This is a genomic window from Streptomyces sp. NK15101, assembly GCF_020400725.1.
In the GTDB taxonomy this organism is placed as follows: Bacteria; Actinomycetota; Actinomycetes; order Streptomycetales; family Streptomycetaceae; genus Streptomyces.
In genome coordinates this window covers 1-57,040 of the sequence record NZ_JAINVG010000027.1, presented here as the reverse complement: position 1 = coordinate 57,040, position 57,040 = coordinate 1, and the positions used below count along the sequence as shown (strand labels likewise).

The 57,040-nt window shown below is 72.6% G+C and carries 49 protein-coding genes, 3 pseudogenes and 1 riboswitch (1 of these 53 cut by a window edge); of the genes and pseudogenes, 31 read left to right on the top strand and 21 right to left on the bottom strand.

What is annotated here, in order from left to right:
- Nucleotides 1-1,157: the 3' portion of a PHB depolymerase family esterase gene (locus tag K7G60_RS16885; protein ID WP_225801732.1), read on the top strand. It extends 331 nt beyond the left edge of the window; 1,157 of the gene's 1,488 nt are visible here — the last part of the coding sequence; its start codon lies beyond the left edge, outside the window; the stop codon is at nt 1,155-1,157.
- Nucleotides 1,158-1,399: 242 nt separating this feature from the next.
- Here the strand turns inward: K7G60_RS16885 and K7G60_RS16880 are convergent, their stop codons facing one another.
- A complete protein-coding gene (locus K7G60_RS16880) occupies nt 1,400-2,173 on the bottom strand; it encodes a glycosyltransferase family 2 protein (protein WP_225801731.1) in 774 nt (257 codons plus the stop codon).
- A 164-nt stretch (nt 2,174-2,337) separates the two neighbouring features.
- A complete protein-coding gene (locus K7G60_RS16875; RefSeq protein WP_308081336.1) occupies nt 2,338-2,610 on the bottom strand; it encodes an ATP-binding protein in 273 nt (90 codons plus the stop codon).
- A gap of 134 nt (nt 2,611-2,744) precedes the next feature.
- Here K7G60_RS16875 and K7G60_RS16870 point away from each other — a divergent pair.
- The 6 genes and pseudogenes from K7G60_RS16870 to K7G60_RS16845 form a co-directional block, all read left to right on the top strand.
- Nucleotides 2,745-3,077, top strand: a pseudogene (locus K7G60_RS16870) (ABC transporter permease); the annotation flags it as partial.
- Nucleotides 3,078-3,548: 471 nt separating this feature from the next.
- On the top strand, nt 3,549-4,415 hold the full coding sequence (locus K7G60_RS16865; RefSeq protein ID WP_225801763.1) for a serine hydrolase: 867 nt from the start codon (nt 3,549-3,551) through the stop codon (nt 4,413-4,415).
- 447 nt (nt 4,416-4,862) lie between these two features.
- Complete coding sequence (locus tag K7G60_RS16860; protein WP_225801730.1) at nt 4,863-5,639, top strand: CoA transferase subunit A; 777 nt, start codon at nt 4,863-4,865, stop codon at nt 5,637-5,639.
- Nucleotide 5,640: 1 nt separating this feature from the next.
- Nucleotides 5,641-6,300, top strand: a complete 660-nt coding sequence (locus K7G60_RS16855) for a CoA transferase subunit B (RefSeq protein ID WP_225801729.1) — start codon at nt 5,641-5,643, stop codon at nt 6,298-6,300.
- Between the two features lie 291 nt (nt 6,301-6,591).
- On the top strand, nt 6,592-7,032 hold the full coding sequence (locus K7G60_RS16850) for an Lrp/AsnC family transcriptional regulator (RefSeq protein WP_225801728.1): 441 nt from the start codon (nt 6,592-6,594) through the stop codon (nt 7,030-7,032).
- A gap of 52 nt (nt 7,033-7,084) precedes the next feature.
- Nucleotides 7,085-10,048: an aminotransferase gene (locus K7G60_RS16845; protein WP_225801727.1), complete on the top strand. Its 2,964-nt coding sequence runs from the start codon at nt 7,085-7,087 to the stop codon at nt 10,046-10,048.
- A 376-nt stretch (nt 10,049-10,424) separates the two neighbouring features.
- Here the strand turns inward: K7G60_RS16845 and K7G60_RS16840 are convergent, their stop codons facing one another.
- The gene (locus K7G60_RS16840) at nt 10,425-11,606 is read right to left on the bottom strand and encodes a PP2C family protein-serine/threonine phosphatase (protein WP_225801726.1); all 1,182 of its coding nucleotides are present in this window, start codon (nt 11,604-11,606) and stop codon (nt 10,425-10,427) included.
- A gap of 246 nt (nt 11,607-11,852) precedes the next feature.
- On the opposite strand from K7G60_RS16840, the gene K7G60_RS16835 reads away from it, so the two are divergent.
- Nucleotides 11,853-12,146 carry a WhiB family transcriptional regulator gene (locus tag K7G60_RS16835; RefSeq protein ID WP_225801762.1) on the top strand — a complete coding sequence of 98 codons (294 nt, stop codon included), beginning with the start codon at nt 11,853-11,855 and terminating at the stop codon, nt 12,144-12,146.
- Nucleotides 12,147-12,378: 232 nt separating this feature from the next.
- Nucleotides 12,379-12,534 carry a hypothetical protein gene (locus K7G60_RS16830; RefSeq protein ID WP_225801725.1) on the top strand — a complete coding sequence of 52 codons (156 nt, stop codon included), beginning with the start codon at nt 12,379-12,381 and terminating at the stop codon, nt 12,532-12,534.
- Between the two features lie 277 nt (nt 12,535-12,811).
- Here the strand turns inward: K7G60_RS16830 and K7G60_RS16825 are convergent, their stop codons facing one another.
- From K7G60_RS16825 to K7G60_RS16805, 5 genes are all read right to left on the bottom strand, one after another.
- A complete protein-coding gene (locus K7G60_RS16825; protein WP_225801724.1) occupies nt 12,812-13,225 on the bottom strand; it encodes a transposase in 414 nt (137 codons plus the stop codon).
- A gap of 85 nt (nt 13,226-13,310) precedes the next feature.
- Nucleotides 13,311-13,724, bottom strand: coding sequence for an anti-sigma factor antagonist (locus tag K7G60_RS16820; protein ID WP_225801723.1), 414 nt, complete (start codon nt 13,722-13,724; stop codon nt 13,311-13,313).
- 73 nt (nt 13,725-13,797) lie between these two features.
- Nucleotides 13,798-14,211, bottom strand: coding sequence for an ATP-binding protein (locus K7G60_RS16815; RefSeq protein WP_225801722.1), 414 nt, complete (start codon nt 14,209-14,211; stop codon nt 13,798-13,800).
- Nucleotides 14,208-15,953, bottom strand: coding sequence for a SulP family inorganic anion transporter (locus K7G60_RS16810; RefSeq protein WP_225801721.1), 1,746 nt, complete (start codon nt 15,951-15,953; stop codon nt 14,208-14,210). The genes K7G60_RS16815 and K7G60_RS16810 overlap by 4 nt, the downstream gene beginning before the upstream one ends.
- Complete coding sequence (locus K7G60_RS16805; RefSeq protein ID WP_225801720.1) at nt 15,950-16,291, bottom strand: helix-turn-helix transcriptional regulator; 342 nt, start codon at nt 16,289-16,291, stop codon at nt 15,950-15,952. The genes K7G60_RS16810 and K7G60_RS16805 overlap by 4 nt, the downstream gene beginning before the upstream one ends.
- Before the next feature lie 178 nt (nt 16,292-16,469).
- Here K7G60_RS16805 and K7G60_RS16800 point away from each other — a divergent pair, with 178 nt between their 5' ends.
- Both K7G60_RS16800 and K7G60_RS16795 read left to right on the top strand, forming a co-directional pair.
- The gene (locus K7G60_RS16800) at nt 16,470-16,838 is read left to right on the top strand and encodes a zinc ribbon domain-containing protein YjdM (protein WP_225801719.1); all 369 of its coding nucleotides are present in this window, start codon (nt 16,470-16,472) and stop codon (nt 16,836-16,838) included.
- A 49-nt stretch (nt 16,839-16,887) separates the two neighbouring features.
- Complete coding sequence (locus K7G60_RS16795; protein ID WP_225801718.1) at nt 16,888-17,289, top strand: pyridoxamine 5'-phosphate oxidase family protein; 402 nt, start codon at nt 16,888-16,890, stop codon at nt 17,287-17,289.
- A gap of 210 nt (nt 17,290-17,499) precedes the next feature.
- On the opposite strand, the gene K7G60_RS16790 is transcribed toward K7G60_RS16795, so the two are convergent.
- The 4 genes and pseudogenes from K7G60_RS16790 to K7G60_RS16775 all read right to left on the bottom strand — a co-directional run bounded on the left by K7G60_RS16790 (nt 17,500) and on the right by K7G60_RS16775 (nt 19,262).
- The gene (locus K7G60_RS16790) at nt 17,500-17,703 is read right to left on the bottom strand and encodes a nucleoside 2-deoxyribosyltransferase (RefSeq protein ID WP_225801717.1); all 204 of its coding nucleotides are present in this window, start codon (nt 17,701-17,703) and stop codon (nt 17,500-17,502) included.
- Between the two features lie 288 nt (nt 17,704-17,991).
- Nucleotides 17,992-18,129: a DUF6126 family protein gene (locus K7G60_RS16785; RefSeq protein WP_225801716.1), complete on the bottom strand. Its 138-nt coding sequence runs from the start codon at nt 18,127-18,129 to the stop codon at nt 17,992-17,994.
- 176 nt (nt 18,130-18,305) lie between these two features.
- A pseudogene (locus K7G60_RS16780) lies at nt 18,306-18,593 on the bottom strand (transposase family protein); the annotation flags it as partial.
- 216 nt (nt 18,594-18,809) lie between these two features.
- Nucleotides 18,810-19,262 carry a hypothetical protein gene (locus K7G60_RS16775; RefSeq protein WP_225801715.1) on the bottom strand — a complete coding sequence of 151 codons (453 nt, stop codon included), beginning with the start codon at nt 19,260-19,262 and terminating at the stop codon, nt 18,810-18,812.
- A 463-nt stretch (nt 19,263-19,725) separates the two neighbouring features.
- Here K7G60_RS16775 and K7G60_RS16770 point away from each other — a divergent pair, with 463 nt between their 5' ends.
- Entirely contained in the window at nt 19,726-20,946 is a 1,221-nt protein-coding gene (locus K7G60_RS16770; RefSeq protein ID WP_225801714.1) for a phosphatidylserine/phosphatidylglycerophosphate/cardiolipin synthase family protein, read from the top strand.
- Nucleotides 20,947-20,976: 30 nt separating this feature from the next.
- On the opposite strand, the gene K7G60_RS16765 is transcribed toward K7G60_RS16770, so the two are convergent.
- Both K7G60_RS16765 and K7G60_RS16760 read right to left on the bottom strand, forming a co-directional pair.
- A complete protein-coding gene (locus tag K7G60_RS16765; RefSeq protein WP_225801713.1) occupies nt 20,977-23,457 on the bottom strand; it encodes a SpoIIE family protein phosphatase in 2,481 nt (826 codons plus the stop codon).
- The gene (locus tag K7G60_RS16760) at nt 23,454-27,770 is read right to left on the bottom strand and encodes a HAMP domain-containing protein (RefSeq protein ID WP_225801712.1); all 4,317 of its coding nucleotides are present in this window, start codon (nt 27,768-27,770) and stop codon (nt 23,454-23,456) included. Before K7G60_RS16760 ends, K7G60_RS16765 begins: the two co-directional genes overlap by 4 nt.
- A 907-nt stretch (nt 27,771-28,677) precedes the next feature.
- Between K7G60_RS16760 and K7G60_RS16755 the strand changes: the two genes are divergently transcribed.
- Nucleotides 28,678-29,106 (top strand): ATP-binding protein, encoded by a 429-nt coding sequence (locus tag K7G60_RS16755; RefSeq protein WP_225801711.1) that lies wholly within the window; start codon nt 28,678-28,680, stop codon nt 29,104-29,106.
- Nucleotides 29,107-29,464: 358 nt separating this feature from the next.
- Nucleotides 29,465-29,815 carry a DUF4190 domain-containing protein gene (locus tag K7G60_RS16750; protein ID WP_225801710.1) on the top strand — a complete coding sequence of 117 codons (351 nt, stop codon included), beginning with the start codon at nt 29,465-29,467 and terminating at the stop codon, nt 29,813-29,815.
- Nucleotides 29,816-29,999: 184 nt separating this feature from the next.
- Here the strand turns inward: K7G60_RS16750 and K7G60_RS16745 are convergent.
- Nucleotides 30,000-30,634 (bottom strand): annotated as a pseudogene (locus K7G60_RS16745) (transposase family protein).
- 351 nt (nt 30,635-30,985) lie between these two features.
- Between K7G60_RS16745 and dhaK the strand changes: the two are divergent.
- From dhaK to K7G60_RS16700, 9 genes are all read left to right on the top strand, one after another.
- Nucleotides 30,986-31,978: a dihydroxyacetone kinase subunit DhaK gene (dhaK, locus tag K7G60_RS16740; RefSeq protein WP_225801709.1), complete on the top strand. Its 993-nt coding sequence runs from the start codon at nt 30,986-30,988 to the stop codon at nt 31,976-31,978.
- 26 nt (nt 31,979-32,004) lie between these two features.
- On the top strand, nt 32,005-32,625 hold the full coding sequence (gene dhaL / locus K7G60_RS16735; RefSeq protein ID WP_225801708.1) for a dihydroxyacetone kinase subunit DhaL: 621 nt from the start codon (nt 32,005-32,007) through the stop codon (nt 32,623-32,625).
- A gap of 113 nt (nt 32,626-32,738) precedes the next feature.
- Nucleotides 32,739-33,122: a PTS fructose transporter subunit IIA gene (locus K7G60_RS16730; RefSeq protein WP_308081321.1), complete on the top strand. Its 384-nt coding sequence runs from the start codon at nt 32,739-32,741 to the stop codon at nt 33,120-33,122.
- Between the two features lie 79 nt (nt 33,123-33,201).
- A riboswitch (cobalamin riboswitch) is annotated at nt 33,202-33,408 on the top strand.
- Nucleotides 33,409-33,436: 28 nt separating this feature from the next.
- On the top strand, nt 33,437-34,135 hold the full coding sequence (locus tag K7G60_RS16725; RefSeq protein ID WP_225801707.1) for an energy-coupling factor ABC transporter permease: 699 nt from the start codon (nt 33,437-33,439) through the stop codon (nt 34,133-34,135).
- The gene (locus K7G60_RS39410; RefSeq protein ID WP_374115637.1) at nt 34,132-34,749 is read left to right on the top strand and encodes an energy-coupling factor ABC transporter substrate-binding protein; all 618 of its coding nucleotides are present in this window, start codon (nt 34,132-34,134) and stop codon (nt 34,747-34,749) included. Before K7G60_RS16725 ends, K7G60_RS39410 begins: the two co-directional genes overlap by 4 nt.
- A gap of 5 nt (nt 34,750-34,754) precedes the next feature.
- Complete coding sequence (gene cbiQ, locus K7G60_RS16715) at nt 34,755-35,504, top strand: cobalt ECF transporter T component CbiQ (RefSeq protein ID WP_225801706.1); 750 nt, start codon at nt 34,755-34,757, stop codon at nt 35,502-35,504.
- A complete protein-coding gene (locus tag K7G60_RS16710) occupies nt 35,501-36,373 on the top strand; it encodes an ATP-binding cassette domain-containing protein (RefSeq protein ID WP_225801705.1) in 873 nt (290 codons plus the stop codon). The genes cbiQ and K7G60_RS16710 overlap by 4 nt, the downstream gene beginning before the upstream one ends.
- Before the next feature lie 129 nt (nt 36,374-36,502).
- Nucleotides 36,503-38,518, top strand: a complete 2,016-nt coding sequence (locus tag K7G60_RS16705; protein ID WP_225801704.1) for an NADPH-dependent 2,4-dienoyl-CoA reductase — start codon at nt 36,503-36,505, stop codon at nt 38,516-38,518.
- Between the two features lie 46 nt (nt 38,519-38,564).
- Entirely contained in the window at nt 38,565-39,104 is a 540-nt protein-coding gene (locus K7G60_RS16700) for a PadR family transcriptional regulator (RefSeq protein ID WP_225801703.1), read from the top strand.
- A 316-nt stretch (nt 39,105-39,420) separates the two neighbouring features.
- Here the strand turns inward: K7G60_RS16700 and K7G60_RS16695 are convergent, their stop codons facing one another.
- Nucleotides 39,421-41,325: a heavy metal translocating P-type ATPase gene (locus K7G60_RS16695; protein ID WP_225801702.1), complete on the bottom strand. Its 1,905-nt coding sequence runs from the start codon at nt 41,323-41,325 to the stop codon at nt 39,421-39,423.
- Between the two features lie 129 nt (nt 41,326-41,454).
- Here K7G60_RS16695 and K7G60_RS16690 point away from each other — a divergent pair, with 129 nt between their 5' ends.
- Both K7G60_RS16690 and K7G60_RS16685 read left to right on the top strand, forming a co-directional pair.
- Nucleotides 41,455-41,832: a metalloregulator ArsR/SmtB family transcription factor gene (locus K7G60_RS16690; protein WP_225801701.1), complete on the top strand. Its 378-nt coding sequence runs from the start codon at nt 41,455-41,457 to the stop codon at nt 41,830-41,832.
- 23 nt (nt 41,833-41,855) lie between these two features.
- Entirely contained in the window at nt 41,856-43,250 is a 1,395-nt protein-coding gene (locus tag K7G60_RS16685; RefSeq protein WP_225801700.1) for an NAD(P)/FAD-dependent oxidoreductase, read from the top strand.
- Nucleotides 43,251-43,413: 163 nt separating this feature from the next.
- Here the strand turns inward: K7G60_RS16685 and K7G60_RS16680 are convergent, their stop codons facing one another.
- Nucleotides 43,414-44,754 (bottom strand): DUF2252 domain-containing protein, encoded by a 1,341-nt coding sequence (locus K7G60_RS16680; RefSeq protein ID WP_225801699.1) that lies wholly within the window; start codon nt 44,752-44,754, stop codon nt 43,414-43,416.
- A gap of 183 nt (nt 44,755-44,937) precedes the next feature.
- On the opposite strand from K7G60_RS16680, the gene K7G60_RS16675 reads away from it, so the two are divergent.
- On the top strand, nt 44,938-45,705 hold the full coding sequence (locus K7G60_RS16675) for a GntR family transcriptional regulator (protein ID WP_225801698.1): 768 nt from the start codon (nt 44,938-44,940) through the stop codon (nt 45,703-45,705).
- Nucleotides 45,706-45,787: 82 nt separating this feature from the next.
- On the opposite strand, the gene K7G60_RS16670 is transcribed toward K7G60_RS16675, so the two are convergent.
- On the bottom strand, nt 45,788-47,320 hold the full coding sequence (locus K7G60_RS16670) for an amino acid permease (protein WP_225801697.1): 1,533 nt from the start codon (nt 47,318-47,320) through the stop codon (nt 45,788-45,790).
- Nucleotides 47,321-47,381: 61 nt separating this feature from the next.
- Nucleotides 47,382-48,356, bottom strand: a complete 975-nt coding sequence (locus tag K7G60_RS16665) for a hypothetical protein (RefSeq protein ID WP_225801696.1) — start codon at nt 48,354-48,356, stop codon at nt 47,382-47,384.
- A gap of 303 nt (nt 48,357-48,659) precedes the next feature.
- On the opposite strand from K7G60_RS16665, the gene K7G60_RS16660 reads away from it, so the two are divergent.
- The 5 genes from K7G60_RS16660 to K7G60_RS16640 all read left to right on the top strand — a co-directional run bounded on the left by K7G60_RS16660 (nt 48,660) and on the right by K7G60_RS16640 (nt 53,794).
- Complete coding sequence (locus K7G60_RS16660; protein WP_225801695.1) at nt 48,660-50,135, top strand: FGGY family carbohydrate kinase; 1,476 nt, start codon at nt 48,660-48,662, stop codon at nt 50,133-50,135.
- Entirely contained in the window at nt 50,132-51,580 is a 1,449-nt protein-coding gene (locus K7G60_RS16655; protein WP_225801694.1) for an FAD-dependent oxidoreductase, read from the top strand. The genes K7G60_RS16660 and K7G60_RS16655 overlap by 4 nt, the downstream gene beginning before the upstream one ends.
- A 166-nt stretch (nt 51,581-51,746) precedes the next feature.
- Entirely contained in the window at nt 51,747-52,952 is a 1,206-nt protein-coding gene (locus K7G60_RS16650) for an FAD-dependent oxidoreductase (protein WP_225801693.1), read from the top strand.
- Between the two features lie 57 nt (nt 52,953-53,009).
- Nucleotides 53,010-53,486 (top strand): NUDIX domain-containing protein, encoded by a 477-nt coding sequence (locus K7G60_RS16645; RefSeq protein ID WP_225801692.1) that lies wholly within the window; start codon nt 53,010-53,012, stop codon nt 53,484-53,486.
- A 62-nt stretch (nt 53,487-53,548) separates the two neighbouring features.
- On the top strand, nt 53,549-53,794 hold the full coding sequence (locus K7G60_RS16640; protein ID WP_225801691.1) for a hypothetical protein: 246 nt from the start codon (nt 53,549-53,551) through the stop codon (nt 53,792-53,794).
- 13 nt (nt 53,795-53,807) lie between these two features.
- Here K7G60_RS16640 and K7G60_RS16635 read toward each other — a convergent pair whose 3' ends face one another.
- Both K7G60_RS16635 and K7G60_RS16630 read right to left on the bottom strand, forming a co-directional pair.
- On the bottom strand, nt 53,808-55,013 hold the full coding sequence (locus K7G60_RS16635) for a cytochrome P450 (protein WP_225801760.1): 1,206 nt from the start codon (nt 55,011-55,013) through the stop codon (nt 53,808-53,810).
- A 211-nt stretch (nt 55,014-55,224) separates the two neighbouring features.
- Nucleotides 55,225-57,040, bottom strand: a 1,816-nt coding sequence (locus tag K7G60_RS16630) for a TrkA family potassium uptake protein (protein ID WP_225801690.1), incomplete at its 5' end; no start/stop codon positions are given.

The window sequence follows — 57,040 nt, the reverse complement described above, 5'->3', positions numbered from 1 at the left end:
TCCCCCAGACGACCAGCGCGAACAACTCCAACTCCTGCTTCAACTGGTTCGATTCGGGCGACAGCACGCGGGGCAGGGGCGAGGCCCTGTCCATCAGGCAGATGGTCGACGCCGCCGTCGCGCGCTACGGCAGCGACCCGCGTCGGGTGTACATCACCGGTCTGTCCGCGGGCGCCGGCATGACCGCGAACATGCTCGCCGCCTACCCCGACGTCTTCGCCGGCGGCTCCATCGACTCCGGACTTCCCGCGTACTGCGCGACGAGCGTGTCCGCCGCGTACACCTGCATGTACAGCCCGCCGAACAAGACGCCCGCCCAATGGGGCGACCTCGTGCGCTCCGCCGCGCCCGCCGGCACCGCCTCCTGGCCCCGCGTGGCGATCTGGCAGGGCACTTCGGACACCACCGTCGTACCGGCCAACGCCACCGAACTGCGCGACCAGTGGACGAACGCGTGGGGCATCGGCCAGACGCCCTCCCGGACCGAGAACCTCTCCGGCGGCACCACGCTGAGCGAGTACGACGACGCCTCCGGCAAGCCCGCCGTGCGGGTCTACTCGGTCTCCGGCATGGCGCACGGCCTGGCGGTCGACCCGGGCAGCGGCCCGGAACAGTGCGGCACCGCCGGGACCTACTACCTCGACACCATCTGCTCCAGCTACCACACCGCCCGCTTCTGGGGACTCGACGGCGGCGGCAGCGGTGAGACCCCGGGCACCCTGCCCGCCCCCGCGGGGCTCGCCGTCGGCGGCACCACCGACGCCACCGTGTCGCTGAGCTGGAACGCGGTCCCCGGAGCGGCCTCCTACGACGTCTACCGCGGCGGCACGAAGGTCGGCACCGCGAACTCGACCACGTACACCGACACGGGCCTGGCCGCCGGCACCACGTACGCCTACACGGTGGCCGCCGTGGACGCGGCCGGGGCGGTGGGGGCGGCCTCCTCGTCGGTGACCGCGACCACCACCGGCTCCACGCCCGCCTGCTACACGGCGAACAACTACCAGCACACCGTCGCCGGCCGCGCCTACCAGAGCGGCGGCCAGACCTACGCCACGGGCTCCGGCCAGGCCATGGGTCTGTACAACACGTTCGTCACGCACACCCTGAAGCAGACCGCGCCCGGCTATTACGTCCTCGCGGATGCCGGCTGCTAGCCGGCGCCCGGCGTCGTGCGGCTGCCGGATCGCCGGCTCGTCGTTCCCCGCCCGGGGCGGGGCGGGGAACGACGCATGCGGACGGCACGCGGGACCGGATCCCGCGTGCCGTCCGGGCCGGCGCCGCGCTTGCGGGAAGGAGCCACGCGTCCGGGAAAAGGACGGCGCCCCCGCATCACCGCCCGGCGAAGGACCCGGCCGGTCCTGGGGGCGGCACGGCTCTTGCGGCGGGCCGAAAGGTTCTAGATCCGCGAGTTGCGCAGCGACTGCCAGACGGCGCCGGCCAGCGCCCGGGTCGACCGGGGGACCGACAGCCCCTCGTGCTCGCGGTACAGCTCCCAGTTGTACGGGATCAGAGACAGCTTGTTGGAGGACAGCGAACCCGCCTGGTGGGCCCTGTACACCGCGAGCGGCTCGGCCAGGCCCCGGGCGTCGGCGCCGTCGCGCATGATCGACAGCCACAGGGCGTAGTCCTGCCGCTTCCGCATCTCCGGCATCAGCCGCGTGCCGAGGACATTGCGGTCGTACATGGCGGTCAGGGCGCCGATGTGGTCCCGCACCAGCATCGCGCGGTAGTCCACGTGCTCCCGCGCCCGGACCACCCGCCCGTTCGGGACGAAGTCGGTGCTCTCGCCGGCGTAGTCGGCGTCCATCTTGTAGTAGGAGGTGAACGTCAAGGGCGCGCTGCCCGCCGCGGCGAACTCGATCTGCCGCTCGGCCTTCTCCGGAAGCCACATGTCGTCGCTGTCGAGGAAGGCGACGTAATCCCCCCGGGCCCGCTCGATCGCGAGGTTGCGCGCCCGGCCGGCACCGCCCTGCTCCGGTGCCGACTTCGGCTTGACGCGCTCGTCCTGCCGGGCGAACTCCATGAGCAGGTCCATGGAGTCGTCGGAGGACTTGTCGTCGGTGATCAGCAGCTCCAGGTCGCTGTGGGTCTGCGTGAGCACCGACCGAACCGCTGCACCGAGCGTCGCTGCCGAGTTGTACACGGGCATCACGACGGACATCAGGGGCACAGCGCTTCTCCTTGCTCGGTCAAAGACGACGTTCCATTCAAACACTGGAATCGTAGTGGCAGCTGCCACGCCGGTCGTCATCGCCGGTCAGGGGTGCGTGGGGCTGCCGCCGGCCGCAGGTGGCGCGGGTGCCGGTCCAGCAGTGCGGCAGAACCCGCGGAGAGCTACTGGAACACCACCCGGACCGTCAGGCCGCCGCCCTCCGCGTTGGCCGTCGCCGTCGCCGCTCCCCCGTGCGCCCTGGCGACGGCGTCGACGATCGACAGGCCGAGGCCCGCCCCCTCCCCGGGTGCGTGGGTGCGTTCGTTCAGCCGGCGGAAGGGCTGGAAGAGCAGAGGGACCGTGTCGGGCGGCACGACCGACCCGGTGTTGGACACCTCGATCCCGGCGGCGGGGCCGGTGCGCACGTCGACCCGCCCCGCGGGACGTTGTGCCACACCGCGTTCGCGACCAGATCGTGCAGGAGCCGCTCCAGGAGCACGGGGTCCCCTTCGACGGTCAGGGGCAGGGCTCGGACGGTGACCTGCACGCCCCGCTCCGCCGCCTCGTCGGCCAGCGCGGCCGCCGCCCGGTCGGCGTCGCCAACACCATGATCATCTCGGTCCTGGAACGGCGACACGAGATCGGGCTGCGCCGCTCGCTCGGCGCGACGCGGGGCCAGATCCGGATCCGGTTCGTCACGGAGTCCCTGATGCCGTCGGGCCTCGGCGGCATCGTCGGCGTCGTCCTGGGCGCGGCGGCGACGGCCGTGTACGCCTCCACGGCCGGACTGCCCTGAGTGGTGCCGCCCCGGGCGGCCGGTGCCGGCTTCGTCGCCACCCTCGCGATCGGCACGGTGGCGGGCGTCTACCCGGCGGTCCGCGCCGCCCGCCAGTCACCGACCTCGGCGCTCGCGACGGCGTAGCGGACGGTCCCGCGGCCGGTCGGTGGGCCGGAACCGGTCGGTGGTCCGGAACCGGTCGGTGGTCCGGAACCGGTCGGTGGCGGGGCCGTCGTACCACCTGCGCGAAGGCGGTGACGAAGCGCGGGTCGAGACCGACTCGCCGTCCAGGTGTGCCGCCCGAAGGACCTGGAAGGGCGTCAGCAGCCCCGGAAGGCCGTGGCGAGGGCACCGGCTCGGGCCGTTCGGGGGCTTGGAGTGGCTCCGTCCGCTGTTCACGGGACCGGAGGCCGGGGCTCCTCGCGGCGGCATCGCGTCCGCGGGGCGCCCGATCCCCCGGTTCCGCCGGATTCGCACAACCATCCGCACGCTCAAGAGTCTTGTAAGGCGAGCACGCCGCAGGCGTGTTCGCTTCGCTTCGTTTCCAGGGGGACCCACATGACTCACCGCATGACCTTGCGTGCCCGCGCGCTTCCGGCCGTGGCCGCCGCCGGGATGCTCGTGCCCGTCGTCGCGGGCGCGGCGCCCGCTTCCGCCGCCACCACACCGCAGGTCAGCTGCACGTCGGGCAAGGCCGGGCTCGCCGCCAAGCTCCAGAGGGACATCACCGCCGCCCTCGCCTCGCGCACCGGCACCGTCGCCGTCGGCCTGCGCGACCGCACCACGAACACCACCTGCACCCTGCGCGCCACGGTCTCGTACGACTCGGCCAGCATCGTGAAGGTGACCGTCCTCGCCACGCTCCTCTGGGACGCCAAGAAGACCAACCGGTACCTGACCTCACGCGAGTCCGACCTCGCCACCGCCATGATCACCAAGTCCGACAACGCGGCCACCACCTCCCTGTGGAACCAGCTCGGCGTCACCAAGGTGAAGGGCTTCCTGACGGCTGCCGGCATGACGCGGACGGTGCCGGGGTCCGGCGGCTACTGGGGGCTCACCCGGATCAACGTCACCGACGAGCAGCGGCTGCTCTCGCTGATCACCGCCAGGAACAACGTCCTGAGCGACAACGCCCGCGCCTACATCCTCAAGCTCATGGGGCGCGTCATCACCTCACAGAGGTGGGGCACCCCGGCCGGCGCGCCGTCCTCCGTGTCCGTGCACGTCAAGAACGGCTGGCTGCAGCGCGCCACACGAGGCTGGCGCGTGCACAGCATCGGCGCGTTCAAGGGCGACGGCCACGACTACACCATCTCCGTGCTCACCGACAACAACAGCACGATGAACTACGGCGTGAACACGATCCAGGCCGTGGCCAAGGTGATCCACCGGGACCTGATCCCGACCGCGACCGCCGCGTCCCGTTACACGCCGACCACCACGCCCAGGGAGGCGTACGTCGCGGTGCCCCAGGGCTGACGCCCCGACCGCGCGCGAAGGGGCGGACGGGAGCGCGTCGGCCGGACTCTCCGCGGCGTCGTCCGCCGCCTCCCGCCCCCTTCCCGTGCCGCGCCCCCCCTTCCCGTACCGCGGCAGTCCTGACGCCGGCTCAGTCGGTGGGCCGGTCCTCAGGCAGGCCGTGGAGCATCACCAGGAAGTCCGACGAGTCGGGCAACGGCTGCCGGCGACCGACCCGCCGGCAGCCCATACCCCGGACGGCCCGTGCCCACCGGGGTCGCGCGCTGTTCCGGCCCCCTCCCGGCACCGTCGGAGGCAGTGGTCGTCCCCATGAAGGCCCCCCATGGTGTGTGGATGACAACCATGGTCGCGTCCCTGCGGCCTGCCTAGGCTCGCTGCCCATCGGTCGTATCGGCCACCGGCTCTGACCAGCGAGGTCATGCCGGTCGCCCGAGGGAAGGGATCCGTATGGGTCTGGACAAGACAGTCGCGAGCGCCGCGGAGGCGGTGGCCGACATCGCGGACGGCGCCTCGCTCGCGGTGGGCGGCTTCGGGCTGTGCGGAATACCGGGCACGCTGATCGACGCCCTGTGGCAGCGTGGGCTGAGCGGTCTGGAGATCGTCTCCAACAACTGCGGGGTCGACGACTGGGGCCTCGGGCTCCTGCTCGCCGCCGGGCGGATCTCCCGCATGACGAGCTCGTACGTGGGAGAGAACAAGGAGTTCGCCCGCCAGTACCTGAGCGGCGAGCTGGAGGTCGAACTCGTCCCCCAGGGCACCCTGGCGGAGCGGCTGCGGGCCGGCGGCGCCGGCATCCCCGCCTTCTACACACCCGCCGGGACCGGCACCCAGGTCGGCGAGGGCGGACTGCCCTGGCGGTACGCGGCCGACGGCACGGTCGCCATCGCCTCCCCGCCCAAGGAGACCCGGGAGTTCGGCGGGCACCCGTACCTGCTGGAACACGGCATCACCACCGACTTCGCGCTCGTCCGCGCGACCATCGGCGACCGGCACGGCAACCTCGTCTTCCGTTCCTCCGCCCGCAACTTCAACCCACTGGCCGCCATGGCCGGCCGGATCACCATCGCCGAGGTGGACCACCTCGTCGAGCCGGGCGAACTCGACCCCGACGAGGTCCACCTGCCCGGCGTCTTCGTCCAGCGCGTCGTCCGGGTCACCCCCGGCGACCCCGCAGCCGAGCGGCGCATCGAGCGCCGGACCGTACGACCGGAAGGCGACGCCTGAGATGGCCCTCACCCGCGAGCAGATGGCGGCCCGCGCCGCCCTCGAACTGACCGACGGCAGCTACGTCAACCTCGGCATCGGCCTCCCCACCCTCGTCCCCAACCACCTGCCGCCCGGCATCGAGGTGGTGCTGCAGTCCGAGAACGGCATCCTGGGCGTGGGCCCGTACCCGACCGAGGACGAACTGGACGCCGACCTCATCAACGCCGGCAAGGAGACCGTCACCACCCTGCCCGGCGCCTCGTTCTTCGACTCCGCCCTGTCCTTCGGCATGATCCGCGGCGGCCACATCGACGCCGCCGTCCTCGGCGCCATGCAGGTCTCCTCCTCCGGCGACCTCGCCAACTGGACGATCCCCGGCAAGATGGTCAAGGGGATGGGCGGCGCCATGGACCTCGTCCACGGCGCCGGCCGGGTCATCGTCCTGATGGAGCACACCGCCAAGGACGGCACCCCCAAGCTCGTCGAGGAGTGCTCCCTGCCGCTCACCGGGCTGGCCGTCGTCCAGCGCGTCATCACCGACCTCGCCGTCGTCGACATCACCGAGGACGGCTTCGTCCTGGCCGAACTCGCCCCCGGCGTCACCGTCGACGAGGTCCGGGCCGCCACGGCCGCGGAACTGACCGTGCCGGCCGGTGTCGGCGGTGCCCGGGCCGCGTGACCGACGGCGGCGGGCCCGCCCCCGTCCCCGCCCGGGCTCGTCGGCGCGTGCGGCCACTCGGCGCCCGGGCGACAAGCCCGGACCGGACGTGTCCGAGGGGATGTCCGGCCGGAGACGAACCCCGGACCGGTGACCGGGCGGGACCGAGAGGGTCCTTCCTCCACCGGGCCGGGGTTCGCCAGCACCACGCGTGATTCGAGCTTCCGCACGCTTGATTCGAGCGTCGATGTCCGGCAGTGTGCTTGTGACAAGCGCGATGCCTGCCGTTCGGGCAGAGGTGAGAGGTGCTGCATGGACGACATCGACCGGGCCATCCTGCGGGAGCTGCAGGTCGACGGCCGGATCCCCTACGCCGATCTGGGACCGAAGGTGGGACTGTCGCCCTCGGCCGCGCGGCTCCGGCTGCAGCGCATGATCGACTCCAAGGCGGTCCAGGTCGTCGGGGTGACCGATCCGATGACGATGGGCCGGCAGGCGATGGCGCTCCTGGGTCTGCGCGTCGACGGCGATCCCCGGGCGGTGGCCGACGAGCTGTCCCGGCACGACGAGGTCGTGTACACGGTTCTGACGTCCGGCGGCTTCGACCTGTTCGCGGAGGTCGTGTGCGCTCGGCCCCGTGACCTCCTGGACTTCATCAACGACGTCGTGCGGCCCGTCGAGGGAGTCGCGTCCGTGGAGAACTTCCCCTACTTCGCGATCCACACCCACCGCTTCCTGTGGCACGTCGACTGAGGGCACCGGAACCGTCCGAGCCGGCCCGCCCGCACCAGCCGAGGAACCCCGCATGACGCACCGTGAGCACCGCACCATCGACTTCTTCACCGAGGACGCCCTCCCCGCACCGCGGGTGACACCGGCCGACGCCGAACGCATCGCCGCCCCGTACCTGGGGACGGGCGTGCACGCGGAGGCGCTGGGAAGCCAGCAGGACGCCAACTTCCTGCTGCGCGACGGGGACGGGGCGGTCCCGGCCGTACTGAAGATCGCCAACCCCGCCTTCGGCGCCGCGGAGATCGAAGCCCAGGACGCCGCCGCCGACCTGGTCTCCTCGGCCCACCCGGAGCTGCGCGTCGCCACCGTCCTGCGGCGTCCCGACGGTTCCCCGTGCCGCACGACGGTGGACACCGAGAGCGGGCCGGCCGTCGCGAGACTGCTGCGGCACCTGCCCGGCGGGACCCTCTCGGGCTCCCGGCACCTGTCCCCCGGCACCGTTGCGGCCATGGGCACGATCGCCGGAAAGGTCAGCACCGCCCTGCGGGACTTCCGGCACCCGGGCCTCGATCGTGTGCTCCAGTGGGATCCGCGGTACGCCGACCGCGTCGTCGCCAGGCTCGCCGGGCACATCGGCGAGCCCGACCGGCGCGCCGCCGTCCACGCCGCGACCGCCGAGGCGTGGGCACGCGTCCGTCAGGTCGCCGATGCGCTGCCCTCCCAGGCCGTGCACCTGGACCTCACCGACGACAACCTGATCCGCCGTCCCGGCGGTCCGGTCCCCGTGCCGGACGGCGTCATCGACTTCGGTGACGTGACCACCAGTTGGGCGGTCGGCGAACTCGCCGTGTCGCTCTCCTCGATGCTCCATCACGACGGGGTCGAACCCCACCACGTGCTGCCGGCCGTCCGCGCCTTCCACGCCGTCCGGCCGCTCTCCCGGGAGGAGGCGGAGGCCTTGTGGCCGCTCGTGGTCCTGCGCGCCGCCGGCCTGGTCGTCAGCGGGCGCCACCAGGCCGTCGTCGACGAGGACAACGCCTACGCCAAGGCGGCGCTCGACCGCGAGTGGCGCGTGTTCGAGCAGGCCACCAGCCTGCCCCTGCCGGTCATGACCCACCTCGTCGAGGACGCGACCGGCCTGGCCGGGGCACCCGGCCGGGCCGACTCGCCGCCGTACCTCCTCTTCCGGGACCTGGCCGCCGACGACATCGCCCTCCTCGACCTGTCCGCCGACGCCGACTCCATGGACGACGGGGCCTGGACCGACTCCGGCACCGAGGCCCGGCTGGCGGCCACCGCGCTCGCGGACGGAGCGGCCGCGGTCGCCACCCGGTACTCCCGGGCCCGGCTCACCCGGGCTCCGGCGCTGTCGGCCGTCTCCGCGGCCACGGTGTCCACCGGCGTCGACGTGTGGCTCGGACGTGCCACCGTGGCACAGGCTCCCGGCGAAGGAGAGGTCCTGGTCGCGGACCGGGGCCGGGTCGAGATCGCCCACGGCTCACGGGTGCTGACCCTGTCCCTCCCGTCCTCGGCCCGCCCCCTCCTCGCGGCCGGCGCATCGGTCCGGGCGGGCGAGGACATCGCGCACCTCCCCTCCGGAGCCGCGGTCCACGTCGCGCTGCGTGCCGCCGCCGGTCCCGCGGTCCCTCCGCTGGTACGTCCCGAGTACGCCGCCGGCTGGCTGCCGCTCACCGCGGACCCCGCCCCGCTCCTGGGCCTCGCGACCGGCGGTCCCGCGCAGGGTACGGATCTGCTGGACCGGCGCGGCGCCGTGTTCGCGACCGTGCAGGAGCACTACTACGCCGACCCTCCCCGGATCGAGCGCGGCTGGCGTCACCACCTCCTGTCCACCGACGGCCGCTCGTACCTCGACATCGTCAACAACGTCACCCCGCTCGGCCACGCCCATCCCCGGGTCGAGCGGGCGGTCTCCCGGCAGTTGCGCCGGCTCAACACCAACTCCCGCTTCCACTACGCCTCGGTGGTGGAGTTCACCGAACGCCTCGCCGCGCTCCTTCCCGAGCCGCTGGACACCGTGTTCCTCGTCAACTCCGGCTCCGAGGCGGTGGATCTGGGCCTCCGGCTGGCCATGGGGGCGTCCGGCAGGCATGACGTCGTGGCGCTGCGCGAGGCCTACCACGGCTGGACGTACGCCTCCGACGCGGTCTCCACCTCGCTCCAGGACAATCCGAACGCCCTCGCCACCCGTCCGGACTGGGTCCACACCGTGGACTCGCCCAACTCCTACCGCGGCCGGCACCGCGGTGCGGATGCCGTGCGCTACGGGCCCGAGGCCGTCGCGGTGATCGACGGACTGGCCGCCGCCGGCCGCCCGGCGGGGGCGTTCATCGGCGAGACCTTCTACGGCAACGCCGGAGGGGTCGCCCTGCCCGACGGCTATCTCGCCCAGGTGTACGCGGCCGTCCGCCGTCACGGCGGCCTGGCCGTCGCCGACGAGGTCCAGGTCGGCTACGGCCGCCTGGGGCACTGGTTCTGGGGCTTCGAGCAGCAGCAGGTCGTCCCCGACATCGTCTGCGTCGCCAAGGCCATGGGCAACGGGCACCCCCTCGGTGCCGTGATCACGTCCAGGGCGGTCGCGGACCGGTACCGGGAGCAGGGCTACTTCTTCTCCTCCACGGGCGGCAGTCCGGTCTCCAGCGTCGTGGGCCTCACCGTCCTGGACGCCCTGCGCGACGAGGACCTCCAGGGCAACGCGGTCCGTGTCGGCGGCCGCCTGAAGCGCCGGCTCGAAGCACTGGCGGGCCGCCACGGCATCGTCGGCGCCGTCCACGGCTCAGGCCTCTACCTCGGCCTCGAACTCGTCCGGGACCGCATCACCCTGGAGCCCGCCACCGAGGAGACCGCCGAACTCTGCGACCGCATGCTCGACCTCGGCGTGATCGTCCAGCCCACCGGCGACCACCTCAACATCCTCAAGATCAAGCCGCCGCTGTGCCTCGACACCACCGCCGCGGACTTCTTCGCCGACATGCTCGACCTGGCCCTCACCCAACTGGGCCACGGCCCCGCCCGGTGACACCGGGCTCGTCCCCGCGCCCGGAAGAGGAGGCGCTCGGGTCCACGGCGGGAGGCCTCCGGGCCGAAACGACCCCGCGGCATCCCGCCGCGCCGGCGGAGGATGCCTTCGGCCGCCCGCCGCCAGATCGTCTCTTCCGTGGACACGGCCCGACCCGCGAAGGCCCGACAAGCGCGCCCCTCCGCCACAATCCCGGGGAGACCACCGTGAGGATGTTGATCAACGTGCCCTGGTTTGGCGCGGCCGCAGGTCAGGGCCGTGCTGTGGGGCCCTTGGTCAGCAAATCCCCAGCATGGGTCAGGAGACGTGCACTTGGCGACCCGGCGCCGATGGTCGCTCGCGAGACATACGGTCTGGGAGAGGCCTCGTTTTCACCTCACGGTCCGTGGGGGCCTGGGTGCCACTCGGTCAGGACGATGGTGGCGTCGTCCCGGAGGCGGTGGGCCTGGTGGTTCAGGAGTTCCTTCAGCAGGCGGCGCAGGGCTTCGGGGGCGGGGTCGCCGGCGGCCATGGCGCGGATGACGGTGTCGGCGAGCCGTTCCTCGCCGAAGAGGTCCCCTTGCGTGGAGCGGGCCTCGGTGACGCCGTCGCTGTAGAACAGGATCCGGTCGCCGGGCTGCAGACGCGTTTGGTGCACCGTCGGCGGGGAGGCGGCGTGGAAGGCCCACCCGAGGGGCAGGTCGGGCTCCCGTTCGAGCGTGCGCGGCAGCACCTGGCCGTCGCGGATCAGCAGCGGCGGCGGATGGGCGCAGTTGACCCAGGTGAACGTGCCGTCGAGGACGTTCAGGTCGGCGATGACCGCGGTCATGAGCCGGTCGGTGAACCACTGGTCCAGGATGGTGTCGATCGCCGGAACGATGTCTGAGAGGGTGCCGCCGGAACGGCGTGCGGCCCGGCAGGCGGCGAGACCGGCCGCGCTCGCGCCGCCGGACGCGAGGTCGTGCCCCATGGAGTCCAGCAGCGTCAGGTGCAGCGCGTCCTCGGTGAGGCTGTGGTCGAAGGCGTCCCCGCCGATGTCGTACGCGGGCTCCAGCACCGCGGACGACGTCACGTCTGCGGTCCCGATCGTGCGCGGGGGCAGGAACGCCCACATCAGCTCGCCCTGCACCGTCATCTTCCGGCGCCGTCCCGCTTCGATCAGCAGGTCGTTGTGCGACGACTTCGAGGCCAGCAGCAGGGCCGCCACATCCGCCAGCGCCTCGCACCGCCTGGTCAGGTCCTCGCCGAGGTCCCGTGCGGTGGCCTTCAGCACGCCGAGGCGTTCGATGCCGTCGATCATCGGCGCCCAGGCGGTGTGGCCGTCCCGCGAGCGCTGTGTCCGCTCCGTGCGGTAGGCCAGGCCGGCCAGCGAGCCGTCGATGTCCCGCGTCTGTGTCTCGACCGGCACGGGCTGAGGCAGCGCCACCAGGCTGGTCTGCTGCAGGTCGGCCACGTACATGCGGGTGCCGTCCAAACCCATGCGCCGGCCCGCCCGGAACACGAGCCCGGCGAGTTCCCGCCCCGTCACCGTGTGCGCCTCGGCAATCAGGTCTGACAGCACCTTCTCGTGCGACTCCATGGCCAAGCCTTTCCGCCGACCCCACCAGGTACCGAGCGTAGCCGTCCGAACGAGCGCCGACCTGGTTACGTGACCGGCCGCGCAGTGACCGGACGACGCGAGAAACGGCCTGCCGGGCGTCACCCGATGGGGCGAACGGCGGAAGGAGCTGTAGACCTGTGGCACATGCCTTCATAGCGTGCCTGCACTGTCGAACATTGCCGAGCAGGCGCGCGGGTATCGGGGGGATGCGTGGACACGACCTGGATGTCGTCGGGGGTGTGCCGGACGGCGCGAGCGGACGAGCTGTTCGTCGAAGGAGCGGCCCAGAACCGCGCGAAAGCGGTGTGCTTCGGATGCCCCGTGCAGGCCGAATGCCTGGCGTACGCGCTCGACCGGCGGGTGGAGCACGGTGTGTGGGGCGGCATGACGGAGCGCGAGCGCCGTGCGTTGCTGAGGCGCCGCCCGGCCGTGCGGTCCTGGGCCCGGCTTCTGGAGACGGCCCGACGCCAGGACAACGCCGGCGCTTCAGTCGCCCGGCACCACTCCGCAAGGCGATAGGCGCTTGAGTGCCGACCGGAGGCCGCCTGCCGGCAGACCGCTTTCGTGGGTCGGGGCTGAAAGCGGGGTCAGGGAGCGGGCAGGCCGGCCCACACGGTCTTGCCGCCGGGGGCGGGGCCGGATGCCTCTGCTCTCACACAACCCTGGTGGTGGATCTGGCCGGGATCGGCTTCTGCGACTCCACCGGCCTCAACGCCCTGCTCGAGCCGCGCACCAGGCCCACACCCAACACGTGCGCCTGGCCCTGTCCGCTCCCGGCCCGCAGATCACCCGGCTCCTTGAGATCAACGGTGCCGCCCCCCTGTTCCACGTGTACCCGACCCTCACCGCAGCGGTCCGAACCACCCACCCCTCGCCCGGCGACTCCGGCCCGGCGATCACCCCTTGAACCGCTCCTTCCGACGCGGCCCCGGGAAGCGGACCAATCTGGGCCTGGCGGCCTGTCCGCCCGCATGACTTCCGCGCGCCTCCGACCTCCTCCACCTGTTGGGCCGCGGCCAGGGACGCTTGCCCGCGGGCCGGACCGTCAGGACGGTGAACCGGCAGGTCATCGCGCCTTCGCTGCCCTGCCGCCAGGTGACCTCGGCAAACCGTTCCGCGCCGGTTTCCGCTGCCAGGACGCTGACGGCTCGGGGCGGGGTGCGGTAGCGGGGCAGGGGCGGCGGTCAGAGTTCGCCATGGGCGGGCCGGTGCGGCCGGGCCTCTTCGGCATGGGCGACTTCCCTGCCGGTCGGCGCGAGAACGTGCGACAGTCCCCGTTCCCCCAGGCCGGTCCGGAACGGGGTGCTGACACCGTAGCCCGCGTCGACGACCACTACCGGTGCGTCCGGCTCCCAGCCGACGTGTGTGTCCAGCAGGCACGATGCCGTGTCGGTGGCGGCACGGACACTGACCGCGACCTGGCAGTTCGCCCGTTTCCCGAGCGCTCCGCAGTACTGTCGGGCCACCCCGACCGACGCGGTGCCGCACTTGGGGAACGGCACGTCGTCGATCACCCACGCCTCAGGCCGGATCGCCTCGCACAACCGCTCGGCGATCCGCCGCCGCACCGGCAGCGGATCCCACGGCGACTGGTTCACGAACCAAGGACATCGGCAGGGCCTACCGACGGGCAGGTTCCGGAGTAGATGGAAGGCGGGATCAGGAGCCCTGTCCCGAGGGGCGTTATGCCACCGGGCGCTCGGCCGGCCCGCGTGTGCCGGGCCACTCGTCGCTGCACCACTCGCGCTGTCGGCCGGCACCGGCGCCGTGCGCGGCGAGCGCGGTGGTCAGGTCGCAGTGGACGACGAGGGGCGGCCGGCTGCCGTCGGGGACGAGGGAGCCGTCCGCGGGGATGGCGGCGAGTTCGAGCGGGCGGTCCTCGGCGGCCAGCCGGCGGGCCGCGTCGGCGACGGCGAGCTGGCCGCCGACCGACCAGCCGCGCAGGCCGGTGAGGTCCAGGACGACCGGGCCGGTGCCGCGGGCCAGGGTCCAGCCGATCGCCCCGGAGAACCGGTCCACGGCCTCGGCTCCGAGGAATCCGGCCAGGGACAGGACGCCCAGGTCCTTCCTGACGGTGTATCGCCACTCGATGGTCATCGTTTCGCCTTCGCTCTCACAGGGGTTCGGGAAATCTCACGGGAGCCCGGGGGTCTCACGGGAGCCGGGGGTCTCACAGGGGGAGCGTGATCCATACGCTCTTGCCGCCGCCGTCGGCGTCCCGGCGCGGCACGCATGTGCCGTCGTGCTCAGCCGGCACCTCGGCGACGGTGGCCGGACCGCCCGTGAGGGCGGGGACGCCCCCGGGGTGATGCGGGTGGCGGTCGTGGACGGCGAACGCGAGGGCGTACTCGCCGGCCGCGTAGGTGACCGTCAGGCTCTCGGAGGCGACGGCGGCGTGACGGACGGAGTCGGTGACCGGTTCGCCGAGGATCGGCAGGACCGGTCCCATCGTGGGGCGGGCCGCGTCGACGCCCCACTCCGCGTAGGTCGTCTCGGCGGTCTGGCGTGCCAGGCGCACCGATGCGGGCTCCGTCGGCGCGGTGAGGACGTGGCGGAGCGGCATCGGCTCCGGCGTGGTGCTCATCGGGCTCCCGCACCGGGGCTCGGCGGGGCACCGGCCTTCCGCGTGGGGACGGCGGCGAGCAGGCCCGCCGTCTGAAGGTGGACGCGCGCGCCCGCGATGGCCTCGGGGGTCGTCGCGTACTCCCGGCCCTCGTGCCGCAGCAGGTCGAGCGCGCCGACGGAGTCGAGGACTTGGCGCTGACCCGGCCGTACGCCGGAGGTCATGACGGCGATGCCGCGCCGGTTCAGCTTCTCCACCGCGTCCTTGAGGACGAGCGCACCGGTCGCGTCCATGGTCGTCACCCGTGACATGCGCAGGATGACGACCCGGACGTCGGCGACTTCGGACAGCTCGAGGAGGAAGCGGTGGGCGGCGGCGAAGAAGAGGGGCCCGTCGATCCGGTAGGCGACGATGTGCTCGGCGAGGAGTGCGTGTTCCTCCTCGGAGTGCTCGCCGGGGAGGTCGGGGCGGAAGTCCACCTGGTCGATGCGGGCCTGCTTCGCCACCGCCCGCAGGGCGAGGGCGCCCGCGACGGCGAGGCCGATGACGACGGCGTACACGAGGTCGAGCGCGAGGGTCGCGGCGGCGGTGAGGAGGAGGACGACGGCGTCGGAGCGCGTGGCCCGTGCCATCGCGCGCAGCGAGCCGACCTCGATCATCCGTACCGCGGTCGCGAGCAGGACACCGGCCAGGGCGGCGAGCGGGATCTTCGACACGAGCGGGGCGGCGGCGAAGACGATGACGGCGAGGACCGCCGCGTGGGTGAGCGCGGCGAGCCGGGACGACGCTCCCGTACGGACGTTGACGGCGGTACGGGCGATGGCGCCGGTCGCCGGGACGCCGCCGAACAGCGGGGCGGCGATGTTCGCCAGGCCCTGCCCGAACAGCTCGCGGTCGGGGTCGTGCTTCTGGCCGACGGTCATGCCGTCGGCGACCTGTGCCGACAGCAGTGACTCCAGCGCCGCGAGCGCCGCCACCGCGACGGCCGGAGCGATCAGGGAACCCAGCGCGGAGAGGTCGAGGAAGCCGACGGAAGGGGCGGGAAGGCCTGCGGGCAGCTCCCCGATCGGCTCGGCCCGGTCCAGGCGGAAGACCTGCGCCACCACGGTGGCGGCGATCACCGCGAGGATCGAGAAGGGGATCGTAGGCCGCCACCGGGCGCCGCCGAGCATCAGGCCGGCGACGCCCAGGGCGAGCCCGAGGGCCGTCCAGTTCGGGGCGTGGGCGAACTCCCCGACGGCGCGCCACGTCACCGCCAGGACCCGGTCGCCTTCGGGCTTGGGGACGCCGAGGGCGTTGGGGACCTGCTGGAGGCCGATGACGAGGGCGATGCCCAGGGTGAAGCCCTCGACGACGGAGGCGGGGACGTAGGCCATGTAGCGGCCCGCCCGGAGCAGGGCCAGGCCGACACAGATGAGCCCCGCGAGCAGGCCCACGGTCAGTACGCCGCTCGGCCCGTGCCGGGCGACGATGGGAACGAGGACGACGGTCATCGCCCCGGTCGGGCCGGAGACCTGGAGGTTCGATCCGCCGAACACGGCGGCGAGCGCTCCCGCGACGACCGCGGTCGCGAGGCCGGCCGCGGGGCCGAGCCCGGACGTCTCGCCGAATCCGAGGGCCAGGGGCAGGGCGACGACGGCGACCGTCAGGCCGGCGAGCAGGTCGCGCCGCGGGTCACGGGCCATCGCGACGGCGTCGGCGCGGGTGGGCAGCAGTGAACGCGTCCGCTTTCCCAGGGTGTTCACCACCCCCGGGGTGTTCACCGCTCCGCCGCCTCGGTCTCCCTCAGCTCGGCGAGGAGCTCGTTCTGCCCTGCCAGCATTTCGGTGAGGATCCGGCGCGCGGCCTGCATCAGGTCACGCACGTCACCGCCGGCCAAGGTGTAGACGACCGTCGATCCCTCGCGGCTGGAGTTCACGATCCCGGACCGGCGCAGCACGGCGAGCTGCTGCGACAGGGCCGGCGCCTCGACGTCGATCTCCGACAGGAGGTCACGCACCGGCATCGGCCCGTCCTGGAGCAGCTCCAGAACCCGGATGCGGACCGGATGCCCCAGCATCCGGAAGAACTCGGCCTTCGCCTGGTACAGCGGAACCGGCACGTCCCTGACTCTCCTCGTCGTCGAGCCCACCGAGCCCGTCGTCGGGTTCTCGGGCTATGCCGCGCCCGCGGCTACCCGCGGGCGCGGCTACCCGCGGGCGCGGCATCCAGCATCTAACGAACTGCAGAATTATGCAATTATGGAGTTCCCAGACCGATGAAGTGAAACGGATCCTCCCGTGGCCGAGAACGCCGAGAACCAGCTGCCGCCCTGCCCCCAGTGCGCCGGCGCGTACACGTACGAGATGGGCGCCCTGCTGGTCTGCCCCGAGTGCGGCCACGAGTGGGCGCAGACCGCCGGGGACGCGGCGGCCGACGCCACGGGCGACAAGGTCGTCAAGGACTCCGTCGGCAATGTCCTCGCCGACGGCGACACCGTCACCGTGGTCAAGAGCCTCAAGGTCAAGGGCAGCCCCTCCGGCATCAAGGCCGGCACGAAGGTGCGCAACATCAAGCTGGTCGACGGCGTCGACGGCCACGACATCGACTGTCGCATCGAGGGCTTCGGCAACATGCAGCTCAAGTCGAGCGTGGTCAAGAAGGTCTGACCGGCGCACGAGTACCACCCGAACGCAGGAGGGGAGAGGGGAGGACCGGATGGCGACCGGACGGCTGGTGGAGATGCCGGGTGCGGAGGCCCTGTGGCTGCTCGAGGGCGGCAAGCACGGCCGCCTCGTCCTGATCCGCCGCGGCGAGCCGTTCGTGCGGCCGGCCGTGCACATCTGGACCCACGGACACCTTGTGGTCCGCACCCCCGTCCAGGCCACCGCCGTCCCGTCGACCGTCACCTACCAGGTGGACCGGTTCCCGGCCCCCTCCGCCTCCGGCTGGTCGATCTCCGTCACGGGTCCCGCGACGGAGATCACCGAGCCGCACGAGGCGGCCCACTACCGTCGCGCGCTGGACGGTTGGGTCCACGGCCCTCACGACACCCTGCTGCGGATCACCCCGCAGACGCTGACCGGCTTCCGGCTGGCACCCGGCGACGCAGGCCCCTGAGCGAGGGACAGCCGACACGGCGAGCACGCCGCTTCGCGAGTTCCGGAGGGTCCGCTCCGGGATCCTCGCCGGCCAGGCCGAGCTCGTCGGCAACCTCCGCACGGAGCAGGGAGCGCAGATTCCGCCCCTGAGGGCGGGCCGCTGACCGGTGGCCGCCGCCCGGCACTCCCCGATGGACAGCACCTCAGGGACGACGGACGGCGGCCACCTTCATGGCGTACGGCGCTCGGCCCCGACGGGCCAGAGCACGTCGACCGAGCGGCCCAGGCCGCGCGCGTAGGCCACGAGATGCGCGGTGGCGTCCCGCGCGGTGGACGGGGAGCCGTCCCAGACGGCGAGGACCCGGGAGCAGGCCCTGATCATCCGCTCGTCGGCCCGTACGCAGGCGGGCGCGTCGGCAGGGTCGTAGTCCACCAGGGCTCAACCGCTGCGTCAGCATGAGCAGCTCTCCCGCCGCTCGCAGCGGCCCCTCGCGCAGGAGTGCGGCCACCCGATCGGTTCCGGGGATCACGGTCACCAGACCGAGGCCGGCCCGGCGCGCCGCGCGCGCGAACGCGAGAGGGAGTCCCTGACCGACGCGGACCAGGCCCGACCGGCCGGCTTCCGTGTACGGGGCGAGGCGGGCGCGCAGATCCTCCTCCAGCAGGGCGAGTGTCCACGGGGCAAGGTCGGCGTGGCCCACGAGAGCGATCACGACGGCCCCTACTTCTGGGCGTGCTGGCCGACGTAGAACAGCAGCCAGACGAACCCGGCGAACAGGTGCGTGCCGAAGATGTAGAAGAAGGCGCGCAACCAGACGCCCTTCTCCTTCCGGTCCTCGTCGTCCGTGGTGTCGCTCACCGTGTCACTCCTCCTGTGGGCCGCGGGCCGGATGCACGGCGTCGACAGAACCGGCCGACCATGCGATGCCCTCTCCTGGAAGGTGCTCACCAAGGAAGCCGGCGAACGGCGGAATCCTTCGAGAAGACACCGGAGGCGCCGGCACGGACCCGCACCACACGGAACCCTTTCCAACCTCACGCTGACGCGTGGTGAAGGACGAGGGCGGCCTGGACGATCGCGGTGATGCGGTTGGTGCCGCAGCGGAGCTTTCGCAGGAGACGCCGGCCCTTCAGGGTGGCCATGGCCTGCTCGCCGAGGCAGCGGATCTTGGCGTGGGTGCTGTCGTGTCGGCGCTGCCACCGTTTGAGGCGGCGGCCGCGGAAGGGCACCCGGATGGAGCCACCGGCGCCCTGGTACGCCTTGTCGGCCCAGCACTTGAGGCCGGCGTCGGTGAGCGCGTCGACGATGCCGTGGGTGCGGGCGCGGCCAGTGCGTCGACGGCCTCGCGTATGTGCCGTACACGGTCGCGATGCCGATACCGGACCCGGCGGCGGGGTTCAAGCTCGGGCGAACCGGCCCGCGATGCGGCTCATCAGATCTTCGAATGCCTCCTGCCAGTGAGCAGGCACTACGCCGGTGTCTGAGGCCGCCGCGTGATCATCGGTTGTCCACACAACACCTGATGATCAACGGCGGCCTCACCCGCTCGGACGCCACCGAAACCAGTAGCCGAGCCCCTCGACCCGGTAGCGAGCGCCGACAACGAACCGCAGCTCGCCCACAAGCCGACGCGCGTCGTCCGGCGCCTCGCGGTGCGGCGCCGGCAGCAGCTCCAGCTCGTCATAACGGGCGTCGATCCCGCCGTGGTCCGGACGGCTCTCCGGTCCGACCTCGCCGGCCTCCCGACGCTCGTTCCACCCGGCGAAGATCGCCCACTGCTCGCGTTCCAGCTCCACCGCGGCCTCGCTCGCGGGCCAGACCTGGTACTCATCGGCTTCGTCGGCGTGGTCGTAGTCGTGGTTCTGGAAGTAGTGAGGCTTCCGGTTGACGTCAGCAAGGCCGACGCGCGGTCCGTCGCACCACTCCAACTCGGCGTACACACGCTCGAAGCCGTCCGCGATCAGCTGCTCTTCGGTCCAGGTCTCAGCCACGCGGGCAGGCTACCGGCGAGCGACCTCCGTATCCATGATCACGATCTACGGCTGGAGTACTGGAAGAGAAATTCAGTGGTGCTCGTTTGAGCGGAAACCCTCATGGCGGCGACCTGTCTACTTCGGTGATGCGTCGTCTTTTGGGGTCCCCGGATTACAAACTCGTGCACAGTTGTCGGTGAGACGTCAGGACTTCGGTGTGGCCCGTGGTCACGTTTGCCGTGTCAGGTTCAGGTCCGCGGTCTGCTGGTGGGACAGCAGACCGGCGATGGCTTGGACGGTGTCGCTGATGTGCTCGCGACGGCCGAGGTGGCGGTCCAGGGCGCGGAGGGGTAGACGGGTCCGGTCCTCCGGAGCCAGGCACGGGCGCGGCTCCGCCTGGAGAAGGGCGGATCCACCTCACTCATGTGCACAACGGTGTGTCCCCGGGAGTGGGGGGCACGGTAAGGAAGTGGACCGCAGGATGACGAGCACGCAGGACCCACTGTCTCCGGCCTCGCGAACGGAGGACGCACACGGCGCAGCGACCTCCGGCTCCAGTGCCCATCTGCGACGACGCCTGGAACGGCTGATCGGCATCGCGGCGACGGAGGGCAATGCGCTGGTTCCTCTGCTCAACGGCGATGAGATCTTCCCGGCCATGCTCGGCAGCATCCGCTCCGCCCGTCACACGGTCGACATGATGACCTTCGTGTACTGGAGAGGCGACATCGCGCGTCAGTTCGCGGAGGCTCTGGCCGATCGTGCCCGGCAGGGGGTACGCGTGCGGCTGCTGCTGGACGGCTTCGGCAGCCGGCTCATCGAGAAGGAGCAGCTTCGGGTGATGGAGGCCGCCGGTGTGAAGGTGTCCTGGTTCCGAAGACCGATACGTCTCTCGCCGTTCAAGCAGAATCACCGATGCCACCGCAAGGTGCTCGTCGTCGACGAGGAGGTCGCGTTCACCGGCGGTGTCGGCATAGCCGAGGAGTGGTGCGGCAACGCCCGGAACGCGAGCGAGTGGCGCGACACCCACGTCCAGGTCCGGGGCCCCGCGGTGGACGGCATCGCTGCCGCCTTCGCGCAGAACTGGGCGGAGTGCCACGAGGAGCTCTTCGACGAACGGGACCGGTTCATCGACCACAGCCCGCATGGTGAAGCCATCGTTCAGGTCGTGCGCGGTTCGGCCAGCTTCGGTTGGCAGGACATGCAGACCCTGATGAGAGTCATGCTGGAGAGCGCGCAGGAGCGTTTCCGGCTGGCCACCGCCTACTTCGCCCCCGACGCCTTCTTCGTCGAGCTGCTCTGTGCCACGGCGCGCCGCGGCGTCGAGGTGCAGATCCTCCTGCCTGGCCCGCACACCGACAAGCGGGTCTGTCAGCTGGCCGGACAGCGCTATTACGACGATCTCCTCGCGTGCGGCGTGAGGATCTTCGAGTACCAGCCGACCATGATGCACGCGAAGGTCATCACCGTTGACCGGACCGCCGCCCTCATCGGATCGACGAACTTCAACCGACGTTCCCTCGACCACGACGAAGAAGTCATGCTCGCCGTCCTCGACACAGCGTTCACCGCCAAACTCGACGAACACTTCGATGACGACCTCTCGGCGAGCGTCGAGATCATGTCCGGCCGTTGGAAGGGCCGCTCATTGCTCCAACGCACCGGGGAGACGGTCGTCCTTCCCATTCGCCACTTCCTGTGACGCCGAGCCTGCCGCGGTTCACTCCTCGCTTCACGAAACCTTGATGCCGATGAGGCAGGTGTCGTCGTCGGTGTCCGACTTGCTGTGCAGCAGCAGCTGGTCGAGCCGGCGCTCCAGTGAGGAGGCCGGGTCCTGTGCCGCGGCGAGTAGCTGGGACAGGGAGACCTGAACTGACGTGTCCCTGCGCTCCACGAGGCCGTCGGTGTACATCAGCAGCGTGTCGCTCAGTTCGAGCTGCACCTCTCCCTCCTCGTACTCCGCCTCGGGAAGAGCGCCCAGAAGCAGCCCGCCGAGTAGCGGAAGGGTGCTGGCCTCCGACCCGCGGATCAGGACTGGGGGCAGATGGCCGGCCCTGGCCCAACGCAGGACACGGGTCTCGGGGTCGTACACGCCGCACACAGCAGTGGCGGTGACCTGTTCGCTGAGGTGGTGCGCCACGATGTTGAGCCAGGACAGCAGCTGGCCCGGACCGGCTCCGGTGACGGCAAGGCCTCGCATGGCGTTGCGCAGGACGACCATGCCGGTCGCCGCCTCTATGCCGTGACCGGCGATGTCGCCGACGCACAGCAGTACGCGCTTGGACGGAAGGACGACGGCGTCGTACCAGTCGCCGCCGACGAGGGACTCCGCCTCGGCGGGCCGGTAGCGCACGGCGACGTCCAGGCCCGGCGCGTCGAGAGGAGCGCGGGTCGGGGGCATGATGGCGTGCTGGAGCTGCAGGGCCAGCCGGTTGCGCTCCGCTGACTCTTGCTCGGTCTGTGCGAGTTGGTCCCGGGTGGCTGCGAGGGCGACCTCGGTCCAGTGCTGGGACGAGATGTCCTGGTATGCACCGCGGACGGCGAGGAGCCGGTCGTCGGCGTCGAGGACCGGCTCGGCGATGACCCGGATGTGGCGGGTGACCCCGTTGGGCCGTTGCAGACGGAAGGATGTCGACGTGGCACGGCGGTGGTGCAGCACCGTCTGGAGGAAGCGGCCGATGACCACGGCATCGTCGGCGTGCGCGTGCTCGGCCAGGTCATGGAGGGAGACCGGTTTGTCGGTGACCGCCCGGTCGTAGAGGGCAAAGAGCTGCCCGTTCCAGGTGATCTCCCCGGTGACGAAATTTTCTTCGAAGCCGCCGATGCGCCCCAGACGCTGCGCGTGCTGGAGGAGGCTGGCCAGCCGTACCGTCTCGTCCTCGATGCGCCAGATGAGCAGCACGCTGTCGGCGTGCCGGCTGATGCTGAGGTCGGCGACGGTGGCCAGGGGGACCTGGTCCACCAGGGCGGTGAGCGTCGTGCGCTGGGCGCGGAAGGGCTCTCCGGTGGCGTAGACGCGTTCGATCTTCTCGAAAAGTTCGCTGTCGCCGGCGGCCGCCGGATAGGCCTCCAGGAGCAGAGCACCGTGGACGGCGCTTCGGGAGCGCCCGGCGGGATCGAGGAAGCGGCTGTTGGCGTGGCGGATGCGGAAGTCCGCGAGATGGCCGTCGCTGTCGAGTTGAGGTGTGAGGACGAGAGCGGGGTCGTACAGGGCTTCGGAGAGGTCGACGAGCTCCGATACGTCGGCCGCCCGCCGGGTGCTGGTCGAGATCCCTTCGGAGAGCGGCAGGTTCTCCAGCGTGTGGGCGCTCAGCTCGGCGAGGGCTTCGATCTGTCGGGTGACGGCCGGCGGGTGGGGTGTGAGCGCCTCGGGCCAGCAGATCTCCAGGACTCCGTGGATACGGCCTCCGGTCCCGGCAGGCACTGCCAGACGACCGCCGCCCAGGGACTGGGAACGGCCGATGGTGGGCAGGCCCGCTGTGGAGAGGGACTCGATCCGTACGATGCGCCGCTCGTCGAGAGCCCGCCGGGCCACGGTCGCGACGCCCGGCGGGACGTATCGCCAGCGATTCGCCTCGTCCGCGCTGAATCCGGCATGGCCGCAGAGAGTGAGAGACGCTTCCAGACCTGCTGCCCATACGGCCACGGCGGTCGCTCCCAGTGGGGCGAGAGCATGTTCCAGGAGAGATTCAGCGACGGCCTGGGTGTCGCTCGCGGCGAGCGCGGCGCTCTCGGCGGTGCGCAGTCGGACGGCGACGGACGATGCCGAGTCGCCCTCTTCTCCGTTCGCGTGCCGGACGAATTCCTCCGCCACCGTGGCGAACTGATCGCGAGCTGCCTGATTGACGATGTCAGCGGCCAGTTCGAGCGGGGACAGTCCTGCTTGCTGCGCCAATTCGGTCAGCTGGCGTGCTGCGCGGGCCGGCCCGCAGCCGAGCCGTTCGATCATCACCCCCTTGGCGAGCTCGATCAGCGCTCGGCCTTCCGCGGCTGCGTGCGCTGCGCGTACTTCCGCGCGCAGTCGTTCCACGGTTGCCGCCAGGCGGCCGACCGTGGACTCCCTCTGCCCTGGCAGGGCGTTGGCGGCCGGGGCGTCGGCGGCATCGAACTGGACCGTCGTGCGACCCGTTCCGTGCGCGGGTCCAGCGTCGCTGAGGTCCGCTTCCCTGCCCTCGGCCGTCTCTGGATCTCCGAGGTTTTCCAAGTCGGTCATGACATCACCCGCGCGTCCTGCTGCGGGTTCAACCAACGACGGACACAAGCGATGAGATCGTCGGCGTCGAGGGGCTTGGTCACGTAGTCGCTCGCGCCCGAGGCGAGGCTCTTCTCGCGATCGCCCGGCATGGCCTTGGCGGTGACGGTGATGATGGGCAGCTCGGCGTGGTCAGGCATCCGCCGGATCTCTGCGGTCGCGGTGTAGCCGTCCATCTCCGGCATCATGACGTCCATAAGGATCAGATCGACGCCCGGGTGGCTGGCGAGTGCCTCGATGGCCTTGCGACCGTTCTCCGCGTGGATGACCCGGATGCCGTGCAATTCCAGGATGCCGGTGAGGGCGTAGAGGTTGCGGGCGTCGTCGTCGACGACGAGGACGGTCCGGCCGTGCAGGGAGCCGTCCACGGCCTGGGAGGCCTGTGGAAGTGCTTCCTCGACACGGAGCAGGGGCACGACGTCGCCTGGCTGATCAGCAGAGAGGTGCAGGGCGATCCGCTCGCGCAGTTCGTCCAGGCTGGAGAGCAGTTCCAGGGGACGCTTGCGGGCTCGCTCCTGCAAGGTCGATTCGAATGCGGCGTCGAGGCGTCGGTTGTTGTGGGCGAGGACGGGAACGCTGCGCAGCGCGGCATCACCGTGCATCGCGTCGAGGAAGTGCATGGCGTCGCTGTCGGCACTGTCGAGTTCGAGCACCACGCAGTGAACGGGTGCGGTCGCCAGGGCGCCGGCGGCTTCCTGGGGTCCGACCACGGCCACGAGTTCGATGGGGTCGCGGTCGTGGCTGCCGGCGAGCTCGGCGACGGCGCTTTCGGCGACGAGGGAGAGCAGTCCCCGCGGGCGCTCCTCGATGACGAGCAGTCGGCGGGGCTTACGCAGCTCGATCTCCGCATGGACGGATCGGCGGCTCTCGGACGGCTCCTCCACTGTCGGGGGCTTTGCCGCGCCGGCCTCCTCAGAGGTGGTCCGGTCGGTCTCGGGCTGAAAACCGGGGCGGGTACAGGGAAGGTAGAGGGTGAAGGTGCTGCCCTGGCCGGGAGTGCTCTCGGCGGTCAGTGCGCCGCCGAGCAGGTGCGCGATCTCTCGACTGATGGACAGGCCGAGGCCCGTGCCGCCGTACTTGCGGCTCGTGGTCCCATCCGCCTGCTGGAAGGCTCCGAAGATGGCCTCAAGGTGCTGCTCGGCGATACCGATACCGGTGTCCTTGACCCGGAACGCCAGCACGGGGCCGTCACGGTGGACCGGAGCCGGCAAGGTCACTTCGTCGGCTCGCTCGATACGCAGCTCCACGCTGCCCTCTTCGGTGAACTTGACGGCGTTGGACAGCAGGTTCCGCAGCACCTGCCGGAGCCGGGAGTCGTCGGTGACCAGATCCGCCGGGACGCCCGGGGCGGTGGTGATCGTGAAGGCGAGGCTCTTCTGGGTCGTCATGGGCTGGAAGGTGGCTTCGACATAGTCCAGGAGCTGCCGCAGGGCGACGCGCTCGGGGTTGATGTCCATCTTCCCGGCCTCCACCTTGGACAGGTCGAGGATGTCGTTGATCAGCTGCAGCAGGTCCGATCCGGCCGAGTGGATGATGCCGGCGTACTCCACCTGCTTGGCGGTGAGGTTGCGCGTGGGGTTCTGGGCCAGCAGCTGGGCCAGGATCAGGAGGCTGTTGAGCGGGGTGCGCAGTTCGTGGCTCATGTTGGCCAGGAACTCGGACTTGTACTTCGAGGCCAGTGAGAGCTGCTGGGCGCGGTCCTCGAGTTCCTGCCGGGCCTGCTCGATCTCCAGGTTCTTGCCCTCGATGTCGCTGTTCTGGGCCGCGAGCAGGGCCGCCTTCTCCTCCAGCTCGGCGTTGGAGCGCTGCAGTTCCTGCTTTTGGACCTGCAGCTCTTCGGAGCGGGCCTGGAGTTCTCCGGCCAGTCGCTGGGACTCGTCCAGGAGTTCGTCGGTACGGGCGTTGGCGACGATGGTGTTGACGTTGACGCCCACCGTCTCCATGAGCTGTTCCAGGAAGTCCCGGTGCACGGGCGTGAAAGCGGTGAAGGAGCCCAGCTCGATGGCGCCGAGGACCTGATCGTCCACCACGATGGGCACCACGATGAGGCTGCCCGGTGCCACGCGGCCGAGGCCCGAGGAGATGCCGATGTAGTCGACGGGGACGTTCTCGACCGCGATGGTGCGCCGGCTGCGGGCGGCCTGGCCTACCAGGGACTCCCCCAGCTTGAAGCGGTCGTGGCCCGTGATGTCGGTGGGGCGGCCGTAGGAACCGACGAGTCGCAGCTCGGTGCCCTCGGAAGTGTCCTCGGCCAGGTAGAACGCGCCGTACTGGGCGGCCACGAGCGGGGTCAGCTCGTCCATGACGAGTTCGGCGACGACGGCCAGGTCGCGGTGGCCCTGCATCAGGCCGGAAATCAGGGCGAGGCTGGACTTCAGCCAGTCCTGTTCCTGGTTGGCCCGCGTCGTCTCGCGCAGCGAGCCGACCATCGCGTTGATGTTGTCCTTGAGTTCCGCCACTTCACCGGAGGCGTCGACGGTGATCGAGCGGGTCAGGTCGCCCTCGGCGACGGCGCTGGCGACCTCGGCGATGGCGCGAACCTGACGGGTGAGGTTCCCGGCCAGTTCGTTGACGTTCTCGGTCAGCCGCTTCCAGGTGCCGGAGACGCCCTCCACCTCGGCCTGTCCCCCGAGCCGGCCCTCGCTGCCGACCTCCCGGGCCACGCGGGTCACCTCGGCCGCGAACGAGGACAGCTGGTCGACCATCGTGTTGATGGTCATCTTCAGCTCCAGGATCTCACCCCGGGCATCGACGTCGATCTTCTTGGAGAGGTCGCCGTTGGCGACGGCGGTGGTGACGAGGGCGATGTTCCGGACCTGGCCGGTCAGGTTGTTCGCCATGGAGTTGACGTTGTCGGTGAGGTCCTTCCAGGTGCCGGCCACGTTCGGCACCCGGGCCTGACCGCCGAGGCGCCCCTCGGTGCCGACCTCACGGGCGACGCGGGTCACCTCGTCCGCGAACGCCGAGAGCGTGTCCACCATGGTGTTGATCACCGCGGCGAGTGCCGCGACCTCGCCCTTGGCCTCGACCGTGATCTTCCGTGACAGATCGCCGCGCGCCACCGCCGTGGCGACCTGGGCGATGGAGCGCACCTGCCCGGTCAGGTTGGACGCCATCACGTTGACGTTGTCCGTGAGGTCCTTCCACGTACCGGATGCACCTCGGACGGTGGCCTGGCCCCCGAGGTTGCCTTCGGTGCCCACCTCACGGGCCACACGGGTCACCTCGTCGGCGAACGCGGACAGCTGGTCGACCATCGTGTTGATGGTCTCCTTCAGCTCCAGGATCTCGCCCCGCGCCGTGACCTTGATCTTCTGCGACAGATCACCCTGCGCCACCGCCGTGGCGACCTGGGCGATGGAACGCACCTGGGCGGTCAGATTGCCCGCCATGGAGTTGACCGAGTCGGTCAGGTCCCGCCAGGTGCCCGACACACCCTTCACATCGGCCTGGCCCCCGAGGATTCCCTCGGTGCCCACCTCACGGGCCATACGGGTCACCTCGTCGGCGAACGACGAGAGCTGGTCGACCATCGTGTTGATGGTCTCCTTCAGCTCCAGGATCTCGCCCCGCGCCGTGACCGTGATCTTCTGCGACAGATCACCCTGCGCCACCGCCGTGGTGACCTGGGCGATGTTACGGACCTGGGCGGTCAGATTGCCCGCCATGGAGTTGACCGAGTCGGTCAGGTCCCGCCAGGTGCCCGAGACGCCCTTCACGTCGGCCTGGCCCCCGAGGTTGCCTTCGGTGCCCACCTCACGGGCCACACGGGTCACCTCGTCGGCGAACGCGGACAGCTGGTCGACCATCGTGTTGATGGTCTTCTTCAGCTCCAGGATCTCCCCGCGGGCGTCCACGTCGATCTTCTGTGACAGGTCGCCCCTGGCGACCGCGGTGGCGACCTGCGCGATGTCACGGACCTGGGTGGTGAGGTTGCCGGCCATGGCGTTCACCGAGTCGGTCAGGTCGGCCCAGGTGCCGGAGACACCGGGCACCTCGGCCTGTCCGCCCAGGGTGCCTTCCGTGCCGACCTCACGTGCGACGCGGGTCACCTCGGAGGTGAAGAGGGAGAGCTGGTCGACCATGCCGTTGAACACCGTGGCGATCTCGCCGAGCAGGCCGTCCGCCTCGTCCGGCAGGCGTGTGCCGAAATCACCGTCGCGCACTGCTGTCAGTCCGGCGAGCAGCTGCCGCAGCTCCGGCTCCCCCACCTTGCCCGCACCCCGCGCGCGCGTCCGGGGGACACGCGCGTTGTCGACCGTCGTCTCAGCCATGACCATTCCTCATTGAACGCTGCCAGGAGTCCCGCCGAGAGCCGGACGCCGATGCGGCCTGAACAGGCCGCCCCCCTCGTCGGCAATCATTGCCGTACGACAAATATGAGGCAGCCTATCCCGTCACGAGTACCGGAGAAAGCGGTGGCCCGGGCCACCGCTTCCCGGTTGCGGGGATCTTCCTGCGGTCGGATGCCCATAAGCCTCGACTCCCGGGGTACGAGGCGTCCATCGCGAGGGCCGCAGGAAGCCCGGGGTGAACCGGTCAAGGCCACCGACGAACCCGCAGCCGTCTGGGGCGCGCCCCCAGATGAGAGCTCGCCGCCCGGGCGGACCTCTCGGAGGAAGAGGTCACAGAAGCCAGGATCGCCGCCAACGCCTCCACCTTCGTCTCCCCCGACGCTCCAATCGACGGGGCGGACGCTTCCTACCGCCAGGACACCTTCATGGATCTCATCCGAACGGAGGACTCCGCCGTGAAGAGAGTCGGTTCAGGAGAGGGCGGCGGTCCGAACCACTTCTGATGGTTCACGTGCGGAAGCCGCATCCTGCGGCCGTGAAGCGTGGCTGCCCTGTCCGTCAGGCACACGTGCGCCGCTCCACGCTTCTCCGGTGATCAACCGCCGGACGGCCTGACTGCACGGGCTGCACGGGCTGTACGGGCTGCACGGGCTGCACGGGCTGCACGGGCTGCACGGGCTGCACGGGCTGCACGACGGTACGGGCACGCCGAAGCAGCGCGCCGGCATGGCTCGCGCACCCAGGTGCATCCCGTCGAAGCAAGAAGGTCCTTCGCGCCCGGGCGCACTCGTCGAGAACGCACCAGAAGGCAACACAGCGTGCAACCGGCCTTGGCGGGCAAATGTGAGCAATACAGATGTAAGCCGCTGATCAGGAGGTTCTCGCCATGGCAATCAATGAAACGACCACTACCCGAAAGGAGGACTGGGAGGAGGGGGATGTCCTGACAGCGGCAACGACTCGCGACAAGGTGCGCAGATTCCTCGACGAGCGGTTCTGCCGTGAGCGGCCGACGGTGAACGAGGACGTCGTCCTCGCCGATGCGCTTCTGGTGGCCACAGAGCTGGTCACCAACGCCAACCGGCATGGCGGCGGTGTCCGCGCCTTCAAACTGCTTCTCGCCGACGAGGGTCTCTGGATCACGGTCACAGACCGCAATCGGGCCTGGCCCACCGTCACCGCCGCTCTCTCCGGCATGAGAGCCCCGCGTCCCGGCGGACTCGGCTTGCTGATCGTCCGGCGCCTCAGCAAAGAGCTCACCATCACACCTGCACCTGGGGGAAAGACCATTCACGCGCTGGTGCCGCTGAACTGACACGCAGGTCACCCGTATGGATGCGCCGCCACAAGCCAACCATCGTCATCTCGGAGCGGATGCGCCGCGACGTGCGCCGGATCCGGAGGCGTGGCGGCGATTTCTTCGTATTCGATCAGCCGCCCGCTTTCCGCCGAGACGGCCCCTTCCCATACGAGCGCATCCCTCGTGGCCGTGAGGACGTTGCGCTCGGTGCCCCGTCGACAAGGTCGGCCGACAACGCATTCGTCGTCGACTCGCGGGCAGACGGCCGAAGACAACTCCATGGAACGACAACAGAGATGAGTGTGATGGCGTGTCCTTCTCCGACCACTCCACGAGGTCGAACGACTCCGCGCAGACCGCCTCGGCCACGAGTGTGAAGCGGGGCAACGGTCTGGCGACCGCTTCGCTCGTTCTCGGCATCGCGGCGATCCTTCTCTTCTGGACCGTCTTCGGTGGCATCGTGCTCGGCCTCCTTGCCTTGGTCTTCGGCGTCATCGGCGCTCGCAAGGCTCGTCGTGGCGGCGGTCCACACAGCAGAATGTCCCTCATCGGGGCGATTCTCGGCGTGCTGGCGGCGCTCGCCTCCGCCGTGATCCTCGCCATCGGCGCCTCGATCCTCGGCTCGGACGAGTTCAAGAACTTCGACGACTGTGTCGAACACGCCGGCACGCAGGCCGAGCGGAACGCGTGCGCGAAGGACTTCGACAGGGAGCTGAACGACTGACCGTTTCAGTGTCCGTCGTGACGCGTCAGGTGGCTCGCCCCGATTCCCGTGCCGGCGTCGGGGCCGCGTCAACTGCTCGGCAGTCGCTTTTCCTCGGCCGTGACTGGAAGCCCTGGCCTCGCCTGAAGCGTGTTGCGGAAGGTCGTGTCCGGGCAGGTCAGAGCCGGTTTTGCGGCCGGTCTGGTCATGCGGCGAGGGCGAGATTGCGCAGGTGGGCGACGGCCTGGACCGCGTGGTGGAGACCGTGGCCGCGCCGACGGCAGTCGCGGAGGATCTTGTAGTGCTTCATGCGGGCGAAGGCGTGCTCGACCCGGGCCCGGACCTTACGGTGTTCGGCGTTGTCCTCCTCCTCGCCCGGCGCAGGGCCCTGCCCGGCCGTTTGCGGTGCGGGACCACAAGCCCGGCGTTGACGCAGGCCCCGTCGGCCGGCACCGTCACGCCCTCGCAGACGGCGGCCAGGCCGGAGTCCCGCCAGGCCTTCGCGTCCGCGGTGGCGCCGGGCACCGGCCGGGCCGCCGCGACCACGAGTTTCGTGTCGGCGTCGATGATGACCTGCACGTTCGCCGAGAACCGGTAGGTGCGCGAGGGCGCGCCGGTCTTCCGGTCGCGGACCGGGATCAGGGTGCCGTCCACGATCCGCAACCGGTCCACCGCGTCGGTGGGGCGGATGGCCGGCTCGATCGCGAGCAGCGGCCGCAGCCGCTGGATGACCCGGCACACCGTCGCCGGCGAGACCCCGAACAGCGGCGCGAGCTGCCGCATCCGCAGGCCCGTGAACGTCTCCACCCACAACGACCCAGCCCTCAGCACCCCACGCATACAGGGGAAATGCCCGCTTCGCAGCCTTCCGCAACACGCTTTAGACGTTCCCGGCCGCGTGAGCCCGCCGACGTCGTGTACGTGCTGCGGACCGGTTCCGACCGCCGACGCACCGGTGCGCGGCCGCACCCCTGCACCGATAATTGCGTCATCATGCACAGACGCAAAGAGCATCCACCGCGAGCCTTTCCTGATGGGCAGTCGGGAAAGTCAGCAACAGATCAGCATCAGTACCGCACGGAACCGCTCCGGAGCGCCATGAACCGCCAAGATCAATAACCCCCCGCGCCTGCTCTGACCTGCGAAAAGCCTGCTCAGCCATATGCCTGCCAGTCTCACCAGGAGGTATCCGTGAGGATGTTGATCAACGTTCCGGAGACCGTCGTCGCCGACGCGCTGCGGGGGATGGCCGCGGCGCATCCCGAGCTGACCGTGGACGTGGAGCGGCGCGTGGTGATGCGGCGGGACGCGCCGGTGGCGGGGCAGGTGGCGCTGGTGTCCGGCGGCGGGTCCGGGCACGAGCCGCTGCACGGGGGGTTCGTGGGGCCCGGGATGCTGGCGGCCGCGTGTCCCGGCGAGGTGTTCACCTCGCCCGTGCCCGACCAGATGGTGCGGGCCGCCGCCGCGGTCGACAGCGGCGCCGGGGTGCTGTTCGTCGTCAAGAACTACACCGGTGACGTGCTGAACTTCGAGATGGCGGCGGAGCTCGCCGAGGACGAGGGCATCCAGGTCGCCAAGGTCCTCGTCGACGACGACGTGGCGGTGACGGACAGCCTGTACACGGCGGGCCGGCGCGGCACCGGCGGCACGCTGTTCGTGGAGAAGATCGCGGGCGCGGCCGCCGAGGAGGGCGCCCCGCTGGAGCGGGTGGAGTCGATCGCCCGCCGGGTGAACGAACGGTCCCGGTCCTTCGGGGTGGCCCTGAGCGCCTGCACGACCCCCGCCAAGGGCGGTCCCACCTTCGACCTGCCGGAAGGGGAGCTGGAGTTGGGGATCGGCATCCACGGCGAGCCCGGCCGGGAGCGGCGGGCCATGATGACCTCGGGGGAGATCGCGGACTTCGCCGTCGACGCCGTCGTGGAGGACCTGCGGCCGTCCGGGCCGGTCATCGCCCTGGTGAACGGGATGGGCGGGACACCGCTCCTGGAGCTGTACGGGTTCAACGCCGAGGTGCAGCGGGTGCTCGCCGAGCGGAAGGTGCCGGTGGCCCGGACACTGGTCGGGAACTACGTGACCTCGCTCGACATGGCGGGGTGCTCGGTGACGCTGTGCGAGGTCGACGAGGAGCTGCTGCGCCTGTGGGACGCGCCGGTGCGGACGCCCGCGCTGCGCTGGGGCCGGTGAGCCCCGGGATGGGAATGGGGAGCGATATGGCGGAGACCTTCGGCGCCGGGTTCCTGGTGCGCTGGCTGGCCGCGGTGGCCGAGGACGTCGACCGGGAGGCGGACCGGCTCACCGAGCTGGACTCGGCCATCGGCGACGCCGACCACGGGGCCAATCTGAAGCGGGGGTTCGCCGCCGTGACGGAGACCCTGGCGAAGGAGCCGCCCGCGAGCCCGGGCGCGGTGCTCACCGCCGCCGGACGGCAGCTCATCTCCACCGTCGGCGGCGCTTCGGGGCCGCTGTACGGGACGCTGCTGCGGCGCGCCGGGAAGACCCTGGGCGAGGACGGGGAGGTCACCCGGGAGCGGTTGGCGGAGGCGTTCGGCGCCGGCGTGACCGCCGTGTCGCAGTTGGGCGGTGCCCAGGTGGGCGACAAGACGATGCTGGACGCGCTCGTGCCGGGCGTGGAAGGACTGCGGAGCTCGTACGAGGCGGCCCGCGCCGCCGCCGAGGAGGGTGCCCTCGCGACCGTGCCCCTCCAGGCCCGCAAGGGCAGGGCCAGTTACCTCGGGGAGCGGTCGGTCGGGCACCAGGATCCGGGGGCGACCTCGTCGGCGCTGCTCTTCGCGGCCCTCGCCGACACCGCGCGAGCGGAGGGCGCGCGATGAGCCCGGCGACGACCGGAGACGCGGGATCCCCGGGCCCGGCGGGGCCGAAGCCGGTGCATTCGGTCCCGGCGGGTCCGGCCTCGGCCGGATCGGGCCCGGCCCCCGTCGGCATCGTGCTCGTCTCGCACAGCGCGGCGGTCGCCACGGCGGTCGCCGAGCTGGCCCGTGGCCTCGCGGGCGGTGGTGACCTCGCGCCGGTCCTGCCCGCGGGCGGGACGCCGGACGGTGGCCTCGGAACCAGCTCCGAACTGATCTGCGAGGCCGCGAAGGCCGTCGACCGAGGGGCCGGGATCGCGCTCCTCGTCGACCTGGGCAGCGCGGTCCTCACCGTGAAGGCGCTGCTCGCCGAGGGCGACGAACTGCCCGAGGGCTCCCGCCTGGTGGACGCGCCGTTCGTCGAGGGCGCGGTCGCCGCGCTGGTGACGGCGAGCGCCGGCGGGGATCTCGACGCGGTGGCGGCGGCGGCCTCGGAGGCGTACGCCTACCGCAAGGAGTGAGGGCGCGACGGCGAGCGCGTGGAGTGACCGGGAGGACGCGCCGCGTGGTGGCCGTGTTGTGATCCAGCAGGTCAACACACTAATGTCGCAGGGCCTTGGTGTACGGGAAACCGGTGCGGTACCGGTGCGGCCCTCGCCACTGTGATCGGGAGGTCCGGCTCCACCCCCGGGGGGAACACCTCGGGGAAGCCACTGGACCGTCGTGGGAGACCGCGGCGGTGTGGGAAGGCGGAGTCGGACCGTATGACCGTCAGCCAGGAGACCGGCCAGGGTGCGTTGTCCATCCACGAGGTGCTGGAGAGGGTCTCCCGATCATGCATATAGCCGAGGGGTATCTGCCCCCTGTGCACGCCGCCGCCTGGGGCGTCGCGGCCGCCCCGTTCGTCGTCCACGGGGTGCGCGCGCTGACCCGCGAGGTGCGGTCGAACCCCGAATCCACCCTGCTGCTCGGCGCCTCCGGTGCCTTCACCTTCGTCCTGTCGGCACTCAAGCTGCCGTCGGTCACCGGCAGTTGTTCGCATCCGACCGGCACGGGGCTCGGCGCCATCCTGTTCCGGCCGCCGATCATGGTGGTCCTCGGGACGATCACCCTGCTCTTCCAGGCCCTGTTGCTCGCGCACGGCGGACTGACCACGCTCGGCGCGAACGCCTTCTCCATGGCGATCGCCGGCCCCTGGGCGGGGTACGGGACGTACCGGCTGCTGCGGCGGTCCGGCGCGCCCCTGATGGTGGCCGTCTTCTTCGGCGCGTTCGTCGCCGACCTGTCCACGTACTGCGTCACCAGCGTGCAGCTGGCCCTGGCTTTCCCCGACCCCGGCAGCGGCGTGCCCGGCGCGCTGGCCAAGTTCGGCGGGATCTTCGCCGTGACCCAGATCCCCCTGGCGGTGAGCGAGGGCCTGCTCACGGTGCTCGTGATGCGGCTGCTCAGCCAGTCCAGCAAGGGCGAGCTGACGCGCCTCGGCGTCCTCGGCGGGCCGCGGGCGGAGCGGCACGAGGAGGCGGCCGCGCGATGAGCCGGAACGCGAAGATCAACACGCTGCTGCTCCTCCTCGTCGCCGCGCTCGCGGTCCTGCCGCTCGCGCTGGGCCTCGGCGACCACAAGGAGCAGCCGTTCAGCGGGTCCGACGGCGAGGCGGAGACCGCGATCACTGAGCTCCAGCCGGACTACGAGCCGTGGTTCAGCCCGCTGTACGAGCCGCCGTCCGGCGAGATCGAGTCGGCGCTCTTCGCCCTCCAGGCGGCGATCGGCGCCGGTGTCCTGGCGTACTACTTCGGTCTGCGGCGCGGCCGCCGCCAGGGCGCGGCCCGCGCCGAGGCCTCGGCGGCCGCCGAGGCGGCGGGGACGAAGGACCCGGCGGAGGAAGCCGGTCCCGTCGGGAGCGGCGATTCCGTCGGGGGCGGCGATTCCGTCGGGGGCGGCGATCCCGATCCGGCGGGGAGTGGGCCCGGCCCCGGTACCCCGGGTGCCGGCGCCCGGTCCGGCGCGCCGGGCGCCGGTGCGGGACCCCGTGCCGCCGGTGCCGCCGGTCACGGTGCCGCGAGCGGCTGGCCGGGGCCCGGCGCCGGTGGGGTGGAGGCCCCCGAGACCGGTACCGGTTCCGTTCCGTTCGACGGTACGGGCGCGTAGCGCCGATGCTGCCGATCGACGCGGCGGCGCACAGCAGTCGCTGGCGCCGCCGCCACCCCGTGGAGAAGGCCGCCCTCGGCTTCGGCCTGACGCTGTGCGCCGTGTCCCTGCCGCCGTGGCCGGGCGCCGTGCTCGTGGCGGCGGCCACGCTCGCGGTGCTGCTCGGCCCGGCCGGCGTGCCGGGCCGTCAGCTGTGGCGGGCGTTCCGCATCCCGCTCGGCTTCTGCGTCACGGGGGCCGTTCCGCTGCTCTTCGAGGTGGGCGGCGCGCGCGGGCTCGTGGCCCTCGCGCCCGACGGTCCCGTGCACGCGGGCGAGCTGCTGCTGCGGACCGCCTCGGCCTCGCTGGGGGTGCTGCTCTTCGCCTTCACGACGCCGGTGTCCGACGTGCTGCCCCGGCTCGTCCGGGCGGGCGTCCCGGCGCCCGTGGTGGACGTGGCGCTCGTGATGTACCGGATCATCTTCCTGCTGCTCGACTCGCTGGCGAAGATCCGGCAGGCCCAGGCGGCCCGGCTCGGGCACACCACCCGGGCCGCGACCTGGCGTTCGCTCGCGGGGCTCGGCGCGACGACGTTCGTCCGGGCCTTCGACCGGGCGCAGCGCCTGCAGTCGGGGCTCGCCGGGCGCGGTTACGACGGGACGCTGCGGGTCCTGGTGCCGGCCCGCGCGGTCTCCCGGCGGTTCCTCACGGCGACGGGCGTGCTCTTGGCGGGGCTCGTCGCCCTCACCCGCGTACTGGAAAGGTTCCTTCCGTGACGTCTCCGACGCCGACGCACCCCGTCGTGGAGCTGGTGAAGGCGGGTTTCGCCTACGAGGACGGGCCCGCGGTCCTGTCGGGCGTGGACTTCTCGGTGGCGGAGGGGCGCGCGATCGCGCTCCTCGGCCGCAACGGCAGCGGCAAGACGACGCTGCTGCGGCTCCTCAGCGGGGGGCTGCGGTGCGGGAGCGGGTCGCTGCTCCTGGACGGGGCCGAGGTGGCGTACGACCGGAAGGGGCTGACCCGGCTGCGGACCGCCGTGCAGCTGGTCGTGCAGGATCCGGACGACCAGCTGTTCGCGGCCTCGGTCGGCCAGGACGTGTCGTTCGGTCCGACGAACCTGGGGCTGCCGGAGGAGGAGGTGCTGCTCCGGGTGCGGGAGGCCCTGGAGGCGCTGGACATCGTGGCCCTGGAGGACCGGCCGACGCACCTGCTGTCGTACGGGCAGCGGAAGCGGGCCGCGATCGCGGGCGCCGTGGCGATGCGGCCCCGGGTGCTGATCATGGACGAGCCGACGGCCGGGCTCGACCCGCACGGGCAGGAGCGGATGCTCGACGCCCTCGCCCGGCTGCGGGAGGCGGGGACGACGGTGGTGATGGCCACGCACGACGTGGATCTGGCGCTGCGCTGGGCCGACGAGGCGGCGGTGCTCTCCCCCGCCGGGCTGCGCACCGGCCCGGTCGCCGAGCTCCTCGCGGACGACGACCTGCTGGCCGCGGCCCGACTGCGCCGGCCCTGGGGCACGTCGGCGGCCCGGGTCCTGCGGGCCCACGGTCTGCTGGCCGCGGACGCGGCTGAGCCCCGGACGCCGGAGGATCTGGACGCGTGGACCGCGGCCGAGGCGGCCGGCCCCCGCCGCTCCTCCTGAAGCGCCCGCTCGGGACTCCTGCCACCGAGTAGCGGACATCACTCCCGGATTCTTCTGCAACTAGTTGCAGAAGGTCGGCGGGGTCGCCTAGAACTGAGGCCGACGACCCCTGCGCGAGGAGACGCCCCCATGACCCCGTACCAGCATCTGCTGAGCCCGCTCGACCTCGGGTTCACCACCCTGCCCAACCGGGTGATCATGGGGTCGATGCACGTCGGCCTGGAGGAGACCGAGCACGGCTTCGAGCGCATGGCCGCCTTCTACGCCGAGCGTGCCCGGGGCGGCGTGGGGCTCATCGTCACCGGCGGCATCGCGCCCAACGAGGCCGGCCGCCCCTGGGACGGCGGGGCCAAGCTGACCACGGCCGAGGAGGTCGCCGAGCACCGGCTGATCACCGACGCCGTGCACGCCGAGGGCGGCCGGATCGCCATGCAGATCCTGCACTTCGGCCGTTACGCCTATCACCCCGGCCTGGTCGGCCCCAGCCCGATCAAGGCGCCCATCAGCCCCTTCGTACCGAACGAGCTGACCGGCGCAGAGGTCGAGCAGACCGTCGAGGACTACGCGCGCTGTGCCGAGCTGGCCAAGGAGGCCGGGTACGACGGCGTCGAGGTGATGGGCTCCGAGGGCTACCTCATCAACGAGTTCATCGCCGCCGCCACCAACCGGCGCACCGACCGCTGGGGCGGCTCGTACGAGAACCGGGTCCGCTTCCCGCTGGAGATCGTCCGCCGGATCCGCGAGCGCGTCGGCGAGGACTTCATCCTCGTCTACCGCCTCTCCATGCTGGACCTCGTCCCCGGCGGCTCCACCCTCGACGAGGTGGTCTCCCTCGCCAAGGAGATCGAGGCAGCCGGCGCCACCATCATCAACACCGGCATCGGCTGGCACGAGGCGCGCATCCCCACCATCGCCACCTCCGTGCCGCGCGGCGCCTACACCTGGGTGACGAAGAAGCTGATGGGCGCGGTCTCCGTGCCGCTCGTCACCTCCAACCGCATCAACACCCCCGAGGTCGCCGAGGAGATCCTCGCCGACGGTCGCGCCGACCTGGTCTCGCTGGCCCGCCCGTTCCTCGCCGACCCCGCCTTCGTCGCCAAGGCGACGGCCGGCCGCGCCGACACCATCAACACCTGCATCGGCTGCAACCAGGCCTGCCTGGACCACACCTTCAACCTGAAGATCACCTCCTGCCTGGTCAACCCGCGCGCCTGCCACGAGACCGAGCTGGTCCTCTCCCCCACCCGCCTCGCCAAGCGCGTCGCCGTCGTCGGCGCGGGCCCGGCCGGGCTCTCCTGCGCGGTGTCCGCGGCCGAGCGCGGTCACACCGTCACCCTCTTCGACGGCGCCGCCGAGATCGGCGGCCAGCTGAACATCGCCAAGCGGGTGCCGGGCAAGGAGGAGTTCGACGAGACGCTGCGCTACTTCCGCGTCCAGCTCGCCGAGCGCGGCATCGACGTCCGCCTGAACACGTACGTGTCCGCCGCCGACCTGGAGGGCTACGACGAGGTCGTCGTCGCGACCGGCGTCACCCCCCGCACGCCCGGCATCGCGGGCGAGGACCACCCCAGCGTCCTCAGCTACCTCGACGTGCTGCGGGACGGCGCGCCGGTCGGCGACCGGGTCGCGATCATCGGCGCCGGCGGCATCGGCTTCGACGTCGCCGAGTTCCTCACGGACGGCGGCGAGGGCGCGAGCCAGGACCCCGAGACGTACTTCCGCCAGTGGGGCGTCGACACCTCCTACGAGAACCGCGGCGGACTGCGCGCGCCCGAGCGGAACGCGCCGCCGCGCCAGGTGCACCTGCTCCAGCGCAAGACCACCAAGGTCGGCGCGGGCCTCGGCAAGACGACCGGCTGGATCCACCGCACCGAGCTCAAGCACCGGGGCGTCACCATGGTGGCGGGCGTGTCGTACGAGCGGATCGACGACGCCGGCCTGCACGTCACGATCGACGGCGAGGCGCAGGTCCTGCCCGTCGACACGATCGTGCTCTGCGCCGGTCAGGAGCCGCGCCGCGACCTGTACGAGGAGCTGGTCGCCGCGGGCCGCCCGGCGCACCTCATCGGCGGCGCGGACGTCGCCGCCGAGCTGGACGCGAAGCGGGCCATCGACCAGGGCACCCGGCTCGCCGCCACCCTGTGACGACCGCTCCGTGATCACCGTGGCCGGCCGAACCTAGGATGCGAGCATGTCCCTCCCGCACGCGATCCTCACCGCGCTGCTCGAAAAGCCGTCCTCCGGCCTCGAACTGACGCGCCGCTTCGACAAGTCGATCGGCTACTTCTGGTCGGCCACGCACCAGCAGATCTACCGCGAGCTCGGGAAACTGGAGCAGGCTGGGCACATCCGCGCCCTGCCCGCTCCGGTGCCCGCGCGGGGACAGAAGAAGGAGTACGAGGTGCTGCCCGCCGGCCGGGCGGAGCTGAGCGACTGGGTCGCGAAGTCCGAGGACCCGAAGCCGCTCCGGTCCGCCCTGCTGCTGCGGATGCGGGCGGCGGCGATGGTGGGCACGGAGGGACTGCGGGCCGAGCTTTCGCGCCATCTGGCCCTGCACCAGGCCCAGTTGGACGAGTACCTCGTGATCGAGGCCCGCGACTTCCCGGCGGAGCGCCGCCGCACCGAACCGGACCGGCTGCGCCACCTCGTCCTGCGGGGCGGGGTGGATCTGGAGCGGTTCTGGGTGGAGTGGCTGACGAACGCGCTGGCGGAGCTGGGGCGGGAGGAGTAGCCCGCGCCGTGCGGGCCGCGCTTCCGCCCGTGTGGGCACACGGGACGGCGCCCATAGCGGCGCCTCCGCGTTCCGCGCCTGGACCCGCACCACCAGGAAGCCGTGCACGGGATGCGGGTCCAGGCCCGGGAGCCTCGGGCGCCGGCAAGGGGCGCCGTTCCGTTGTGCCCACCCTCCCCCAAGCTCTCGGCTCCGCTCGAGCAGGGGGGACCCCCTTGCCCCAGCGGAACGACCGCCCACAACGGGGCGCGAGGGGTGGGCGCCGGCCCGGCGGAACGACTGCCCACAATGGCGGCACGGCGACAACAGCTCGGTTCTACGACTCCCCCGCAGACGCCCTTCGCCACGCCGAGTCCCGCAGCAGACGCAGGCCGTTCAGGCCCACCAGCACCGTGGAGCCCTCGTGGCCGGCGACGCCGAGCGGGAGCGGAAGGTGGCCGACGAGGTCCCAGACGACCAGCGCGCCGATGCAGACGCCCGCGATCACCAGGTTCTGGACGACCAGACGGCGGGCCCGGCGGGAGAGGGCCACCACGGCCGGGATCGCGCGGAGTTCGTCGCGGACCACGACCGCGTCGGCGGTCTCCAGCGCGAGGTCGGAGCCGGCCCGGCCCATGGCGATGCCGGCGTGGGCGGCCGCGAGGGCCGGGGCGTCGTTGACGCCGTCGCCGACGAGCAGCACCTTGGCGCCCGCCCGCTCCCACTCCCGTACGGTCTCGGCCTTCTCGTGCGGGAGGAGCCCGGCGCGGACGTCGGTGAGCCCCGCTTCGGCGGCGATCCGGGCGGCCGCGCCCGCGTTGTCGCCCGTCAGCAGCGCCGGGGCGGTCCCGGTGAGCCGGGCGAGGGCGGCGACCGCCTCGGGTGCGCCGTCGCGGAGCCGGTCGGAGAGGTGGAGGACGGCGGCGGGAGCTCCGTCGACGAGGACCTCGACGGCGGTGTCGGCGTGGCTGCCCGCCGCCCGGCGGACCCGCACCTCGTGACCGCCGGCCACCGCCCGTACCCCCTGCCCCGGCTCGGCGGTGAAGTCGCTCGCCTCGGGGATCTCCAGGCCGCGGGCGCGGGCCTCGGCCACCACGGCGCGGGCCAGCGGGTGCTCGCTGGGCAGTTCGGCGGCCGCGGCGAGGGCGAGGGCGGACGCGTCGCCGTGGACGGCGGTCACCTTCGGCGTCCCCTCGGTGAGGGTGCCGGTCTTGTCGAGGGCGACCCGGTCCACCGCGCCGAGCCGTTCCATGACGACCGCCGACTTGACGAGGACGCCGTGGCGTCCGGCCGTGGCGATCGCGGAGAGCAACGGCGGCATGGTGGCGAGGACCACCGCACAGGGCGAGGCGACGATCATGAAGGTCATCGCCCGGAGCAGGGCCTCGGTGGGGTCGGCGCCGAAGGCGACGGGCAGGCCGAAGAGGGCCAGGGTGGCGACGACGACGCCGACCGAGTAGCGCTGTTCGATCTTCTCCACGAAGAGCTGGGTGGGCGCCTTGGTCGCGCTCGCCTCCTCGACGAGGGCGACGATCCGGGCGATGACGGAGTCGGCCGCGTCCTTGTCGACGCGGACGCGGAGCGCCCCGGAGCCGTTGAGGGTGCCGGCGAAGACCGTGTCGCCCGCCGCCTTGGGGGCGGGGAGCGGCTCGCCGGTGATGCTCGCCTGGTCGACGTCGCTCGTGCCGCGCAGGACGGTGCCGTCGGCGGGGAGCCGCTCCCCGGGCCGTACGAGGACGGTGTCGCCGATCGCGAGGGCGGCCGCCGCGACGGTCTCCTCGTGGTCTGAGCTCTCGCCCGTGAGCCGGACCGCGGTGACGGGGGCGAGGTCGAGCAGTCCGCGGACGGAGTCCGCGGTGCGGCGGGTGGCGAGGGCCTCCAGCGCGCCGGAGACGGCGAAGATGACGATGAGGAGCCCGCCGTCGAGGTACTGGCCGATGGCCGCGGCTCCGAGCGCGGCGACCACCATGAGCAGGTCGACGTCGAGGGAGCGCTCCTTCAGCGCCTGGAGCCCGGCCCAGGCGGGTTCCCAGCCTCCGGCGGCGTAGCAGACCGCGTAGAGCGGACCCCAGAGCCAGGCCGGGGCGCCGGCCAGGTCGAGCGGGAGGGCGGCGAGGAAGGCCAGGGCGGCGAGCGCCGCCCAGCGCACCTCGGGCAGGGCCGTGGCCCCGGTGCGGTGCGACGGCGCGGACGGGGGCGACGGGGTGGGGGCCTGCGGGGTGTCGAGCTCCGGGAGGGCCATGGGGAGGACACCTCTTTCGAGGGGGGCGGGGAGGGACGGCCACGCGTCGGTGGCGAAGGCCCACCACCATACCCGAACACATGAAGAGGTCTTCACTTATTGACGTGCGAGCGCCGCTACGATGAGCGCATGGGACACGGAGCGAACGGCAGGACCACCCCCGCACCCCACCTGGACGCCGAGTCCGCGGCGACCATCGCCGCCACCCTCCAGGCCCTCGCCACCCCCTCCCGGCTGATGATCCTCACCACGCTCCGCCAGGGCCCGTGCGGCGTCACCGAGCTCGCCGCCGCCGTCGAGATGGAGCAGTCCGCCGTCTCCCACCAGCTCCGGCTGCTCCGCGCGCTCGGCCTGGTCACCGGCGTCCGCCAGGGGCGCCGCATCGAGTACAGCCTCTACGACAACCACGTCGCCCAGCTCCTCGACGAGGCCGTCTACCACATCGAGCACCTGCGGCTCGGCGCACGCGACGGCGCCCGCACCGACGTGGATACTGGTCAGTTGTAGTTCCACGACACGAAGGGGCGGGTATGGCCGACGACTTGGGGCGCCGTGCGACACGTCACGCGGTGGTCATCGGGGGAAGTCTCGCTGGACTGCTTGCCGCTCGGGTGCTCGCCGAGCACGCCGAGAAGGTGACGGTCGTCGAGCGCGACCGCTACCCGGAGGGGCCCGACGCCCGGCCGGGCGTCCCGCAGGGCCGGCACCTGCACGTGCTCATCGCGGGCGGGCAGGAGGCGTTCGACGAGCTGCTGCCGGGGTTCATGGAGGAGCTGCGCGAGCTCGGCGCGCCCAAGGTGGGCGTGCCCGAGGACATGGTCCAGTGGCAGAACGGCAGGTGGATGCACCGGCTGCCCGCCACCGTCCACTTCTACTCGGGCCCGCGCCCGCAGCTCGAGTGGCTGGTGCGGCAGCGGGTGTTCGCCGACCCCCGGATCGAACTGGTCGAGGGCCACGAGACGGTGGGCCTGACCGGCGACTCCTCACGCGTCCGCGGCGTCCGGCTGCGGGAGCGCGGCGCGGGAGCCGAGAAGGAGACCCGCGTCCTGGAGGCCGATCTGGTCGTCGACGCCTCCGGAAGGTCGACGAAGGCGGCGGACTGGCTGGCGGCGATCGGCGCGGAGGCCCCGCACGAGGAGACCATCGACACCGGTCTCGCCTACAGCACCCGGATCTACCGCGCCCCGGCCGGGGCGCTGGACAGCGACGCCATGGGCTACTTCATCGTGCCCAACCCCGAGCAGGAGTACGGGGCCGTCGTGCTGCCCGTCGGCGACGGGACGCACCTCGTGACCCTCTCGGGGCTCCGGGGCAACGAACCGCCCACGGAGGAGGGGGCGTTCGAGGAGTTCGCGAAGCGGATGCCGCACCCGCTGATCAGCGAGTGGCTGGCGCGGGCGGAGCCGGTGTCCCCGGTGTACGGCTTCCGCAAGACCGCCAACATCCGGCGCCGGTACGACCGTCCGGGCCGCCGTCCGGCCGGTTTCCTCGCCACCGGCGACGCCCTGTGCGCCTTCAACCCGGTCTACGGACAGGGCATGGCGGTGGCGGCGATCTCCGCCGTCGCCCTGCGCCGGGCCCTCTCCGACCCGAAGCGCACCCCGACCACCCGGCAGGTGCAGCGCGCCCTCCTCGACGCCTCCCGGCAGGCATGGGACGTCTCGACGGGCGCCGACAAGAAGATGCCCGGTGCCGTCGGCGGCGAGGACGCCCCCGGGCCGCTGGACAAGGCGGTCGGCTGGTACATGAGCCGGGTGCAGGAGCGGGCGGCGGGCGACCCGGTCGTCGGCGCGGCCTTCCGCAAGGCGATCACCCTCACCGCCCCGATGACGGTCCTGTTCGCCCCCGCCGTGGCACGGGCGGTGCTCTTCGGCCCGGTCCACGCGACACCGGCCGAACCGCCGCTGCGCCGTACGGACGGCTAGCGGCGCGAGGGGCGGCGGTGGACCTGCCAGCGCCGCCCCTCGCCTCAACTCGGCTCAACCCATGTGCCGGTCTCGGACGCGGGCGGCCTCGGGTGCGGACAGCGGATGTTGCCGGGGGCCGCTCCGTGCCGGCCTTCCGCTCGCGGACCCCGCTCCGAGCGGTTCAGGCGCCCGGGGCCGCCGTCACCATGCCCGCGGCGATGGCCGCGCCGAGTGCCGCGTAGTCGTCGGCGTTCTGCGCGGCGTAGGCGAGCGCGAAGTCGGCCACGGCGCGGTCGAAGACGTCCGAGGTGCCGAGGTAGGCGGCGATGGCGATGCGGTCGCCGGAGCGGGCGTGGGCGCGGGCCAGGGCCCGGCCGCAGAGCCGCGCGTAGTCCCGCAGGGTGGCCGGGGACATGGTCTCCACCTCGGCGGAGCCCTTCATGTCGCGCAGCTGCCGCCAGTAGAAGTGGCGTTGCTCGGGGCCGGTCATCCAGCCGAGGAAGATGTCGCTGGCGGCCTGGGTGAGCCGCTGGCCGTGGACGACGCGGCGGCCCTGGTGGGAATGGGCGGTCGGCGGCAGGTACTGCTCCAGGACGGAGCGTCCGGCCTCCTTGATCTGGAGGATGAGCGGGTCGTTCTCGTCCCGTCCTTCGAGGAGGAGGACGAAGCAGCGGGTGCCGACGCTGCCGACTCCCACGACCTTGCGGGCGGCATCGACGAAGCGGTAGCGGTCGAGGAGGACGCGGCGCTCCTCGGCGAGGGAGCTGCGGTAGTCGCTGAAGATCTTCCCGAGGGTGATCCGGTCGACGTCCGTGACGCGTTCGAGGAGCGGCGGGTCGTCGACGATGTGCCGGTCGCCCTCGGAGTCCCTCTCGGTGAGCTTCTCCAGGGCCTGGAGACTGGTGCGCCGACGGGCGCCGGCGAGCCGTTTCGTGAGGCGGGCGCGGTCCTCGCGGCGTGCCACGCGGAGGATGTCGTCGGCGGAGATCCGCTCGTACCAGACGTCGAGCTCGCCGAGGCCGGCGAGGCGGCGCATGGTCGTGCGGTACGACTCCACGGCGACGAGCGCGGCGCGGTGGGCCTTGGGCTTGGCGCTGCCGTTCTGGAGGGAGGCGACGGTGACGCTGGCCGCGAGTCTCTTCACGTCCCATTCGAAGGGGCCCGGGAGGGTCTCGTCGAAGTCGTTCACGTCGAAGAGGAGCGTCCGTTCGGGTGAGGCGTAGACGCCGAAGTTGAGCAGGTGGGCGTCGCCGCAGAGCTGGACGGTGAGCCCGGTGTGGCGCTCGGCTCCGAGGTCGGCGGCCATGACGCCGGCGGCGCCGCGCAGGAAGGCGAAGGGGGAGACCGCCATCCTGGCGTACCGGAGGGGAACGAGGTCGGGCAGCCGGTCCATGGACTCGCGCTCCAGGGTCACCAGCGGGTCGGGGCGTTGTGACCCGGGTATCCAGCGGCCGTGGGAGGCACGGGGGACGCGTTTGCGGGCCGCCTTTCCCAGAGCGGCACGTTCCGACGGTGTCGTCATCCGGCCTCACCGCCTCTTTCCGCCGACTTGTTCTCGGCCCGGTCACCTGGAACCTCATTACAAGGCGCCTCGCTCGTTTCGGCCACTCTGCCGGACCGCCCTGGCCAAGTGGTTTAGACCAATGATAGGAATTGATCACCCACGCGATCCATGCTGTCACGCTGAGCAAAGAGAGGGTTGATCATGGCCGAGCCCGAAACCGAGGCGGTCGCGGACGTTCCGCTCTATCTCCGGGTCGCCGCCGCCCTGCGCGAGGACCTCACCCGACGGCACATCCCCCCCGGCAGCCGGCTCCCGTCGGAACGGACGCTTTCCCAGCGCTACCACGTCAACCGGCAGACCGTCCGCAGCGCGCTCCGGCTCCTCAGGGACGAAGGGCTCGTGGTCACCGACCGACGCGGCACCTTCGCCTTCGCGGCCGCCGACGACGGGGCCGGACCCGAACCGGCCGCCCCCGCCCTCCCGATCCGCCGGCCGACGTTCCCCGGCGGGCCACAGGCGGCCGAGGCGCTCGTCCGGGCCTCGCTCGCCTGGGAACCGCCGCCCGCCCCCCTGGCGTCACGGCTCCTGCTCGCCCCCGGAGAACCGACCCTCGTCCACCGGCACACGGTCCGCGGACCCCACGGGGCGGTGCTCCAGCGGGCGGTGTCGTGGTTCTCCCGGCCGGCCCTCGCCGAGATCCCCCAGCTCTCCCGGTACCGCCGGGGCGGGGACTGCCGTCGACAGCCCGACCTGCGGCTCCTCTACCACTGGATGCACCAGGCCGGCCTGCGGATCACCCACCGCGAATCGGTCGGCGTCCCGCCCGGCCCGGCCACGACGACGGCCGGCGGTGCGGCCCGGCTGGTCGTCCACCGGGTCGTCAGCGACCAGCACGGGCACGCCCTGGAGATCACGGACATCGATTTCTCGGCCGAGTCGGCCGCCTGGACCTACGAGTTCAGCGCCTGACCGCGCCCTGTCCGCTCTGCGGTACGCGGACGGGGGCGTGTCCGACCGGATCGGACACGCCACCCGGGGCCGGGATCCGGCGTCAGACGATCCCCTCGGCGATCTCGGCTTCCTCGCGGGCGGTGCCGTACGCGGTCGGCGTGCCGTACGAGCGGCGGGCGACGTACCACCAGACGCTGGCGAGGAGGAGGACGACGACGAGCGCGATCGCGGCGTAGTTCATGGTGTCGACGTTCACCGGGGACTTCTGCGGCAGGCAGAAGAGGACGGTCACGAAGGCCACCCAGACGACGGCGATCCAGCCGATCGGCCTGCTCCAGCGGCCGAGGCTCCACGGGCCGGGAACGAAGCGGTTTCCGGCGCGCAGCCGCAGATAGACGGGGATGGCGTACGCGGGGGTGATGCCGATGACGTTGATCGCGGTGACGGCGCCGTAGGCCGTGGCCGAGTAGAGCGAGGGGACGGCGAGCAGTGCGGCCACGGCGACCGCGAGCCAGACTGCGGGGACGGGGGTCTGGGTGCTGCCGCTGACCTTGCGCCAGAGGGCGGAGCCGGGAAGGGCGTTGTCGCGGCTGAAGGCGAAGACCATGCGGCTGGCGGCGGCCACCTCGGCGTTGCCGCAGAAGAGCTGGGCGACGATCACGACGAGCAGCAGGACGGCGGCGCCGCGGGAGCCGAGCGCGTCGAGGAAGATCTGGGCGGGCGGGACGCCGGTGGCGCTGTTCTGCGTGGCCGCGTAGTCCTGGATCGCGAAGGTGAGTCCGGCGAGGAGCGCGAAACCGGCGAGCCAGGAGACCCAGATGGACCGGACGATGCCCTTGGCGGCGCTGACCGAGGCGTTGGAGGTCTCCTCGGACAGGTGGGCCGAGGCGTCGTAGCCGGAGAAGGTGTACTGGGCGAGGAGCAGGCCGATCGCGGCGACGTAGAACGGGTTGGCCCAGCCGGTGTCGTTGACGAACTCGGTCAGGACGAAGTCGACGGACTGGTGCCGGTCGGGGACGAACGCGAGCGCGCCGACGATGACGGCGACGCCGACCAGGTGCCACCAGACGCTGACCGAGTTGAGGACGCTGACGAGGCGGACGCCGAAGAGGTTGAGTCCGGCGTGGAGCAGGAGGATCGCGAGGAAGATGAGGAAGGTGGAGCCCGGGGTCGGCACGAAGCCCCACTGGAGGTTGAGGAAGGCTCCGGTGAAGAGGGCGGCGCCGTAGTCGATGCCGGCGATGGCGCCGAGCAGGCCGAGCAGGTTCAGCCAGCCGGTGTACCAGCCCCAGCGGCGGCCGCCGAGCCGGTCGGCCATGTAGTAGAGGGCGCCGGAGGTCGGGTAGGCGCTGGTGACCTCGGCGAGGGCGAGGCCGACGCACAGGACGAAGAGGCCGACGCCGGCCCAGCCCCACAGCATGACGGAGGGGCCGCCGGTGCCCAGGCCGAAGCCGTAGAGGGTCATGCAGCCGGAGAGGACGGAGATGACGGAGAAGCTGATGGCGAAGTTGCCGAAGCCGTCCATGCGGCGGGCGAGGACGGGCTGGTAGCCGAGCTCTCTGAGTCTCGCCTCCTCGTCCTGGGCCGGCGGTGGCTTGCGTATCGCGTCGAAGGGGGCGTCGGTGCGGGCCATGGGGACCTCCGGGGGACGGGGAGAGCGGGGGTGGGGGTGGAAGCGGTGGCGCGGTGGCGCGTCAGCCGCCGAGACAGCGGGCGCGGGCGCGCAGGAAGACCTCCTCGGCGAGGGCGCGGTCGTCCTGGCGAGCGGTGCGGTAGGCCCACGGGAGGGTCGTGTAGTACGGGCCGAGGGCCTGGAAGACCCGGGCCGCGTCGGCGAAGCGGAGGGCGCCGGAGAGGGCGTGCGCCAGGTGGTTGAGGTCGAGCAGCGAGGCCTCGTCGGTGGCGCAGAAGAGGAACCAGGTGTCGAGGGCGCGCTGGGCGTCGCGGACGGCGTCCTCGGCGACCCAGTGGAGGTCGAGGGCGCGTTCGTGGCCGCGTTCGCGCCGGTAGCGTTCGACGCGGACGTAGAGCGGGAGGGCGTGCAGGGCGGAGCCGACGGGTGCCGAACCGGCAGCCCAGTAGCAGTAGTTGACGGCCTCGGAGAGGGGTCCGGACCGCCGGGCATAGACGAACTGCAGCATGCGGTGGTGGGCCTCGCGGTTGTGCGGGTCCCGCTTCTCCACCTCGGCGAGCAGGCCCCAGGGTCCGGGCGGCAGCATGGGTGCCGGTGGGGTGAGCCGGTGCTCGGGCATGCGCTGGCGGCCGTCGAGGACGGCGAGGGCGATCAGGCCGATCCAGGGCACGGGGTCGGCGGGCGACCGGTCGGAGGCCTCGCGGCAGGCGGTCAGGGCCTCCTGCCAGAGTTCCCGGGTCCGGGCGTGGCCGGCCCGGTGGGCGCGGACGGCGCGTTCGACGGCGACCCGGCTGTGCATCACGGCGGCGGCGGGACTGTCGGGCTGTTCCGCGCGCCAGATGGGGACGACGTCGCTGCCCGCGGCGACGGCGGCGAGGACCTGGGTGCGCCGGGTCCAGGTCTCCCAGTCGGAGGTCTCGTCGAGGAGACGGGCCATGGACACCCAGCGGCCGGTGCGTAAGTCCTGGACGGCGTTGCGCAGGGCGTGGTCATGGCCGGCGGGGTGGTAGACGGGCCGGAATCCGTGTCCGGCCATCAGGGGGTGGGGCGTGGTGTGGATGACATGGGTCCTCGGTGGATGGAGGGGGTGGTCAGTCCCTCGGCGGGCGTCCCGGCCGTTGATCGGCGATCACTATAGAGGGCTCTGGACGCGACCGGTCCACTTTCTTTCTTGACGGTAACTATTAAGACAACGACTGAATTTGACTTACTGTCAGGTATGCCCGGCGACCTGACGTGCTCCGCCGCCGAGCCTTGACGAAGCCCCCCGGCGGCGGCACCCTGACCCTTTTCGGTGACCGCTTGATCACCGAGCGGGTTCGAGCGAGGGAGCAGCGGGATGACGGTCGGAGCGGTACTCGCCGTCGACCAGGGCACGTCGGGCACGAAGGCCCTCGTCCTCTGCCCCGAGCGGGGTGTCGTCGGCACCGGGACGGCACCCGTCCGGCCCCGCCACCTCCCCGGCGGCCTGGTCGAGGTCGACCCGCGTGAGCTGTACGACTCCGTGGTCGCCGCCGGACGGACGGCGCTCGCCGAGGCGGACGTGCCGGTCGTCGCCGTGGGTCTCGCCAACCAGGGCGAGACCGTGCTCGCCTGGGACCCCGCCACCGGGGAACCGCTCACCGACGCCCTCGTCTGGCAGGACCGCAGGGCCGCCTCGGTCTGTGCCGGTCTCGGCGACCGTGCCGAGGAGCTGCGCCGTCTCACCGGCCTTCCGGTCGACCCCTACTTCGCCGCGCCCAAGATGGCCTGGATCCGCCGCCACGCCACCGGCGCCGGAGTGGTCACCACCAGCGACGCCTGGCTCGTCCACCGCCTCACGGGCGCGTTCGTCACGGACGCGGCGACCGCCGGACGGACCGGTCTCCTCGACCTCGACACGGTCGCCTGGTCGGAGACCGCCCTCGACCTGTACGGACTCGGCGGCGAGGCGCTCCCCCGGGTCGTGGACTGCGACGCCCCGGTCGGCACCACGACCGCTTTCGGCCCCGCGCTGCCGCTCACCGGCCTCCTGGTGGACCAGCAGGCGGCGCTGCTCACGCAGAGCGCGGACGACCCCGCCGCCGCCAAGTGCACCTACGGCACCGGCGCCTTCCTCCTCGCGCAGACCGGTTCCGAACCGCGGCGCACCGCCTCCGGGCTCGTGAGCTGCGTGGCCTGGCGGCTCGGCGGGCGCGTCACCCACTGCCTCGACGGCCAGGTGTACACGGTCGCCTCGGCCGTGCGCTGGCTCACCGACCTGGGCGTGATCTCCGGTGCCGGGGAGCTCGACGCGGTCGGCGCCGGCGTCCCGGACGCCGGCGGCGTCACCTTCGTCCCCGCCTTCGCGGGGCTCGCCGCGCCCTGGTGGCGGGGGGACGTGCGCGGCTCGCTCACCGGCCTCGGCCTGGACACCGGGCCGGGCCATCTGGTGCGCGCCCTGTGCGAGGGCATCGCCGCCCAGGTGGTGGAGCTCGCCGCGGCCGCCGCCTCGGGCCGGGGCGCGCCGCTGACCTCGCTGCGCGCCGACGGCGGTCTGACCCGGTCGGCGCTGCTCATGCAGACCCAGGCCGATCTGCTGCAGCTCCCCGTCGAGGTCTCCTCGCTGCCCGACGCCACGGCGCTCGGGGTCGGCGCGGTCGCCCGGCTCGGACACCGGCCGGGGCTCACGCTCCGCGAGGCCGTGCCGGAGTGGAAGCCCTCGGCCGTGTACGAGCCCCGGATCCCGGGCGACGAGGCGGCGGCGCGCCTGGCGCGCTTCCGGGCGGAGGTGTCGGCGCTTGTGGAGCGGTCGGCGGGCGCGGCCGGTGCGGGTGCCGGCGGCGGGGCCGCATGAGCGTGACGCGGACCGGGCCGCTGCCCGCCGGCGGGGCCGCGGAGTACGACGTCGTGGTCGTCGGCGCGGGGGTCGTCGGTTCCGCGATCGCCCGGGCCCTGGGCCGCCACCCGCTGCGGACCGCGCTCGTGGACGCCGCGAACGACGTCGGCGACGGCACCTCGAAGGCCAACACGGCCATCCTGCACACCGGTTTCGACGCGGTGCCCGGCACCCTGGAAGCCCGGCTGGTGCGCGAGGGACACCGCCTGCTCGGCGCGTACGCGCGGGAGGCGGGCATCCCGGTGGAGCCGCTCGGGGCGCTGCTCGTCGCCTGGGACGAGCAGCAGCGGGCGGCGCTCCCCCGGCTCGCCGAGAAGGCGGAGCGCAACGGCCACCGCACCACACGGCTGCTCACCGCCGAGGAACTCGCCTTGCGCGAACCGCACTTGGGCCCCGGCGCCCTGGGAGCCCTCGAGGTGCCGGGCGAGTCCGTGATCTGCCCGTGGACGACCACCCTCGCGTACGCCACGCAGGCCGTCCGCTCCGGCGTCGACCTGCATCTGAACTGCCGGGTGGAGAAGGTGCGACCGGGCGATCCGTACCACCGGCTCGTCACCCGGCGCGGGGTGCTGCGGACCCGTCTCCTCGTGAACGCCTGCGGTCTCCACGCCGACGCCTTCGACGCGCTGGTCGGCCGGGAGGACTTCACCGTCACCCCGCGCCGGGGCCAGCTGCTCGTCTTCGACAAGTTCGCCCGCGACCTGGTCCGGCACATCCTGCTGCCGGTACCCGGCCCGCTCGGCAAGGGCGTGCTCGTCTCGCCCACGGTGTACGGGAACGTCATGCTCGGGCCCACCGCCGAGGACCTGGCCGACAAGACCGCCACGGGCACGACGGCGGAGGGCCTCGCCGGCCTGCGGGAGCAGGGCGGCCGGATCCTCCCCGCCCTCCTCGACGAGGAGGTCACCGCCGTCTACGCGGGACTGCGGGCCGCCACCGGACAGGAGGACTACCGGATCGCCGCCCACCCCGGGCTGCGGTACGTGACGGTGGGCGGGATCCGGTCCACCGGGCTCACCGCCTCCCTGGCCATCGCCGAGCACGTGCTCGGCCTCCTCGCGGACTGCGGCCTCGACCCGGGGCCGGCCCGCCCGCTCGCCCCGGTCCGTATGCCGAACCTCGGCGAGGCCTTCCCCCGCCCGTACCGGGACGCCGGACTCATCGCCCGCGAACCGGAGTTCGGGACGATCGTCTGCCACTGCGAGCGGGTCACCCGGGGCGAGATCCGGGCCGCGCTCGCCTCGACGATCCCGCCCGGCGGCCTCGACGGGCTGCGGCGCAGGACGCGCGCCCGCGGCGGCCGCTGCCAGGGCCACCACTGCGGCGCGGAGGTGCGGGCGCTGTTCGAGGAACGGGCGCGGGAAGGGGACGGCGCGGTGCGGCACGGGGAGGGGGCGCGGTGAGCCGGGCGGTGTCGTACGGGACGGGCACGGTGAGCTGGGCGGCGGGCACGGGGACGGGGCTCGGTGAGCCGGGCGGTGTCGTACGGGGTGGAAGCACGGTGAGCCGGGCGGCGGGTACGGGGACGGGCGCGGTGGGCCGGATGCCGTCGTACGGGGAGGGGACGTCGTGACCCGTACGGTCGACGTCCTCGTCGTGGGCGCGGGCCCCGCCGGGCTCGCCGCGGCGGCACGGCTCGCGGCGGCGGGCACGGGCCGCGTCGAGGTCCTGGAGCGGGAGGCCACGGCCGGCGGGGTGCCGCGCCACTGCTCCCGGCCGGGATTCGGCGCGGACGCCCGGGGGCGCGCCCTGGACGGACCGGCGTACGCGCGGCGCGCGGTGCGGGAGGCGCTGCGGGCGGGGGCGACGGTCCGCACCGGCGTCTCGGCCACCGGCTGGGCCGGCCCCCTGACCCTGGACGTCACCGCCCCGACCGGCCTCGAACGCATCCGGGCGGGCGCGGTGGTCCTCGCCACCGGAGCCCGCGAACGGCCCCGCAGCGCCCGGCTCGTGCCGGGCACGCGGCCCGCGGGGGTGCTGACCACGGGTGAGCTCCAGCGGACCGTCCGGCGGTTCGGGCCGCGGCCGGAGCACGTGGGACGCCGGGCGGTGGTCGTCGGCGGCGATCCGGTGGCACGGGGCGCGGTGCGGACGCTGCGCGCGGCCGGGGTGGAGGTGGCGGCCGTCGTCGCCGAACGTCCCTGCCCCGCCGTCACGTCCGCCGGAGCACCCGTCCTCGCCGGCGCGGTCGTGACGGAACTCCTCGGACGCGGCCGACTGACGGGGGTCGCGGTGCGGGGCGGGGACGGGCGGACGGGCGTGCTGCGGTGCGACACGGTGGTCTTCACCGGCGACTGGATCCCGGACCACGAACTCGTCCGCGCCCGCGGACTGCCGCTCGCGCCCGGCGCCCGGGGCCCCCTGACGGACCGGGGCTTCCGCACCGCCGAGCCCGGGGTCTTCGCCGTCGGCAACCTCCTGCGCGGGGTGGAGCCGGCGCTCGTGGCCGCCGCCGAGGGGCGCGCGGTGGCCGGGCCGGTGCTCGAACGGCTCGCCGGCCGCCCCTGGCCGGCCACCGGGGTGCCCGTGACGGCGGTGGGCCCGCTGCGGTGGGTGACGCCCGGTCTGCTGGGCCCGGAGGCCGCCTCCCTCCTCGTGCGGCCGGACCGGCGGCTCGCGCGCCCGGTCCTGACCGTCGCCCAGGACGGTGTCCCGCTGCGGCGGGAGCGGCTGAGCGGGACGCTCGTCCCCTGGCGTTCGGTGCGGCTCGGGGCCCGGTGGACGAGCGGCGTGGACCTCGCGGGCGGTCCGGTGACGGTCGAAGCGGAGGAATAGGGACGGAAACCGCGAAGGGTGCTGCGGCGGCCGGATCCTTCGGCCAGACTGGGGCGCATGCCGGACAAGCGCAGCGCGGGTCTTCTGGTCTTCCGCCGTACGGCGGGAGGGGGCGTCGAGGTCCTCATCGGTCACATGGGCGGGCCCTTCTGGTCGTCCCGCGAGGAGTCCGCCTGGTCGATCCCCAAGGGGGAGTACGAGCCCGACGAGGCTCCCGAGGCCGCGGCACGGCGTGAGTTCCTGGAGGAGCTGGGCCTCCCCGCCCCCGACGGCGAGTGGTTCCCCCTCGGCGAGGCCCGCCAGCGGAACGGGAAGCTCGTCACCGTGTGGGCCGTCGAGGGCGACCTCGACCCGGCCGACGTGGTGCCGGGGACCTTCGTCATGGAGTGGCCGCCCCGGTCGGGCGTCCGGGAGGCGTTCCCGGAGATCGACCGGGTGGGCTGGTTCGCGCCGGAGGCCGCCGTCCCGCTGCTCGTCTCCGGACAGCGGGTGTTCCTGGAACGGCTGTCGGCCCACCTCGACGGACGGGCCTGAGCCCGATTGTCAGACCCGTACGAGAAGGTGGTGAGCGCCGAACTGTCGAGAGGGAGCCCGACATGACCACGATCACCGCCAGCGAGCGCGCGGCCGCCCAGGCGTACCTGCGACTGCTGGAGTCCACGCAGGCCGTGCTGACCGACCCGCAGCTCGCCCCGTACGCGGGAGTGATGCTCACCCACCCCATGGCGGAGGCGGACGAGGCGCTCCGCGCAGCGGGCCTCGCCGGGAACGAGGACCGGCTGCTGCGCCTCGTCTCCTCCCTGCGGGCCTCCCCCGCGAGCGCCTGGGGACGGACCGGCTGAGGGCGGCGCGCGGTCAGGCGCCCAAGCGGACGGGGAGGGCCCGGACGCTGTTGCCGACGAAGCCGGAGTGACGGGTCAGCCCGGCCTCGGGGACCGCGAGGTCCAGGCCGGGGAAGCGGGTGAAGAGCGCCTCCAGGGCGATCGCGGCCTCCAGCCGGGCGAGCGGGGCGCCCAGGCAGTAGTGGGGGCCGTGGCCGAGCGAGAGGTGCTTGACCGTCGCGGCGCGGGTGATGTCGAAGCGGTCGGCGTCCGGGCCGTGCGCCTTCGTGTCGCGGCCCGCCGCCGAGTATCCGGCGAGGACGGGGGTGCCCCGGGGGATGAGGGTGCCGTCCACGGTGAGGTCGCGGGTGGGGTAGCGGAACGGGAAGTAGCTGACCGGGCTGTCCCAGCGGAGGGTCTCCTCCACCACGTCGGCCCAGTCGGCGCGGCCGTCGAGGACGAGGGCGAGCTGGTCGCGGTGGGTGCAGAGCGCGCGGACCGCGTTGGTGACGAGGTTCAGGGTGGTCTCGTGGCCCGCGATGATCATCAGGAGCAGCGTGCCGATGAGCTCGGGCTGGCTGAGCCGGTCGCCGCCCTCGTCCCGGGCGGCGATGAGGGCGCTGGTGAGGTCGTCGCCGGGCGCGGCGGCCTTGTCGGCGGCGATGGAGCCCAGGAGCTCGACGAGTTCGCGGTTGGCGGCGACGGCGCGGGCGGGCTCGGTGTCGGTGGCGACGACCAGGCTGGAGAGGTGGTGCAGTCGGTCCTGGTGGGCCGGGTCGACGCCGAGGAGTTCGCAGATGACGCCGAGCGGCAGGGGCAGCGCGTAGTGGCGGCGCAGATCGGCGACGCCGTCGCCGGCGGAGGCGGCTTCCGCGAGTCCGTCGAGGAGTCCCGCCGTGACGGCCTCGACGCGGGGTCGGAGCTCCTCGACCCGGCGGGCGGTGAAGGCGCTGCTGACGAGGGTGCGCAGCCGGCGGTGGTCGGCGCCGTCGGCGGTGGTCATCCCGGGCACGGTGGCGAAGGTCCGCAGCGGCCAGCCGTCGGGTATGCGGCCCTCGGTGAGGGCGGTGAAGTGCTGGGGGCCCTTGGCGACGTCGGGGTGGGAGAGGAAGTCGCGCAGCGCGTCGTGGCCGAGCACCGCCATGCCATCGATCTCGCCGGGCAGCACCACGGGGGCCACGGCGCCCTCGGCGAGCAGCCGGGCGTTCGCCGCGTGGGGGCAGCCGCCCGCCGGGTCCATGCGGTACGGCGGACGGCCGGCGGCCGGGGTGGTGTGCGGTGTGTTCAAGGAAGGGACTCCTGACTGCGGACGCGGGTCGTCTCGGCACGTGAGCGGTCAGATCCTACGGTCAACCCCGCTCTGTTCGTACGGACTTGTCCGGCGCGCTCTCCCCGCCGCACGCCGCCCGCGGCACCGGGCCGGCCCCGGCCGCGCCGCTCGCTCCCGTCGGTCAGTCCGCCGCGCTCGTATCGGCCGACCCTCTGGCGCCTCGGTCGCCCCGAGCGAACGGATCGCCCTGAGCTCCTCGGTCGCCCCGGCCGAGGAGTTCGGCCAGGCCCCGGCGGGTGGCGGCCACGACGACCCGGTCCCCGGGGCCGAGGATCCGCTCGGGCGCGAGGCGCCAGCCCTGGCCGGAGGGGCCGTGGCCGCCGCCGTCGAGCGCGATGACCCGCCAGGCGCCGGGGCGGAAGGCCTCGGCGACCGTCCGGCCGTCCAGGAGCGGGTGGTCGGCGACGTCCACGGCGGCGAAGAGGAGGACCCGGCGCTCGACGGGCACGGCTCCGAGGATCCGGCGGCCCATCATGGCGCCCGCGAAGGCGGGCGCGGCGAGGTGGGAGACGCTGCGGCTGCGGGTGAGGGCCCCGGGGTGGGCGGTGCGCAGGGTGCGGAAGACGGCGGTGGCGAAGTCGTCGTCGTAGAGCCGCAGCACGACCCGCAGGTCGGGGGTGACGGCGCGGGCCGACAGCGCGGCCTCCAGATTGGTGATGTCGACGCTGGTCAGGGCCAGGAGGGCGTGCGCGCGGTGGATGCGGGCCGCCTCCAGGACGCCTTCCTCGGTGACGTCGCCGATGACGGTGGGGACGCGCAGCCTGCGGGCGACGGCGATGCCCCGGGCCTCGGGGTCGGATTCGACGCACACCACCGGGATGTTCAGTCTCCGGAGCCGGGCGAGGACACGGGTGCCGACCTTGCCGAGCCCGAGGAGGACGACGTGGCCGGAGAGGCCGCGCGGCGGGCGGCGCAGGGTGGTCGCGGTGCGGAAGGTGCCGAGGCCTTCGAGGAGGGCCGCGACGATCACCGGGAGCAGGAGGAGGCCGACGAACCCGGCGAGGATCTGCAGGACCTGACGGCCGGTCGGTTCTCCGACCGCCGGGTCGCCGATGGCGAAGATGTCGAGCAGCGTCAGATAGGCGGCGTGCAGGGGGTGGTCGCCGGTGGTGAAGGTGGAGGCGAGGGCGAGCGCGAGGACGGCGGCGACGGCGCCGGCGAGGGACCAGCGCAGGCGGCGGGAGAAGAGCGAGGCGACGGGCAGCGCGGAGGCGGCGAGGCGGGCCGCCGGGAGGGCCGGGTCCGCCGGGGTGACCGCTTCGAGGGTAACGGCGGCCCGTCCGGTGGCGGCGGCGACCGTCCGGTCGTCGGGCAGGAGCCGGGGGCCCGCGTCGCCGCTGTGCTCGGAGCCCTCGCAGCCGGCCGGGTCGCCGGCGGTGGCCGAGAGCAGGGCGAGCGTGCAGAGCCCGGGGTCGGGCGCCTGGCCGGCGACGGGCGGCCGGTCGACGGCGTGCAGCAGCAGTCCCCCGGCCTGGACCACCTTGCTGGTGCCCGCGACGGCGGCCGCGGCGAGGGCGGGAGCGGCGGTGTCGACGTCGGAGAGGACGGTGGTGGCGGCGTCGAGCTTCTCGGGGTCGAGCCCCGGTTCGGCGACGGCGGCGGCCTGGTCGAGGAGGGTTTCCAGGTGCTGGCCCAGCTTGCGGTTGTAGAGCCGGATCACCAGGCGCAGCCGGGGGTTGAGGCGGCGGGCGGTGAGCGCGGCCCGGATGTTGGTCTCGTCGTCCTCGTGGACGAGGGCGAGGGCGGCGGCGCGCTCCGCCCCGACGTCCGTCAGCGCCCGGTCGTCCGCTTCCGGCGCCTCGACGACCCGCAGGGCTCCGGCGGGGTCGGTGCCTCCGGCGGGGGCCGCGGCCGTCGCTCCGGCCGCGGTGGTGCGGGTGACGGCTGCGGTCACCCGCCCGAAGAGGGCGAGCGCCCGGCCGGTGCGGCCGGCGGGT

Coding starts and splice junctions, on each gene's coding strand:
- K7G60_RS16865 (WP_225801763.1), top strand. CDS start 3,549: ATGCTCGTGCCCGTCGTCGCGGGCGCGGCGCCCGCTTCCGCCGCCACC.
- K7G60_RS16860 (WP_225801730.1), top strand. CDS start 4,863: ATGGGTCTGGACAAGACAGTCGCGAGCGCCGCGGAGGCGGTGGCCGAC.
- K7G60_RS16855 (WP_225801729.1), top strand. CDS start 5,641: ATGGCCCTCACCCGCGAGCAGATGGCGGCCCGCGCCGCCCTCGAACTG.
- K7G60_RS16850 (WP_225801728.1), top strand. CDS start 6,592: ATGGACGACATCGACCGGGCCATCCTGCGGGAGCTGCAGGTCGACGGC.
- K7G60_RS16845 (WP_225801727.1), top strand. CDS start 7,085: ATGACGCACCGTGAGCACCGCACCATCGACTTCTTCACCGAGGACGCC.
- K7G60_RS16840 (WP_225801726.1), bottom strand. CDS start 11,606: ATGGAGTCGCACGAGAAGGTGCTGTCAGACCTGATTGCCGAGGCGCAC.
- K7G60_RS16835 (WP_225801762.1), top strand. CDS start 11,853: ATGTCGTCGGGGGTGTGCCGGACGGCGCGAGCGGACGAGCTGTTCGTC.
- K7G60_RS16820 (WP_225801723.1), bottom strand. CDS start 13,724: ATGACCATCGAGTGGCGATACACCGTCAGGAAGGACCTGGGCGTCCTG.
- K7G60_RS16815 (WP_225801722.1), bottom strand. CDS start 14,211: ATGAGCACCACGCCGGAGCCGATGCCGCTCCGCCACGTCCTCACCGCG.
- K7G60_RS16795 (WP_225801718.1), top strand. CDS start 16,888: ATGGCGACCGGACGGCTGGTGGAGATGCCGGGTGCGGAGGCCCTGTGG.
- K7G60_RS16770 (WP_225801714.1), top strand. CDS start 19,726: ATGACGAGCACGCAGGACCCACTGTCTCCGGCCTCGCGAACGGAGGAC.
- K7G60_RS16765 (WP_225801713.1), bottom strand. CDS start 23,457: ATGACCGACTTGGAAAACCTCGGAGATCCAGAGACGGCCGAGGGCAGG.
- K7G60_RS16760 (WP_225801712.1), bottom strand. CDS start 27,770: ATGGCTGAGACGACGGTCGACAACGCGCGTGTCCCCCGGACGCGCGCG.
- K7G60_RS16755 (WP_225801711.1), top strand. CDS start 28,678: ATGGCAATCAATGAAACGACCACTACCCGAAAGGAGGACTGGGAGGAG.
- dhaL (WP_225801708.1), top strand. CDS start 32,005: ATGGCGGAGACCTTCGGCGCCGGGTTCCTGGTGCGCTGGCTGGCCGCG.
- K7G60_RS16725 (WP_225801707.1), top strand. CDS start 33,437: ATGCATATAGCCGAGGGGTATCTGCCCCCTGTGCACGCCGCCGCCTGG.
- K7G60_RS39410 (WP_374115637.1), top strand. CDS start 34,132: ATGAGCCGGAACGCGAAGATCAACACGCTGCTGCTCCTCCTCGTCGCC.
- cbiQ (WP_225801706.1), top strand. CDS start 34,755: ATGCTGCCGATCGACGCGGCGGCGCACAGCAGTCGCTGGCGCCGCCGC.
- K7G60_RS16705 (WP_225801704.1), top strand. CDS start 36,503: ATGACCCCGTACCAGCATCTGCTGAGCCCGCTCGACCTCGGGTTCACC.
- K7G60_RS16700 (WP_225801703.1), top strand. CDS start 38,565: ATGTCCCTCCCGCACGCGATCCTCACCGCGCTGCTCGAAAAGCCGTCC.
- K7G60_RS16695 (WP_225801702.1), bottom strand. CDS start 41,325: ATGGCCCTCCCGGAGCTCGACACCCCGCAGGCCCCCACCCCGTCGCCC.
- K7G60_RS16690 (WP_225801701.1), top strand. CDS start 41,455: ATGGGACACGGAGCGAACGGCAGGACCACCCCCGCACCCCACCTGGAC.
- K7G60_RS16685 (WP_225801700.1), top strand. CDS start 41,856: ATGGCCGACGACTTGGGGCGCCGTGCGACACGTCACGCGGTGGTCATC.
- K7G60_RS16680 (WP_225801699.1), bottom strand. CDS start 44,754: ATGACGACACCGTCGGAACGTGCCGCTCTGGGAAAGGCGGCCCGCAAA.
- K7G60_RS16675 (WP_225801698.1), top strand. CDS start 44,938: ATGGCCGAGCCCGAAACCGAGGCGGTCGCGGACGTTCCGCTCTATCTC.
- K7G60_RS16670 (WP_225801697.1), bottom strand. CDS start 47,320: ATGGCCCGCACCGACGCCCCCTTCGACGCGATACGCAAGCCACCGCCG.
- K7G60_RS16665 (WP_225801696.1), bottom strand. CDS start 48,356: ATGGCCGGACACGGATTCCGGCCCGTCTACCACCCCGCCGGCCATGAC.
- K7G60_RS16660 (WP_225801695.1), top strand. CDS start 48,660: ATGACGGTCGGAGCGGTACTCGCCGTCGACCAGGGCACGTCGGGCACG.
- K7G60_RS16655 (WP_225801694.1), top strand. CDS start 50,132: ATGAGCGTGACGCGGACCGGGCCGCTGCCCGCCGGCGGGGCCGCGGAG.
- K7G60_RS16645 (WP_225801692.1), top strand. CDS start 53,010: ATGCCGGACAAGCGCAGCGCGGGTCTTCTGGTCTTCCGCCGTACGGCG.
- K7G60_RS16640 (WP_225801691.1), top strand. CDS start 53,549: ATGACCACGATCACCGCCAGCGAGCGCGCGGCCGCCCAGGCGTACCTG.
- K7G60_RS16635 (WP_225801760.1), bottom strand. CDS start 55,013: ATGGACCCGGCGGGCGGCTGCCCCCACGCGGCGAACGCCCGGCTGCTC.